This is a genomic window from Mesorhizobium sp. M4B.F.Ca.ET.143.01.1.1 (assembly GCF_004792275.1).
Lineage (GTDB): Bacteria > Pseudomonadota > Alphaproteobacteria > Rhizobiales > Rhizobiaceae > Mesorhizobium > Mesorhizobium abyssinicae.
This window is the reverse complement of sequence record NZ_SRSR01000005.1, coordinates 445,601-492,991: the sequence shown is the minus strand read 5'-3', so window position 1 is coordinate 492,991 and position 47,391 is coordinate 445,601. Positions and strand designations below refer to the sequence as shown.

The 47,391-nt window shown below is 61.2% G+C and carries 36 protein-coding genes and 4 pseudogenes (1 of these 40 running past the window's edge); 31 read left to right on the top strand and 9 right to left on the bottom strand.

The features are described from left to right. Window positions 1-571: 571 nt before the first annotated feature. A complete protein-coding gene (locus tag EN786_RS15990; protein WP_306462679.1) occupies window positions 572-1,771 on the top strand; it encodes a cation:dicarboxylase symporter family transporter in 1,200 nt (399 codons plus the stop codon). 6 nt (window positions 1,772-1,777) lie between these two features. Here EN786_RS15990 and EN786_RS38615 read toward each other — a convergent pair whose 3' ends face one another. Continuing rightward, window positions 1,778-2,347: a hypothetical protein gene (locus tag EN786_RS38615; RefSeq protein WP_245454735.1), complete on the bottom strand. Its 570-nt coding sequence runs from the start codon at window positions 2,345-2,347 to the stop codon at window positions 1,778-1,780. Between the two features lie 611 nt (window positions 2,348-2,958). Here EN786_RS38615 and EN786_RS15980 point away from each other — a divergent pair. Next, window positions 2,959-3,960, top strand: coding sequence for a zincin-like metallopeptidase domain-containing protein (locus tag EN786_RS15980; protein WP_126059319.1), 1,002 nt, complete (start codon window positions 2,959-2,961; stop codon window positions 3,958-3,960). Window positions 3,961-4,117: 157 nt separating this feature from the next. On the opposite strand, the gene groL is transcribed toward EN786_RS15980, so the two are convergent. From groL to EN786_RS15965, 3 genes and pseudogenes are all read right to left on the bottom strand, one after another. Then, on the bottom strand, window positions 4,118-5,773 hold the full coding sequence (gene groL / locus EN786_RS15975) for a chaperonin GroEL (protein WP_126057772.1): 1,656 nt from the start codon (window positions 5,771-5,773) through the stop codon (window positions 4,118-4,120). A 65-nt stretch (window positions 5,774-5,838) separates the two neighbouring features. After that, window positions 5,839-6,132: pseudogene (gene groES, locus EN786_RS15970) on the bottom strand (co-chaperone GroES); the annotation flags it as partial. A gap of 62 nt (window positions 6,133-6,194) precedes the next feature. Next, window positions 6,195-6,542: a hypothetical protein gene (locus EN786_RS15965; RefSeq protein ID WP_063169239.1), complete on the bottom strand. Its 348-nt coding sequence runs from the start codon at window positions 6,540-6,542 to the stop codon at window positions 6,195-6,197. 1,010 nt (window positions 6,543-7,552) lie between these two features. On the opposite strand from EN786_RS15965, the gene EN786_RS15960 reads away from it, so the two are divergent. From EN786_RS15960 to EN786_RS15930, 7 genes and pseudogenes are all read left to right on the top strand, one after another. Further along, window positions 7,553-7,876, top strand: a complete 324-nt coding sequence (locus EN786_RS15960; protein WP_024505644.1) for a DUF736 domain-containing protein — start codon at window positions 7,553-7,555, stop codon at window positions 7,874-7,876. 181 nt (window positions 7,877-8,057) lie between these two features. Continuing rightward, a complete protein-coding gene (locus EN786_RS15955) occupies window positions 8,058-8,327 on the top strand; it encodes a helix-turn-helix domain-containing protein (RefSeq protein ID WP_024505645.1) in 270 nt (89 codons plus the stop codon). 68 nt (window positions 8,328-8,395) lie between these two features. After that, window positions 8,396-8,872, top strand: a complete 477-nt coding sequence (locus tag EN786_RS15950; RefSeq protein ID WP_245455338.1) for a S26 family signal peptidase — start codon at window positions 8,396-8,398, stop codon at window positions 8,870-8,872. Further along, entirely contained in the window at window positions 8,860-9,543 is a 684-nt protein-coding gene (locus EN786_RS15945) for a lytic transglycosylase domain-containing protein (RefSeq protein WP_024505647.1), read from the top strand. The genes EN786_RS15950 and EN786_RS15945 overlap by 13 nt, the downstream gene beginning before the upstream one ends. A gap of 178 nt (window positions 9,544-9,721) precedes the next feature. Then, entirely contained in the window at window positions 9,722-11,692 is a 1,971-nt protein-coding gene (rlxS, locus tag EN786_RS15940; protein ID WP_024505648.1) for a relaxase/mobilization nuclease RlxS, read from the top strand. A gap of 355 nt (window positions 11,693-12,047) precedes the next feature. Continuing rightward, the gene (locus tag EN786_RS15935; RefSeq protein WP_126057775.1) at window positions 12,048-13,034 is read left to right on the top strand and encodes an ATP-binding protein; all 987 of its coding nucleotides are present in this window, start codon (window positions 12,048-12,050) and stop codon (window positions 13,032-13,034) included. A gap of 17 nt (window positions 13,035-13,051) precedes the next feature. Next, a pseudogene (locus EN786_RS15930) lies at window positions 13,052-15,520 on the top strand (S8 family peptidase). A gap of 232 nt (window positions 15,521-15,752) precedes the next feature. Here the strand turns inward: EN786_RS15930 and EN786_RS15925 are convergent. The 4 genes from EN786_RS15925 to EN786_RS15910 are packed head-to-tail and all read right to left on the bottom strand — an operon-like array spanning window position 15,753 to window position 18,677. Further along, on the bottom strand, window positions 15,753-17,282 hold the full coding sequence (locus EN786_RS15925; protein ID WP_126057776.1) for an E2 ligase fold family C protein: 1,530 nt from the start codon (window positions 17,280-17,282) through the stop codon (window positions 15,753-15,755). A gap of 3 nt (window positions 17,283-17,285) precedes the next feature. Beyond that, a complete protein-coding gene (locus EN786_RS15920; RefSeq protein WP_126057777.1) occupies window positions 17,286-17,774 on the bottom strand; it encodes a Mov34/MPN/PAD-1 family protein in 489 nt (162 codons plus the stop codon). Then, window positions 17,771-18,388, bottom strand: a complete 618-nt coding sequence (locus EN786_RS15915; protein WP_126057778.1) for a putative metal-binding protein — start codon at window positions 18,386-18,388, stop codon at window positions 17,771-17,773. Before EN786_RS15915 ends, EN786_RS15920 begins: the two co-directional genes overlap by 4 nt. Next, window positions 18,381-18,677 (bottom strand): DUF2604 domain-containing protein, encoded by a 297-nt coding sequence (locus tag EN786_RS15910; protein WP_126057779.1) that lies wholly within the window; start codon window positions 18,675-18,677, stop codon window positions 18,381-18,383. Before EN786_RS15910 ends, EN786_RS15915 begins: the two co-directional genes overlap by 8 nt. 311 nt (window positions 18,678-18,988) lie before the next feature. On the opposite strand from EN786_RS15910, the pseudogene EN786_RS38270 reads away from it, so the two are divergent. From EN786_RS38270 to EN786_RS15835, 16 genes and pseudogenes are all read left to right on the top strand, one after another. After that, window positions 18,989-19,228 (top strand): annotated as a pseudogene (locus EN786_RS38270) (hypothetical protein); the annotation flags it as partial. Then, window positions 19,217-20,140, top strand: a pseudogene (gene fni, locus EN786_RS15905) (type 2 isopentenyl-diphosphate Delta-isomerase); the annotation flags it as partial. The pseudogenes EN786_RS38270 and fni, both read left to right, overlap by 12 nt. A 515-nt stretch (window positions 20,141-20,655) precedes the next feature. After that, on the top strand, window positions 20,656-22,962 hold the full coding sequence (locus EN786_RS15900) for a S9 family peptidase (RefSeq protein WP_126080685.1): 2,307 nt from the start codon (window positions 20,656-20,658) through the stop codon (window positions 22,960-22,962). A gap of 833 nt (window positions 22,963-23,795) precedes the next feature. Then, entirely contained in the window at window positions 23,796-27,317 is a 3,522-nt protein-coding gene (locus EN786_RS15895) for a Ulp1 family isopeptidase (RefSeq protein ID WP_245454737.1), read from the top strand. Window positions 27,318-27,523: 206 nt separating this feature from the next. Then, window positions 27,524-29,548 (top strand): conjugal transfer protein TraG, encoded by a 2,025-nt coding sequence (locus EN786_RS15890; protein WP_024502848.1) that lies wholly within the window; start codon window positions 27,524-27,526, stop codon window positions 29,546-29,548. A gap of 116 nt (window positions 29,549-29,664) precedes the next feature. After that, window positions 29,665-30,078 (top strand): CopG family transcriptional regulator, encoded by a 414-nt coding sequence (locus EN786_RS15885; RefSeq protein WP_095488561.1) that lies wholly within the window; start codon window positions 29,665-29,667, stop codon window positions 30,076-30,078. Beyond that, window positions 30,075-31,043: a P-type conjugative transfer ATPase TrbB gene (gene trbB, locus EN786_RS15880; RefSeq protein ID WP_024502850.1), complete on the top strand. Its 969-nt coding sequence runs from the start codon at window positions 30,075-30,077 to the stop codon at window positions 31,041-31,043. The genes EN786_RS15885 and trbB overlap by 4 nt, the downstream gene beginning before the upstream one ends. 12 nt (window positions 31,044-31,055) lie before the next feature. Beyond that, window positions 31,056-31,364 (top strand): TrbC/VirB2 family protein, encoded by a 309-nt coding sequence (locus tag EN786_RS15875; protein WP_126057781.1) that lies wholly within the window; start codon window positions 31,056-31,058, stop codon window positions 31,362-31,364. Then, the gene (locus EN786_RS15870; protein ID WP_024502852.1) at window positions 31,364-31,636 is read left to right on the top strand and encodes a VirB3 family type IV secretion system protein; all 273 of its coding nucleotides are present in this window, start codon (window positions 31,364-31,366) and stop codon (window positions 31,634-31,636) included. The genes EN786_RS15875 and EN786_RS15870 overlap by 1 nt, the downstream gene beginning before the upstream one ends. Further along, complete coding sequence (trbE, locus tag EN786_RS15865; RefSeq protein ID WP_126057782.1) at window positions 31,630-34,080, top strand: conjugal transfer protein TrbE; 2,451 nt, start codon at window positions 31,630-31,632, stop codon at window positions 34,078-34,080. The genes EN786_RS15870 and trbE overlap by 7 nt, the downstream gene beginning before the upstream one ends. Further along, window positions 34,077-34,802: a P-type conjugative transfer protein TrbJ gene (gene trbJ, locus EN786_RS15860; protein WP_024502854.1), complete on the top strand. Its 726-nt coding sequence runs from the start codon at window positions 34,077-34,079 to the stop codon at window positions 34,800-34,802. Before trbE ends, trbJ begins: the two co-directional genes overlap by 4 nt. A gap of 33 nt (window positions 34,803-34,835) precedes the next feature. Continuing rightward, complete coding sequence (trbL, locus tag EN786_RS15855) at window positions 34,836-36,158, top strand: P-type conjugative transfer protein TrbL (protein ID WP_126057783.1); 1,323 nt, start codon at window positions 34,836-34,838, stop codon at window positions 36,156-36,158. Further along, on the top strand, window positions 36,159-36,890 hold the full coding sequence (trbF, locus tag EN786_RS15850) for a conjugal transfer protein TrbF (protein WP_126063930.1): 732 nt from the start codon (window positions 36,159-36,161) through the stop codon (window positions 36,888-36,890). Between the two features lies 1 nt (window position 36,891). After that, window positions 36,892-37,917: a P-type conjugative transfer protein TrbG gene (gene trbG, locus EN786_RS15845; protein ID WP_127232321.1), complete on the top strand. Its 1,026-nt coding sequence runs from the start codon at window positions 36,892-36,894 to the stop codon at window positions 37,915-37,917. Beyond that, the gene (locus EN786_RS15840) at window positions 37,914-39,128 is read left to right on the top strand and encodes a TrbI/VirB10 family protein (RefSeq protein WP_126057785.1); all 1,215 of its coding nucleotides are present in this window, start codon (window positions 37,914-37,916) and stop codon (window positions 39,126-39,128) included. Before trbG ends, EN786_RS15840 begins: the two co-directional genes overlap by 4 nt. 12 nt (window positions 39,129-39,140) lie before the next feature. Next, window positions 39,141-39,383 carry a DUF2274 domain-containing protein gene (locus EN786_RS15835; protein ID WP_126057786.1) on the top strand — a complete coding sequence of 81 codons (243 nt, stop codon included), beginning with the start codon at window positions 39,141-39,143 and terminating at the stop codon, window positions 39,381-39,383. A gap of 235 nt (window positions 39,384-39,618) precedes the next feature. On the opposite strand, the gene hemN is transcribed toward EN786_RS15835, so the two are convergent. Next, window positions 39,619-40,968 carry an oxygen-independent coproporphyrinogen III oxidase gene (hemN, locus tag EN786_RS15830; RefSeq protein ID WP_126059321.1) on the bottom strand — a complete coding sequence of 450 codons (1,350 nt, stop codon included), beginning with the start codon at window positions 40,966-40,968 and terminating at the stop codon, window positions 39,619-39,621. A gap of 152 nt (window positions 40,969-41,120) precedes the next feature. Here hemN and EN786_RS15825 point away from each other — a divergent pair, with 152 nt between their 5' ends. The 6 genes from EN786_RS15825 to ccoG all read left to right on the top strand — a co-directional run. Then, window positions 41,121-41,864: a Crp/Fnr family transcriptional regulator gene (locus tag EN786_RS15825; RefSeq protein ID WP_126057787.1), complete on the top strand. Its 744-nt coding sequence runs from the start codon at window positions 41,121-41,123 to the stop codon at window positions 41,862-41,864. 496 nt (window positions 41,865-42,360) lie between these two features. Further along, window positions 42,361-43,980 carry a cytochrome-c oxidase, cbb3-type subunit I gene (ccoN, locus tag EN786_RS15820; RefSeq protein ID WP_126057788.1) on the top strand — a complete coding sequence of 540 codons (1,620 nt, stop codon included), beginning with the start codon at window positions 42,361-42,363 and terminating at the stop codon, window positions 43,978-43,980. Then, entirely contained in the window at window positions 43,980-44,711 is a 732-nt protein-coding gene (ccoO, locus tag EN786_RS15815; protein WP_126057789.1) for a cytochrome-c oxidase, cbb3-type subunit II, read from the top strand. Before ccoN ends, ccoO begins: the two co-directional genes overlap by 1 nt. A gap of 11 nt (window positions 44,712-44,722) precedes the next feature. Further along, window positions 44,723-44,872 (top strand): cbb3-type cytochrome c oxidase subunit 3, encoded by a 150-nt coding sequence (locus EN786_RS15810; RefSeq protein ID WP_024502864.1) that lies wholly within the window; start codon window positions 44,723-44,725, stop codon window positions 44,870-44,872. Between the two features lie 2 nt (window positions 44,873-44,874). Beyond that, window positions 44,875-45,738, top strand: a complete 864-nt coding sequence (ccoP, locus tag EN786_RS15805; RefSeq protein ID WP_126057790.1) for a cytochrome-c oxidase, cbb3-type subunit III — start codon at window positions 44,875-44,877, stop codon at window positions 45,736-45,738. 166 nt (window positions 45,739-45,904) lie between these two features. Continuing rightward, window positions 45,905-47,391, top strand: partial view of a cytochrome c oxidase accessory protein CcoG gene (gene ccoG, locus EN786_RS15800; protein ID WP_126057791.1) — the 5' portion only. It continues 73 nt past the right edge of the window; 1,487 of the gene's 1,560 nt are visible here — the first part of the coding sequence; its start codon is at window positions 45,905-45,907; the stop codon falls past the right edge of the window.

Here is a 47,391-nt window from a genome sequence, read left to right as displayed (position 1 = left end):
CCCCGTCCTCGTTCTGAAGCACACATCCCTCGACACTCGGCGGCCTGCAAAGGCCGCCTTTTTTGTTCCCTCCACAAGCACCAAACTCTTGTCGTCGTTTAGCCGCGCTTTTGAAACGCCATCAACAATCCATCGCTTGATCGTGAACTGAGCTTCTGAACACCATTGGGACAGCAGGGTGGAAGGGCTTGACCAACGCTGCCCCCGTTTTCCAAGAGGACCCGTCCTCGATTGAATCTTTCGAGCCCCGTGCGGCGCGCAGCCAAATGATGACGATCTGGACTCAGCTCGCAGACCGCAAGGCAAAGAGGGAACCTTCCAGGCAGCCAAGCTGCTCGACGCAAAGAGCGGCCTTTGGAGTTCCCAAGAATCGACCCTTCCATAGTTGCGACAGGCAACCACTGCACGAGTGTGGGAGAGCGAATCGCAAGCATTGCGTGAGGTCCTGCGCGTTTTCCCCTCTTTGCTATTTGGCACATCGTTTGCGCCGAAGTGGGCGCAGCGTTCGACCGGAGCACTGCATGGGAGAGGGAGGAGCCCCACCCCGATCCGGTCAAGGAGAGAGACGGTGTTGGTTCCAAGAGTTCCCCGCGCGATCGCAGCGCCCCGCAAGCGCCATTTTGCCCGGACCTACGTGCAGGTACTTGCCGCCATAATCCTGGGTGCCGCAATCGGCTATTTCCATTTGGAGACCGGCCACAGCCTGAAGCCGCTCGGCGATGCCTTCGTCGATGTCGTCAAGATAATCACCGTACCTGTCATCTTCCTGACAATGGCGACCGGCATTGCCGGCATGAGCGATCTGCAGAAGGTCGGCCGAGTTGCCGCCAAGGCGATGGTCTATTTTCTCACCTTTTCGACGCTCGCTTTTGTTGTCGGGCTGATTGTCGCGAATATCGTTCAGCCTGGCGCCGGCCTCAACATCGATCCGGCCTCGCTCGATGTCCAAGCCGTTAAGGGCTATGTGGCCACGGCTCACGAGCAGTCCGTGACCAGCTTCCTGATGAACATCATCCCGTCAACGATTGCCAATGCCTTCGCGGAAGGCGACATCCTGCAAGTCTTGTTCCTCTCGGTCCTGTTCGGCGCGGTCTGCCGCTACAACGGCCGCTCGCTCTTCTCTCTCGTCCGATACATCAAGGACGAGCTGCTGCTCGCAATGTCCTCCTCAGAGGCCGCGCTGGCCTCGCTCATGGAGAAGATGGAAAGGGCCGGCGCCACGCATTCGGTCGTGGGTCTCATTCCATTCAATCTGGACGGCACGAATATGATGCTCGCCGCCCTTTTCATCGCCCAAGCGACGAAAACTGATCTCCCGATCGGCTGCCGGATCCTCATGCTGTTTGTCGCATTGTTCCCTTCGAACGGAACAACCCGCATTACCGGTGCAGGCCTCGTCACAATGGCTGCAACGCTCTTTCTTGTTCCGGCCGCACCGGTCACCTCCGTGGGGCTTATTCTTGGCGTCGATCAGCTTATGTCCGAATGCCACGCGCTGACGGTTTTTCTCCGCAGCGTAGCGGCAACGCTGGCTGTCACCCGGTCCGGGGCGAGCGGGATAAACGACGATTCGGGGAGCGCCTCACTAGCGGACCGTTCAGCGCTCCGGCGGTGGACGGTCAAGTCGCCCGGCGTGGTGAACACAATTCCCCGTGCGAACGACGCTCAGCTATTGGGGTGGACCCGATGGCGCAAAGCCGTATTTGAGAAACCGCCAGATCGCACCGGCACCTGTGCGCCTGTAGCAACTGCGGGGCACGATCAAAACTGACCCATTTTACACCAAAAAGGCGGCCGTTGCTGCCACGCCGTCCATGGATTGGAGACTCATGTCTAAGCCGACTGCCATCACTGTCGCAGCTCTTCTTTTACTCCTCGCCTTGCTGGCGAGCCAATATAGCGCGAACCTGCACCGGCAGGCGTGGTCGACCGACAGGCAAAAGTGGAGCGGCGCATTCGACAACGATCTCCTTCGCCAATCGCCGGCAACCCGCAAGGCGATGCCGTTCTGGTCATATTCAATGACTACCACAACTGTCCGCATTGCAGACTGGCTGATATCAACTACCAAAAAGCCTTCAAGCATGAACCCAATCTGAAGCTTGTGATCAAACAGTTCCCGGTCCTGGGACCGGATTCCCAATTCCCAGCCTTCGCCGCACTCGCCTCGAGAAAACAGGGAAAGTTCGACGAATTCCACCGCGCCCTTATGATTTCCCCCAGTTGAAGGGTCACTCTCAAGATCGCAGCGCGTGTAGGCCTTGACGTTGAGCAGCTCAAGCGGGAATGCAAGATCCGGCCATCGCAGATGAAATGCGCGGTCCGCGCACTCGCGAAAGGTCTGCACTTAGACGGTACGCCCGCGTTGGTGGTCGGCGATATAGTGGTCGCCGACCTTGTGGACATGGCCAGCTTGCAACGCTTGCATCGCCGATGCGCGCTCAAAGCGTGCTGGCTCTCGTGCGGGGCAGCATCTGTAGACCGGCCACGCTGTTGTTGCCGGAGCGTGCCGTTTGTGGCAGCTGGCTTTGCTGTCGCTCCTCGTAATCTTGTTGCGGTCATCCAGCTGCCGTGGGCGCCAACAACAATCCTGAGCGCCCGCGCCTGAAGTCGCTGGCCGGGTGCTCGTGAACCGAGCCCGCTTTTCTTCGGCAAGCTCAGGCGGTCTTGGCCCTGCGGCATCGCCCCCTGGCGCGGGGCAGCCTTCGGCTGCTGACGGTCGCCGGCCTGTCGGCCGGCGTCTTTCTATTGTGGCCTTCCCCCTGGCGCAGGGTGGGCAGCACTCCCTTCTAGGCCCGCCGCGGCGTCCCGCAACCCTTCGCTTGTCGCTTTCGGGTCCTCCACTCCGTTCCGGTCCTGCTGATGCAGTCCGCCTCCGACGGCGGGCCTTTCCGGTCGCTTTTGCCGCCCACCCCGCTTCCGGGGAGGGCGCGCGATTGTAGAGCGGAGGACATCACGATGCGTGCAAACAACAAACGTTGCGGCAGCCGACAGGCTGGCGCAGACAGTGGCGGGCGCACCGGCGCCAGCCTTTATCAGGAAATCACCGACCGCATCATTGCCGAACTGGAGCGCGGCACCGTGCCATGGGTCAAGCCGTGGGGCAGGGCAAGGACAGGCCTCGGCCTGCCGCGGAATGCGGCCACCCAGCGCCGATATTCCGGCATCAATATCCTGATCCTGTGGGGCGCGGTCATCGAGCGCGGTTTCCCCAGCCAGAACTGGCTCACCTTCCGGCAGGCGCTTTCGCTTGGCGGCAATGTCAGGAAGGGCGAGCACGGCACCACCATCGTTCACGCTGACCGCTTTGTTCCCAAGAACGAAAAGCAACGCGCCGACACCGATGGCGACGAACCGCAGGCGGTGCCCTTCCTGAAGCGCTTCACCGTCTTCGATGTCGCGCAGTGCGATAATCTGCCCGAACATCTTTACGCCGCCGGCGAGCCTCTGCCTGAGCGCGAGATGGTCCCGCAGGCCGAGGCGCTCATTCATGCAACCGGCGCTGATTTTCGCATCGGCGGCGAGCGCGCCTTCTACATGCCCGGCAGCGACACCATACAGGTGCCGCCGCAGCCGGCTTTCTTCCACCAGATCGACTATTACCGGACCTGCTTTCACGAGCTTGGACACTGGACCGGCCACCCGAGGCGACTCGCGCGCGACCTGTCCGGCTCCTTCGGGTCCAACACCTATGCGCGCGAGGAACTGGTCGCCGAAATCGCATCAGCCTTCATCTGCAGCAGTCTCGGCATCGAGCCGAGCGTGCGCCATGCCGACTACATCGGCTCATGGCTGACGGTTTTGCGCGAGGACAACCGCGCCATCTTCCGCGCCGCAAGCCATGCCTCGAAAGCCGCCGATTTCCTGCTTGGCCGCAATGTCGATGTCGAAGGCGAGGCACATGCCGAAACCGCCTATGGGAGCGCGCAATCCTCACACGCGACCGCCTTGCGCCTCTGATGACGCAAAGCCGCGCGCAACCAACTCGACAGTTCTTTTGAGGTTGCCCTAACGCCGATGGCCGGCGTTGGCGTCGATCGTTCATCGGACCGAGGTTCGCAAAAAAAGAGGGCGGCATTGATGCCGCCCTCTCGTTGCGAAAGCTGCCAGAGCTGGATTAGAAATCCATGCCGCCCATGCCGCCCATGCCGCCGCCGCCCATGCCGCCAGGCATGCCGCCGCCAGCCGACTCCTTCTTCGGAGCCTCCGCGATCATGGCTTCGGTGGTGACCAGCAGGCCGGCGACCGAGGCCGCGTCCTGAAGAGCCGTACGGACAACCTTGACCGGATCGACGATACCCATGGCGATCATGTCGCCATACTCGCCGGTCTGGGCGTTGTAGCCGAAGGTCGCGCCCTTGTTCTCAAGGATCTTGCCGGCAACGATCGATGCTTCCGCACCGGCGTTGGCCGCGATCTGGCGGGCCGGAGCCTGAAGCGCACGACGCACGATGTTGATGCCGGCGGCCTGGTCGGCATTGACGCCGGTGGCCTTGATGTTGGCCGAAGCGCGCAGCAGCGCGACGCCACCACCAGCAACGATGCCTTCTTCGACGGCCGCGCGGGTCGCGTTGAGGGCGTCATCGACGCGGTCCTTCTTTTCCTTGACTTCGACTTCCGTCGCACCGCCGACGCGGATCACCGCAACGCCGCCGGCGAGCTTCGCCAGACGTTCCTGCAGCTTCTCCTTGTCGTAGTCCGAAGTGGTCTCTTCGATCTGCTGCTTGATCTGGGCAACGCGGCCCTGGATCTCGGCCTTCTTGCCGGCGCCGTCGACGATGGTGGTGTTCTCCTTGGAGATCGACACCTTCTTGGCGCGGCCGAGCATGTTGAGGCCGACGTTCTCGAGCTTGATGCCGAGGTCTTCCGAGATGACCTGGCCACCGGTGAGGATGGCGATGTCTTCCAGCATGGCCTTGCGGCGATCACCGAAGCCCGGCGCCTTGACGGCGGCGATCTTCAGGCCGCCACGCAGCTTGTTGACGACCAGCGTGGCCAGAGCCTCGCCTTCGACGTCTTCCGAGATGATGAGCAGCGGCTTCGAGGTCTGCACGACGGCTTCGAGAACCGGCAGCATGGCCTGGAGGTTGGACAGCTTCTTCTCGTGCAGGAGGATGTAGACGTCCTCGAGCTCGGCAACCATCTTGTCGGCGTTGGTGACGAAGTAGGGCGAGAGGTAGCCGCGGTCGAACTGCATGCCTTCGACGACTTCGAGTTCGGTCTCGGCGGTCTTGGCTTCCTCAACCGTGATGACGCCTTCGTTGCCGACCTTCTGCATCGCTTCGGCGATCATCTTGCCGACCGAAGCATCGCCGTTGCCGGCGATGGTGCCGACCTGGGCAACCTCTTCGGAGGTCTTGATCTTCTTGGCGTTCTTGATCAGGGTCGCAACGACGTCGGTTACCGCGAGGTCGATGCCGCGCTTCAGGTCCATCGGGTTCATGCCGGCGGCAACGGCCTTGTGGCCTTCCTGGACGATCGACTGCGCCAGAACGGTCGCGGTCGTGGTGCCGTCGCCAGCGATGTCGTTGGTCTTCGAAGCAACTTCGCGGACCATCTGCGCGCCCATGTTTTCGAACTTGTCCTCAAGCTCGATTTCCTTGGCGACGGTGACGCCGTCCTTGGTGATGCGCGGGGCGCCGAACGACTTGTCGATGACCACGTTGCGGCCCTTGGGGCCGAGCGTGACCTTCACCGCGTCAGCGAGGATGTTGACACCGCGCAGCATGCGCTCGCGGGCATCGCGGGAGAATTTTACGTCTTTGGCAGCCATTTTTAGCTCCTGGCAGGGGCTTCAATCGAGCCCGGGAATTCAGTTGACGAAAGGGCCTGATATGAGCCGATGATGCCCATGATGTCGGATTCCTTCATGATCAGAAGGTCTTCGCCATTGAGCTTGACTTCCGTGCCCGACCACTTGCTGAACAGGATGCGGTCGCCGGCCTTGACGTCCAGCGGGACCAGCTTGCCAGCTTCGTCACGAGCGCCGAAGCCGACAGCGATGATCTCGCCTTCCTGCGGCTTTTCCTTTGCCGTGTCGGGGATGATGATCCCGCCAGCGGTCTTGGATTCGGATTCGACCCGGCGAACGACCACGCGGTCATGCAGCGGGCGGAACTTCGACTTTGCCATTTTCGGATTTTTCCCTGGTGCGCTGTTGAGGGGTTTTTGTTAGCACTCGCGATGGACGAGTGCTAACGCGATAGTGAGGTAGGCTGTAAGCGGGCACTCGTCAAGACGGACGAGGGCAGGCGAGGAGCTCTGGCCCCCTCCCCGGTGGAACCCAACGCATACGCGGCATCCGCGTTGATGGCTGCGAGCCCCACATTTCCATTGAATTCGGCGTCATGACGCCAACTTGCTCGCGCCGCTTCCAAGTCGTCAGTCGTGCTGCCGTCAGCACGAACATAGGGCTGCGCTTCACTTCCCGTCGAAGCCGCGGCAAGCAGCGTCGCCGTCAGCACGCTCCTTTGCAGATGCTTGCCAAAGGTGGACAGTGAGCGCACCTGCGCCGGGCTGTTGGTGCGAACGTAAGACGTCATTGACAACTCCTTTTTGCAAGTCGAGCCCCTTCTCCACCTTCGGCCGCCGTCGACGCGAAGAAGTCCGCATCGCGTTGAAGACGAGCTGCGAAAAAGAGAAAGATGTGTTTGATGGCTGCGGCCCCAACGGTGCCTTCAGATTTGAGATCACTTCCGCCGCGAGCGGCTGAAGCTCCTCGCAACGTCAAATCGAATCTGCTGCCAAGCCTCCAGGAAAGGAGAGCATTGCTCATCTCGCGCTTGTGCATGCAGTCAACCTTCGATCCGTGTTGCCACATCAAGAGCAAATGCCGTGCCAAAGCTCACTGGGAAGTGAACGCATGGCTCTCCCTGAAAACCTCACAAATCCAGCATGGTCAATTGTGCGGAACCCGACATGCGTCTTCTGCCACTGTCAGCTTTCGGACAGGCATGACGCGTTTCGCGCCGACCACCGGTCGATCGGTTTTGGGGCCGGTCTGTTCGCCTCATAAGAGCGCGTTACATTGCGTAGCGGTTTCCCGAGCGCCGCCACATGACACTGGACCTGCAGGTAGCACCGGCTTCTCATCCAGCCTTACTTTGGCCCCCTCGCGTATCAAATTCCCGCTGGCGAGCCCTGCTTTCATAGATCGCACCATGCCGGATGTCTGCTCTGGCGCCCGACCCGCTGGCACGATCTCGATCCGGCATAAGGGCGCAGCATCTTTGCAGGCCGTTTCATCCCGGCGTCCTGCTTGGCTGACAGACCGCACTTGGCGAGCGGTCTCCATGCTCTCTCCAAGGACCATCCCTGCGGCTGGCTTGTCGACCTATGGGCGGGTCCGGCCGCCCGAAACCCTCGCGCCATCAGCTTTTTTCCCCGCCGCCTGCGGCGGCTTCCTCGCGCCGCTTCGCTCACAAAAAAGCTGCCCGCTCGGGTCCTTCACTGTCGCTGCGGCCCTGTCGGATTCAGGCGGTCCTGACGCGCCCATTACGGTGCGCCATCGCAGGGGATGGTCCCCGGCGAAACCACAAAAGGAGACTTCGAAATGACCGCGATCGGTTACGTCAACAAGCAGGAAAACGGCGCCTACAAGGGCCAGTTCAAGACGCTCAGCGTCCGCGCCGACATCGATATCGTCCCCAACCAGGCCAAGAGCGCCGATAACCATCCCGACTTCCGGGTGCTTACGCAAGGGGTCGAAGTCGGCGCTGGCTGGATCCGCACCGGCGAGACTTCCGGCAAGGATTATGTGAGCCTGTCGATTGCAGCGCCGGAGTTCGGACCGCGCAAGCTCTACGCCAATCTCGGCCGAGCCGCCGGCCAGGACGATCACGACACCTACGCCATCATCTGGAACCCGGCCGACTGACCGGCCGAGATAAGAGCCTCGCGCCGCAGCCCCGGCGCGGGGCTCATTCCCAGGAGTTCCACCCAAACCCCGTCCGCCCTAAAGGGCGGCGAAAACTCTCCCCCGACTCTTCGCCCGTCCCCGAGACGATCTCCCTCGCCCATCCTCGCCCTCGCTTGTCCGAAGCGAAACGAGGATCATCATGGACGACGAAAACGAACGCGCGGCCCGCGCGAAAAAGGGCAGCCCGTTTCTCAGCACAGCCCAAGCCGCCTTCTATATCGGGCTCTCCCAGCGCACGCTCGAAAAGATGCGGCTCAAGGGCGGCGGCCCGAAATTCCGCAAGCACGGCCGCTATGTCCGCTATCACATCGACGAACTCGACCATTGGTCGAAAGGACACCCGCAGCACTCCATCGCCGGCGATGGCAAGGCCGGTTCCGGCCAGGGCGGCACGGGAGGCCGTTCATGAGGCGGCGCCCTTCCATCCATCTGATCGGCAGCCGCCTGAGGCGTGTTCGAGCCCGTAAGACGGTCGCCTTGGCCGCGGCCGGTCTCGGTCTTTTGGGCTTCACGGCGCTGGGAAAGCCCGCCCCTTGGCTGGTCTGGAACGCCTCGGCCAGCGCGCCGATCGGCCTTTACCGCATCGCTGCGGGAGCGCTGGCGCGTGGCGATCTCGTGCTCGTGCGCCCGCCTGAATACGCGGCGTATCTCGCCGCCGAGCGCAGCTATCTGCCTCGCAATGTGCCGCTGGCAAAACGTCTTGCAGCGCTGCCGGACGATAATGTCTGCGCCTTCAATGACGCCATCATCATCGGCGGCGACATCGTCGCGCGCCGGCTCAAAATCGACGCCGAAGGCCGACCTTTGCCATGGTGGAACGGCTGCCGAGCGCTCGGGGATAACGAGGTTTTCCTGCTCGGCAGCGACAAAAACCGCTCCTTCGACAGCCGCTATTTCGGGCCTGTTCCCACTCAAAATGTCATCGGGAGGCTCGTACCACTATGGACCGAGTGACCCTCCTCTTGTTGGGCATGATCGCCATTGCGCCATGCGCCTGTTCCGCCTCGACCGGCGCTGAGCCGGTCGCCATCTCCCAAAGTCCGCAGCTGCGAAAGTGGCAGACGTTGGTATCGGAAGCAAGCCGGCGCTTCCATATTCCCCAAGCCTGGATCTATGCCGTCATGGCTGCCGAAAGCGGCGGCAAGACAATGCGCGGCGGCCGCCCCATCACCTCCCCCGCTGGCGCCATGGGCCTCATGCAGGTGATGCCCGGCACCTATGAAGAGATGCGGGTCGAACACGGCCTTGGGCCTAACCCCCACGATCCGCGCGACAATATCCTGGCCGGCACGGCCTATCTCAGTGCCATGTATGACCGCTTCGGATTTCCTGGCCTGTTTGGCGCCTACAATGCCGGTCCCGAGCGCTACGACGAGCATTTGAAGCGTGGCAAACCGCTGCCAGAAGAGACCGTCGAGTACCTCGACCAACTCAAGGCGGCCGGAGTTTCGGCGGCCGACATCGAGGCGTTCGAAAGCCAATCTGTCGCTCCAAAGGCGCAAATCGCTCCTCTCGGACGGTCGCTGTTCTTCATTCATGACGGTGTTCACTCAGGCGTGCGAAACGGCGATCTCTTCGTGCCGCTCGGCAAGGACGGCGCGCAGCCGAAGGAGCCGGTGCGTTAGCCATGGCGGACGGGGGCGCGTCTGGCGGGGCTGGGCGCGGAAGGCAAGATAAAGGTACCGCCTCCAGGAGGCGGTTAAATCTTTGTCTGCACATCGTTTTTCCGGGAGGCTGCCGCCGGTGCCAAGAGGGTTTGACGTGTAAGTGTCTGATTTTGCTTGATATGTCTGGGAGGCTCGCATTAAGGATGACGAGTTCAGGCCGAAGCTCGGCAAAATCGGGTCGCGCGGCTCGAAGGCCGGCAAACGCTATGCCGGCCAGGTTCGTGCGGCGATCAACCGGGCTGGCGGCCGGCCGCAACGCGGTGGTCGCTTCACAGGAAGCCGGACAGGGCGCGGCGGGGCGGCCGCCGCACTGCTGAAATCGCGCGACCGGTATGCCGCCTTCCGCCAGCGCCGGGTGATCGTCAAGGCGCGGGTCGTCAAGCTCGCCGGCAAGGGCGCGGACGGGGCGCGTGCCCATCTACGCTATCTTCAGCGCGACGGGGTCACCCGCGAAGGTGAACCTGGCGAGCTCTACGGCGCCGACAGCGGCCGCGTCGACGGCAAGGCGTTCATCGATCGCGCGGACGGCGACCGCCATCAGTTCCGCTTCATCGTCGCTGCCGAAGACGGCATCGAGTACGACGACCTCAAGGCGCTGACGCGGCGGCTCATGGCGCAGATGCAGGAAGACCTCGGCACGAAGCTCGACTGGGTCGCGGTCGATCATTTCAACACCGGCCACCCGCACAGCCACATCATCGTCCGTGGCAGGGACGACCGTGGCGAGAACCTGGTCATCGCGCGCGAATATATCTCATCTGGCATCCGCGAGCGGGCGGCCGAGCTGGTCAGCCTCGATCTCGGTCCGCGAACCGACCGCGAGATTGAGCTTCGCCTGCGCCGGGAAATGGAGCAGGAACGCTTCACCAGCATCGACCGTCGGCTGCTCAGCATGCGTGATGATGACGGCCTGGTCTCGCCGGGCGGTCCCGACGCCATTCGCCAGACGCTGCACCAGGGACGGCTGCGCAAGCTCGAGCGGATGGGTCTGGCCGCGGAGGTCGGCGCTGGCTCCTGGCGCCTCGACGATGAGCTCGAAGCCACGCTGCGCCGCACCGGCGAACGCGGCGACATCATCAAGACCATGCACCGCGAACTGACCGGCAAGGGGCTTGCCCGCAGGGCCGCCGACTGGGTGATCCACGATCGATCCGGCGAGCCCGTCCAGTCTCTCGTCGGTCGCGTTGTCGCGCGTGGACTGGCCGACGAGATCAATGACCGCCATTACATGATCGTCGACGCCGTCGACGGTAAGAGCCATTGGATCAACATCGGTAGAGGCGAGGCGATGGAAACGATGCCTAATGGCTGCATCGTGCGTGTCGCGCCAAGGAACACCGAGCCGAGGCAGGTCGATCGTACCATCGCCGAAATCGCCGCCGCGCATGGCGGCCGTTACGACGTCGATATGCACCTGAAGCATGACCCATCCGCCACCGAGAGCTTTGCGCGAACGCATGTGCGGCGGCTGGAGGCGATCCGCCGCGCGACCGGCGGCGTCGAGCGAGAGCCGAACGGCACCTGGCTCATCGCGCCGGACCATCTCGATCGCGTCGCGAATTATGAGGGCCAGCGGGCCAGGGCCGAGCCTGTCGTTGCCGACAAGCTCTCCTCAATGGCGCTGGAGCGACAGGTCAGCTTCAACGGCGCCACCTGGCTCGACCGGGAGCTGGTTGCCGATAGACCCGAGCCTTTGCACGGATCCGGCTTCGGCCGCGACGTGAGAGAGGCGCAAGCTCGCCGGCGGCAGTGGCTGATCGCGCAAGGCCTCGCGCATAAAGAACAGGATGGGATCGTCTATCGAGCCAACATGCTTTCGATCCTGCGCCAGCGAGAACTGAACCGTGTTGCTGGCCAACTGTCGGAGGAACTTGGCCTGCCCTATGCCGAAGCGCGATCCGGAGGACGAGTAGAGGGTACGCTCCGCCGCTCCGTCGAGCTTGCCAGCGGAAAATATGCCGTCGTTGAAAAGTCGCGCGAGTTCACGCTGGTGCCATGGCGGCCGGTGCTTGAGCGCCATGTGGGCAAGGAGGTCTCCGGTGTCGTAAGTGGGGAGGGGATTTCATGGACCGTCGGCCGGCAAAGGAGCGGACCTGGTGTTTCGTGAGATGGTGTACAGCTTTTTAGCCAGCGGCGCGGGCAGCCATGCGAGCCCGCGTAGACCTTATGGCCGCACGCCCGCAATCGGTCGCATGGACCTGCCAGGCGGGGCGGCTTTGGAGCGTTCGGACCCGACACGCTGCGTGAGTGGCCAGACTTCGAGCGCTCGAAGATGCGGACTGTTGTCTGCTGGCCGGCGTTATTCCGGCTGGCCTATGACCGCGGCGCAACAGTTCACCGCTGAAGTTGCCACGGGCGAACATCGACAAGAGAAAAAACACCATTGCGCGATACAAATCGCCGTTGAAAGCGTTTAGGTTGCATGCGCTTCGCCAAGTAAACGGATACCCCAGAAGAGAGCCATGACCACGGCCCGCCATATCGTGACGCTGCTTAAAAGCCACATTGCCGGCGACGAGGATCGTTTCCTCTCTATCGCGATGCAGCTTGCTGCGCATGAGGCACGTCAAGGCCATGGTAAGCTTGCTCAGGAGCTCAAGGATCTGGTCGACGCAGCCAAGAGCAGGGACGCCCGGATTGTCAAGAGCAGTCGGCCGGTTCCCCTTTTTCAGCCAAAGGGCGAGCTCGCAGGGCTCCTGCATGTGCGCTATCCGGACCTGCGACTGACCGACATGATTTTGCCGGACAGTCTGCGCTCGCGCCTGCACCGCGTGCTGGGAGAGCAGCGCCAACAAGCAAGCTTGCGCGAGCACGGGCTTGTTCCCCGTCGCAAACTGCTTCTGGTCGGCCCGCCAGGATCAGGCAAGACGATGACCGCATCGGCATTGGCCGGGGAGCTTCATCTGCCCCTTTTCACGATCGTCCTCGATGGTTTGATCACCAAGTTCATGGGAGAGACTGCCGGAAAGCTGCGGCTTGTTTTTGATGCAATGCAGGCGACGCGGGGCGTCTACTTCTTTGACGAATTCGATGCCATCGGCGCGCGTCGAGGCGAACGCCAGGATGTTGGCGAGATTCGGCGCGTGCTGAATTCGTTTCTGCAGTTTCTCGAGCAAGACGACAGCCACAGCCTGATTATTGCGGCAACAAATCATCCCGAGCTGCTCGACAGAGCTTTGTTCCGCCGTTTCGACGATGTCATCGAATACGCCGTGCCCGATCGGCCGATTATAGAGGCGCTGCTTCGGGCTCGACTCGACCGCTTCGACACCAGAGGGCTTGCCTGGAACGAGGCGATCTCTCAGGCAGAGAGACTGTCGCAGGCCGAGATCACGCGCGCGGCCGACGACGCTGCAAAAACCATCATATTGCGGGGGGGGAAGCGGATCACCTCGGAAGCGCTCATCGACGCTCTGAAGGAACGCCGGCAGGCGTCGCTGTTTGAGTAGCGACAGCACAGATCATAATGGCAGACGATTTTCCGCGCGACCGCGCCCATATCCACCTTCGCAACAACGGCATTCGGGAAGCCTATCGGCGGCCCAACCAACTTATACATGCACCGCCGCTGCCGGCGCGTGATCGGGCGTCGCATGCTGCGGCCTTGACGCAATCCATCGAACAAGCGGTCGAAAGTGCACGCCAGCAGATTGCGGCGCGTGACCCCCAGCTGTCGGTCGGCACGCCTGGCTTTTACCTCGCGATCGATCTGCCCATGTCCGGACGGGCGGCCCTCGACCAGTTGGCCGATCGTCGCCAGCACATGGAGCTGGTCGCCGTCCATGAGCCAACTCAACCCGGTGCTCCCATCACAGCGTCGGTGTTCCTGCCGCAAAGCGCGCAAGCCTATTATTTGCGGAAAGTCGAGGCGTATCGAGACGTTGATACTGACCGCGGCAGACCGCGCAACGAGCCGCTCGTCTCCCGCATGGAGACAGTCAGGCTGGCGACTGCACGATCGTTGTTTACCGACCACGACGACCTCTTCCCCCAGGCCGCTGACGAGCAGGTGTGGTGGGAAGTCTGGCTGCGCGACGGTCGCCGCGAGAACTTCGAGCACATTGCCGAAGCCCTGAACATCACTTTGCGCACGCATGCGGTTAGGTTTCCGGAGCGGGTGGTCATGCTGGCCCTCGCCAGCACGGCAATGCTCGACCGCATGATTGCGCACAGCGATGTCGTCGCCGAGCTGCGGCGCGCGAAGGATACGCCGTCCTTCTTCCTGGGCCTTGGCGGCGCGGAGCAAAGGGACTGGAGCGACGAGCTTCTCGGGCGCGTCAGACCGCCTCAATCCGATATTGCGGTCTGCATTCTCGACAGCGGCGTGCGTCGCACCCACCCGTTGATCGAACCCGCACTTGCCGTTTAAGACTGGCACACCGTCAAACCGGCATGGGGCAGCGACGACACACCTGCGTGGAGCGGCCACGGGACGCGAATGGCAGGTGTCGGCCTGTACGGTGATCTGGTCCCGCTCCTGGTCGGAGGCGATCCAGTTCCATTGCCCTTTCGGCTGGAGAGTGTTCGTATCCTTCCGCCAGAAGACGAGGCAAACGATCCAGAACTCTATGGCGCGATCACCGCGGAAGCGATCGCCCGCGCCGAGGTGCAGGCGCCGGAGCGCCGCCGCGCGATCGCAATGGCTGTGACAAGCGCCAGTCCGGCGCGTGGAAGGCCCACATCGTGGTCTGCCGCTATCGACCAACTCTGTTTCGAAGAGGAACAGCGACGCTTGATCGTTCTCTCTGCCGGCAACATCGGCGATGACCTCATGCCGGCCGAGCATTTGACGCGCAACGATCTGGAAGCAGTCGATGATCCTTCTCAGGCCTGGAATGCGCTGACGGTCGGCGCTTTCACAGAAAAGGTCGATATCATTGACACCGACTTTTCGGGCTACGCTCCGATCGCGCCGGTCGGCGAGCTCTCGCCGCGCAGTCGCACTTCGGTCGTTTGGGACAGGCAGTGGCCGGTGAAGCCCGAGGTCGTCTTCGAAGGCGGCAATCTCGCCCATGACGGTGTGTTGCCCGGCGAGCCGATCGACGATCTGCAGATATTGACCACTTTCTGTCGACCCGAACTGCGCCACTTCACCACCCTCGGAGATACGAGCGCGGCAACGGCCCATGCCGCACGGATGGCGGGACTAATTCTATCAGCGCGCCCCGAGCTGTGGCCTGAATCGGTTCGCGCCCTGATCGTCCACTCGGCCGAATGGACTCCGGCGATGCGCGCACGCATCGATGCGTGCAACGGAGCGAAGGGCGAGATCCAGGCGCTCGTGCGGCGCTATGGTTACGGCGTGCCAGATCTTGGGCGCGCGCTTCTGTCAACGGTGAACGACCTCACGCTTATCGTTGAAGATGAGCTTCAGCCTTTCCAGCGCGAGGGCGGCGCGGCTGCCAAAACGCGTGACATGAAGCTGCATCGCCTGCCTTGGCCGAAGGAGCAGCTCGCGGCGCTCGGCGCTGCCCAGGTCGAGCTCCGCGTCACGCTGTCCTATTTCATCGAACCCAACCCCGGTGAACGCGGATGGACCCGCCGGCATCGTTACGCGTCCCATGGTCTTCGGTTCAGAGTAAAGTCAGCGACCGAGACAGTCGACGAATTCCGAGCCCGCATCAATCAGGCCGCTCGGGACGAGGAGGAAGGGGCGCCTGCTGGAGGCGGAGAAGAGTGGCTGCTCGGCACCTTCCGCGATCGCGGCTCGTTGCACGCCGATTTCTGGTCGGGCAGCGCCGCCGATCTCGCCGAGCGTGACGCGATCGGCGTGTTCCCGGTCGGGGGCTGGTGGAAGGAGAAGCCTTACCTGGAACGCGTCGACGCTCTGGCTCGGTACGCCCTGATTGTGACGATTCGGGCGCCTGGGGTCGATGTTGACATCTTCACACCCGTCGAAGCAGCCCTGACTGTCGAGACGTCGGTCGAGACCTGATGCAGCACTGTCCAAACCGGCCAACAACGGAGGTTTGACCAGCCTCTGGTGCCATGGCGGCTGGTGCTGGATCATCACGTCGGCACGGGATCATGCGCGGAGGACGATAGGCCGGCAAAGGAGCGGGCCAAGCGTGTCATAATGGCGCCCATGGTCACGCCCACAAGCCGCGCCCCCTGCGTCTACGGAGAGGTGCGCGTCTGCTTAGGCGGCCGAGACATCGCTTACCTGATCAACGCGCTCCGTATTTGCGCCTGTAAGCGGCAATGAAATCGTCGTCGCTACAGATGCAGCGGCCGCTGGAGTCCTTGGCCTTCGGATCGTGCAAGTGAGAGCCAAGGGGGCGCAGAAGATTCACCCGAGTGCTCGTCGTCGGGCTCATGGGAAACCCCGCACTATGCTTGACCAAATCCGCGGCAAGCATAATCCCGGCAAGCACCGACTGAAAGGCCATCGGAACCACAGTTCGAACGCGGCGACTTCCTTCGCTAAGCTGGAACACCAGACCGCCGCAGATAGCCTGCTGATAAAAGGAGCGCAGGGGCTGGCCGACAAACGGGGCTAGCGGTTCAAACGGCACAGCCATCGCTGTAGCCACGCGAACTACAAAGTCGTTGGGAACTCCGGCATTTGTCTGCAGGAGCGTTTTCACCTGCTCGTGTGCTTCCGGTATTCCGAGTTCCTCGGCAATCAGCTGGTGCTCGTCCTTGGATTTTCCGGATGGCAGGTACATGCAACAAAGGCAAGCCTGGCCGTCATCGAAACCATGCCGGGAGATACCGAGATCGTGCTCCTGCATCCAAGCGTTTGCGATCCATCGCGGCAGTGCACCTTGGACAGCCAGACGGTCGGCGGCGGTGTCAAGCGCCACACCCACTTGGTCTAAGACCCAATTGCCCCGGCGCGCAACATATTCTGCCCACGTCAGAGGGTGCGCCTCGACCTCAAGGCCAGTCGATCTAAGGGCGGTGGCTGCAAGAACCGCCTTGGACATACCAATCTCCGCCTGGCCGGCCAATGCGTAGCGCTGCAGGTTTGAGAGTTCGATCGCTTCGTGATCGATTACATGCAGACGACCCTTGAGATCGGGTTGTCTCGCTAGCGCCCAAAGCGAGCCATGGCCTATCGCACCGAGCCCAACGAGGTGGGTTTCGCCAAGGTCGACTGGGAAGTCGATCGGGCCAGCCTCCCCGGCTTTGGTCTTGTCGTAGCTGCATAGCGAGAGGTCGATGGTTTCGTCCAACTCGGCGCCGGTCAACTGGGCGGCGAAGATAGTTCGAAAGACGTTGGCGGCGCCGAAGCAACTGGCGGCGCCAGCTCCAAAAGGCAGCAGACTTGGGCCAGAGCCCACCGGGTCCGTACGCGACAGCTTTGCCGCCCAACCGTCCGATCCCACGAAAAAGATCGGGCACCGGAGTGATGGGCGCGTTACCCCTGCAACGACGCAGACGGTGGCAGACTTGCCGGAACGCCGGATGCCGACTTTTGGATTGATCGACTTTGCCAAGCGCTCCAGCGCTTGGGCTTGAGAGCTCGCCGCGCTGTCCAGCGGGAGTATCGCCAGAACCGGGTAGAGCCTAGCGAGCAATCTCACCGCAAGATCTAGTGTCGCCTGGCCTTCGGCGCAGGAAGCGGCCTGATGGTCGAAGGCGACTGCCACGACCTGCTTTTCAAGAGCTGCTTTGAAGTCTCCCAGATGAAAATCGGCCAGGACCTGAGATGCCGCCGTGGCGGCACGATCGATGAAGTTAGCGAATGCCATTGTTCAACTCGATATCATGATCATTCGCGACAGTGCCGCGGGAGGGAGCGCATTCCATTTGGCCTTTTCGTCAAGCCGATAGGCGGCGACCCGAGCAAAATCGAAAGGCTCGCGGGCGAAATTCGGCACTACCAGCGACAGACACCCAACCGTGGTAGCAACCGCATAAGCGTCGTCCGTCGTCGAATGGTAGGCGCGGCCCGGATGGCTGTGAATCTGGGCCAAGAGTTTCAGGCCGCTTTTGTAGAGCCAGACATTGAGCCGGTGCAGTTCTTCGGCCGCAACGATCACGCAAACGCCATCGTTTGTCCGAATGTGACGCTGCGCCGGGATAACCGTCTCTGTTACGGCAAAGTGCCGGTCTTGCTGAACGCCGACCCAGAGCGCCATCCCCTCATTGCCTTCGCGACCAACTGAGCGCAGATGCCCATGCGTGGTCGAGATGCAGCCGCGCGGGAGAGTCACGATCGTTACATCTCTCAAACCAGTCATTCTTGTATCGCCTGAGGGGATACCACCATTCCTACGATTGCCGGTGGGAGTTGAATCTGCAACTGCTCTATAGGAATGATTCCGTACTTGATGATCTTGTCCAGGATGAAGGCCAAACAGCCTTCGCCAGAACCCCGATGAAGTAGCCATGGATCACCTGAATGGGCTGGATTGTCGTGGTATTCCCGGACGCCCGCCATGCACAGGAATGGTTCGTCCTCGGGACTGTTGGCCTGGATGAAGTCCGTCAGCGGCACGGCGTTCTGCTGGATGAGAGCTCCTATCATCTCCGGCGGCGTTCCGGGCAGCGGCGGACGTCTAAGCATTTTCAGGTATAGATCTTTCCGGGCAATCGGATGACGCGTAAACGGATCGACGAAGACCACGGACGGTGGTCTTAAGTCGTAGTCGGTGAAGTCGACCTCGCTCGCTGCGCTGATCACCCGTGGTTTTAACTTGAGGCTTGCGAAAATGAAGAAAGCGCGCGGAAAGGTCGCCTCGATCAAGAAGCAGCCCTGAGCCCGATAGACATCAGCATATGGCCGGAACCGGCCGATCTCCCGATCAAACTTCGCTCGGGAGACCTCCGGATCCACACTTTGGGGTTTAGGCACCTGCGACGCCCGCCTTCAGGCTGAGGAACAGGGTCACAGTATTCGGGAAACCGAAATCGCCAAGCTTCTTGTCGACGTCGAGCAAGTTGCCGGCCTCATCCTTCAATTCCCAATTCTCGGCTGGTTGGGCGACATTCTGCGTGTTCTCAAGGGCTTTGGTACGAATGACGTGAAGCGGCTGGTTGGGATTGGCTTCGACCTGCGTGGGCTGGCCGTTCACCACCATCGTGATCTCGATCTTGCCCGGCCCGCCGCCGTGATTATCGCCCTTACCCGAATCCTTCGACATTGTCCTACTCCTGTGGCTTGCCAACCGTCCCACGCCCTGGCGCCCACCTGCGAGTGAGACCGGCGGTCTTCAATCGTTCACCCGGCGCCACGGCCGCGAGTACGCGAAAGACAGGGGATAAGCTACCGAATCGGTGCTTGCCTTCTTTTATGGGTGACTTGAGCCGCAAGTAAATGGTCTCAAATTGCTCCTCACAACTATAATCGATTATAGCAATGCGAAAATATTGGCGACACGCCTATTCATCTGCTCTCTCACTCGCCTGCTCCGTGCTTGGCAAGGGGAGCTTTGACTGCGTCACGCGTCCCCCAATCCTGCAACGCATTCACCCGAGCCTGCGCGACACCAGCGCCCGCACCGGCCGTGATCCGCAGAACGAAACGCTGATCGTGGCGTTCTATCGCGAACTGGCGCTGCTGTTCTGGCTAGACGATTGCAACGACGTTGGCCTGATCGCGCCGGAGCAGCTCGCCGCCGTGGAGCAGGCGCTGGGGCACGGCGTACCGTGCGTTCTCTCCGGATTCGAGGGCTGCGCTCAGCTGCGCGCTTCGCTGGTGCTGGATCGGCGAACGGCGCCGGCCACGGTGGCCGCTGGCTGGGAGTACATCCATTTCGAACACTGCGCACTGCCCGAGTTGGACCTGACGCAGATCGACCTGCGCGCCTCGCTGCTGGGCAAGGCTATGCGCGCGCCGCTGCTGATCAGCTCTATGGCCGGCGGCATGCCACGGGCCGAGGCCATCAACCGGCATTTGAGCGAGGCAGCGCAAGCCTTGCGGATCGCCATGTGCGGTTCGCAGCGTGTGAGCCTGCAATCCCGTAACTCCCAGGGGCTAACGCGCGCGCTGCGCCGCCTGGCGCCAGACATTCCCTTGCTGGCCAATATCGGCGCCGCGCAACTGCGGGAGGCCGACGGCCTGGACCTGGCGCGTCGCGCGGTGGACGCGCTGGAGGCCGATGGGCTCATCGTCCATCTCAATCCGCTGCAGGAAGCGGTACAGCCGGGAGGGCGACCGCGACTGGCGCGGCGTCCTGGCGCTGATCGCTGGCGCCGCGCGCATCGTGGGCGTGCCGATCGTGGCCAAGGAAGTGGGGGCGGCCTGTCCGCCTCGGTGGCCTGTGCGCTCGTCGAGGCGGGCGTGGCGGTAATCGATGTCGCCGGCGCCGGCGGCACCAGTTGGGCCGCAGTGGAGGGCGAGCGCGCCCGCAATGCCGCCGACCGTGCAGTGGCGATGTCATTCGCCAATTGGGGGATTCCCACCCTGACCAGCGTGCAGGCGGTGCGTCGGGCGCTGCCAACGGTGAAGCTGATCGCGTCGGGCGGGATCCGCGATGGCGTCGACGTGGCCAAGGCCATCCGCCTGGGCGCGGACATCGCCGGGCAGGCGGCCAGCGTGCTGGGCGCGGCGACAGTGTCCACCGAGGCCGTTGTCGCGCATTTCGAGATCGTCATCCGCCAGTTGTTGGGTCACCATCAAACCAATTTGACGCCCCGGGACAATATCGTCCGGCATTGTCCGGTGTGCGACGATGTTGGGGATGCGACATAGGCGGATTGCCGTGTATTAAACCGCTTTTCCTTTGGCACGCATATTGCGCCCTATCGGTAAACCTCGTCATGGGCCGGCGGCAATCGCTCGGAGATTGTCGAAATAGCACAATCTGCCGGGGTGACATCCGGCCCGACTAGAGCAGGACCTTTCAGATGATGCAGAAAAGCAAGCGGCCATACTCGCGGGGAACTAGTCGCGTCAGGGCTGCATGGACGCTCTTTCCTGGTTGTTTCGGCGACGGACGCCAACTCTTCAATCGGCACCCGAACCAGTGCCTGGATGTCCAAGGAGCGCCCCTGTTGCGCGTGCCTGGCTGCACCCGCGTGCTGGCTCTCCTCCAAGGCGACGCTCGGCGCTGCTGCAGACCGGCGACGAGAACCCAACTTCAAAATTAGCATTCCGAAAACCGAAAGAAGTGAACAGGTATGTCCAGGATCGGCGCTTTGACGCGCGCGGCATGGCGATCGGCAACTCAGACGCTGGCCAAGGGTTCGAAAAGTTTACACCCGACGCTAGCGCCGGCCGATTTCAAGCGCGCACTTACGATCAACGATCGATATGGCGGGCTCACTGTCAATGTCCCCAAAATGCCTTTCTGGCTGACCGGGGGTGAAGCCTTCGTCTACCGCCGGACTAGCCACGGCGAGCAGCAGTTCATGCAGGTCGATGCTGCCACGGGTTTCAAGCGGCCCGCTTTCGATCAGGCGCGTCTGGCGGCAGCGCTAAACAAGGTGAGCCATGAGAGCTATCAAGCCGGCAATCTTCCGTTCGACCGTTTCGAACTGAGTGAGGATGGTCGCAGGCTCGACTTCCAGATTGAAGACACCCGGTGGAGCTGCGACCTTGCAAGCTATGACTGTACCAGCACCACATTCGATGCAAGGAAAGGGGACCGTAGGGAGCTCAGCCACCGCTACACGCCGCCAGCGGAGAACAACCCCGACAAGAGCAACGCGTCGCCCGACGGCAAATGGATCGCCTATATCAAGAACTGCAACGTTTTCCTGCGCAGCGAGGACGGATTGCAGGATGTTCCTCTGAGCCGGGACGGAGCCGAAGGCAATTGCTACGTCTTTTCGACGCTGAGCTGGTCGCCGGACTCGCGCCACCTCGCCGCTTACCTTGTTCGCCCCGGCTATAGGCGAGAGGTCCGCTACCTCAATTCATCGACGGACCAGTTGGAGCGGGAATATTCAACAATATTCTATCCCAGGCCGGGCGATGTCCTTCCGCTGCCCCAACCAGTCCTGTTCGACATTGCCGGCCGGCGCCAGATCGTGATTGACGGTGCCCTCTTCTCGAACGTCTTCGAACTTTCCCCTCTCCGGTGGTGGGCGGACAGCCGCGGCTTCACTTTCGAATATAACCAGCGCGGGCATCAGCTCTATCGCTTGGTCGAGGTAGACGCCGCCTCGGGCCGCGGGCGCTCCCTGATCGATGAGACCAGCGAGACATTCGTGGATTATTTGCCGCTGGGGCATGGCCAGGAGGATGCCGGAAAAATCTTCCGTTACGATGTCGATGACGGGAAGGAGATCATCTGGGCATCAGAGCGCGACGGGTATGAGCATTTGTATCTTTTCAACGGCCGGACAGGCGCGCTCGAAAACCAGATCACCCGAGGTGAGTGGGTCGTCCGGAGGGTCAACCATGTCGATCCGGTGAAGCGTCAGATCTGGTTCGAGGCGAGCGGGATGAACTCGCAGGAGGACCCCTATTGGGTCCATGCTTACCGCATCGGCTTTGACGGCAAGGGACTGACTGCACTGACGCCCGAACCGGCCAACCACCATATCGAGTTCTCGCCTGACAGGCGCTATTATGTCGATCTCTGGTCACGCATCGATCTGCCCCCGCGCATGGCACTCTACCGCGCCAGCGACAATGCCAAGCTCCAGCAGATCGAGACGGCCGACATTTCCGAGCTCGTCGCCGCAGGCTGGCAGCCGCCGCTCAGTTTCCATTCCAAGGGGCGCGACGGCAAAACTGACATCTGGGGTGTGCTCCACCTGCCAGCCAACTTCGACCCGACGAAGAAATACCCGGTTGTGGAGAATATCTATGCTGGACCCCACGGCTCCTTCGTCCCAAAATCCTTCTCGCGGTGGACAGAGCCGCTCACGCAGCTGGGCTTCGTCGTTGCTCAGATCGACGGCATGGGCACCAACAACCGCTCCCGCGCCTTCCATGATGTTGCTTGGAAGAATCTGAAGGACGCAGGATTTCCCGATCGCATTCTGTGGCACAAGGCGGCGGCCGCGCAATATCCATGGTACGACATATCCAACGTCGGCATTTTTGGCGCATCCGCCGGCGGCCAGAGTGCAGTCAGCGCGCTGCTCTTTCACCCCGATTTCTACAAGGTCGCCGTCGCCAAAAACGGCTGCTTCGACAACAGGATAGACAAGACCTGGTGGAATGAACTGTGGATGGGGTGGCCGGTCGGCATTGAATATTCGCAATCCTCCGCCGTTGACAATGCTCACAGGCTGCAGGGCAAGCTGATGATCGCGGTCGGCGAAATGGATGATAATGTCGATCCGTTTTGCTCGTTCCAGCTTGCCGATCGACTCATCAAGGCAGGAAAAGATTTTGACATTGTCTACGTTCCTGGTGCCAATCACCATACTCTAGGCACCTACACCGAGCGCAAACTCCTAGACTTCTTCGTTCGCAACATTCTCGGTCAGACCCCGCCCGACTGGAACAGCAAACCGATCGAGCTGGAGTAGCTTGTGGCTCTTGCAATTGTTAGCTCGCCTTATCGGCTGTAATCAGGGCGAGGCGCGAGCAAATCTGCACCGAAGGACGATCGTGGAGTCTAGGACTTGCGCTGCGTATTGAGGATAGGCTCGCCGCGACGTTGGTCTGAGCAAACTGCTTGATAGGCACGCCTGCAGACCGCGTGTGTGCGATTGCAAGATCCCCTATCAGCCTGGTGTGAAGCGTTCAGGGGAAAAGCCGCACCCAACGCCGCTTCCGCTCGCCGTAACGCTACGGCGGTGCGGCCCACCCGATCCGCTCGACGAGCATAGGAACACATAGGTCCCCGAACGGACGATTACCTTGGCAATAGAAGACCCTCGTCGGTCATCGCCGCTGTGGGTGGCAGCCCGTCGGTCTGGAGCTGCCACGATTCTCATCCTCGCGTCACATATGAGCTGAAGCTTTCCGGATCGGGTATCCAATCGGCATCCAGTTGCTCGGCGATATGGTTGAATTCTACCTCAGGACAAGAGTGAGTAGAGCAGCCCCGCTACGAAAATCCTATCCTGGTTCGTTTGACGCATCGACTATTCAGATTGATTGGCGTGATACCCGGCGCGGCCGCAACACGCTAGGCCGTCAACCGCTGAGCAGAAAACCAGCCTTCGCCTTCCGCGGCGGCGGACCTCGTCAGCCTTTCGAAAGCTTGCCTGAGTAGGTTGCTCATGTGATCTGTGGAAGTGAGGCTAGCGTGCACCCGTACAAACTGGACATTCATCGTAGCAGCTTGGCTGCAGGTGCAGCACGCCGTACCGCACGAGCAAGCGGACAAGCCGGCCAAGCCGGTTTTGAGCAGCACTTGGGCGAATTGCAGGCGGCGGATGAGTTGATGAGTGCACCAGGCGAGGATGTCCTCGTCAATGGCTCGCATGGCAAAGGTGAGTTGAGACCAACGAAGAGGCAGAGGATCCAAAGCAATCTGCAGCATGCTGTCACTGAGCGGCAACCAGGTCAGGTTGGTGACTCAGGCGCTCGCGCGATGATGCAACTCCCTGCCCATCAGGTGGGTACATCGGAACGGGAGGCGCAGCTCGCGATGCAGGGGGATGAGCACGAATACACCCCAGCGCCGCATCTCGATGGGTCGATGCCCTCGACAGTGCAGCCGGATCGTCCAATTGTGGCCCCCGACGGTGCCGACAAGCGTCCTGTTTATTCCAACGATGCCACCGCCATCGAAGGGCTGAAGTCTGCACTCCTTGCGGGTAAAGCCAGGCCGGACACGGTCACTCGCAGCGCAAATTCTCTTTTCGGCTTTAGTCGTTGGCTCTTTCAAAACAAAAAGCCAGGGTTTGCTGCTCGGCTTTACCATCCGTCGCTGAGCCAGGATCTCGAGGAGTACGAGAGTAGGGGTGGTTCCTCCACAGTGGCTGGCGCACTGCGTCAACTGATGAAGCCGATAGGCGGAGCCGCCCCGATTGTGGGTCGCGCTGTCCTGAACCCCCATCCTGACGACGCCGCGCTCACTAGACATTTCAGATCCGCGAGCGGCTACGCAACTGCTCTTAACCATTTCAGTCATTACCTACGTCAAAATGACAAGCTCGGGATTGCGGGCCGGATTTACGATGAATCGCTGGATAAAGATGTTGAGAGCTACAAGGCCGCCTCCTCTACTCGTGGAGCTCCGATCGAATCTGCACTGGTTTATATCCGCAAGCACCCGCCGCGCGTTATACTCGGGAGTCATCTGGAAAACGCGGTCAGCATGGAGGCTCGTCCCCGTGGCGACGCTGCTCAGCATACCGCACCACAGCAGGGATTCGATTGGCCAGAGGAGCTCCTGCCGGTAGGTTATAAGGAGGGCACCGATCTACCGTTGTCTCTCGCCCCAACCGCGCACCAACACCAAGCACCCGACTTTGGAGAGGCCGTCCCTCACTTGAACTGGCGCCACGGCGACCAGGGCGCCCCGGAGGGGCTGGTAGCTGCACGGGACAGGAGCAGCCCGCTGCCAAGCGAGGCGGTGCCACATAAATCTGGACGGGGACTCGCTACGCAGCCCAGATTGTGGGCGGAGAAATCCGCCTCGCCAGAGCTCTTTCGACGGCGGGCGGAGCAGGCTCTGCCGGCGTCCGCCAGAGGTGTGGAGACATCCTCCGCGGTTGATGAAGCCGCCGCTCGCCAAGCTTTGGCTTGGTTGCAGCAGGAGATGGAGGGGATCGAACCGATGCAGGATCCTCATAAGGTGGCTACACCGGAATCTGAGGCGCAGCTCGTCAGGCAGAGGGATGAACACGAATCCACCCCAGCACCGCATCCCGGAGGTGGTGGTTCGATGTCCTCGACAGTGCAGCCGGATCGTCCAATTGTAGTCCCCAACGGTTCCGACAAGCGTCCTGTCTATTCCAACGATGCGACCGCTATCGAAGGGCTGAGGGCAGCATTCCACGCGGGTAAGGCCAGCGCGAACACGGTCACTTTCAATGTAAATTCTCTTTTCGGCTTTAGTCGGTGGCTCCTTCAAAACAACAAGCCAGGGTTTGCTGCTCGGCTTTACCATTCGTCGCTGGATCAGGATCTCAAGGAGTACGAGAGTACGGGTGGTTCCTCCACCGTGGCTGGCGCACTGCGTTACCTCAAGAAGTCGACAAGCGGAGCCCCGATTATGGGTCGCCCTCTCGTGATCCCCTATCCTGACGATGCCGAGCTCATTAGAGATTACAGAGCCGCTTCGACCAAGGAGTACCTGGCAGCGCCTGCGACCGGACGGAATCCAGATACCGTGGGCGGCTATACAAATTTTCTTAGACATTTTAGCCAGTATCTGCGTCAAAATAACAAGCCTGGGATTGCCGCTCGGATTCACGACAAATCGCTGGATAAAGATGTTGAGAGCTTCAAGGCTGTCTCCTATGGTAATAGACTAAGTATCGGTTCTGCATTGGCTCACCTCCGGGATATCCTGCCGCGCATTGTGCTCGGGCGCGAAACTGTCCTTGCTGCTCATCCGGCAGACGCAGTCACCAGGCGCGTTGGGGCCGCTGCTGAAGCTGGGCCAGCGGCACCGGCAAGAGCTCCCCAACCCGCCTCGCCAGCAACCGCTAAGCTGCCAGGCACCTACCGCGGCCTTCCACTGGTTGATGTGACCACACTGACGACCAGTTCCTCTGGGGCTCAGATCGGGGCGCTCGATCCGACAGCCCCGTCCAACGTTGCAACGGGGCGGGTGCTCGGCGCCGCCGAATGGCTGAGCGACGCCCATGTCCAGAGAGATTACAATTTGCTGGAGCGGCAACTGCAGGGGATCAATCCGGCGCTCGCTGCCCGGACTCGGCTGGTGGATCCTTCCGTATCCCATCTACTGCGACACACGTCGCCGCAAGACGCTCGAGGCATATTGCAGTCCATCTATAATCAAAACAACGCCACAGCCGACTTCCTGTTCTTGCCAGTGAATAATGGCACGGCTACTAGCCCCGGCACCCATTGGTCGCTGCTGCTCGTTGATCGCCGCGACCCCGAAAGGCGGTTCGCCTATCACTACGACTCCCTCCAGCGAGAGGGATATAACGACGTGCCTGCAAAACAGCTCGCAGGACTGCTGAATGCTACCTTGGCGCCAGCCCCCATGGCCAGACAGACGAACCATTATGATTGCGGCGTATTTGTCCTGGAGGGCACGTGGGCGCTGGTTGAACGATTGGTGAAAGGGCAGCGGCCAGACCACGAGCCGCTGCCCCTCGACAACCTCGTTGCCGATCGGCAGGCGCTGCAAGACCGGCTAAGGAGGCGCTTGCCGCACGAGGAAGAGCCGCGGCAGCTGCTGGAGGATGAACCCGCCTCCCCACCGATGATGGCATTCGAGCCAGGGGAACTGCGGCAACTGTTGGAAGACGAGCCTGACTCCCCACCAATGATGGCGTTCGAGTCAGGGGAACTGCGGCAACTGTTGGAAGACGAGCCTGCCTCCCCACCAATGATGGCGTTCGAGTCAGGGGAACTGCGGCAACTGTTGGAGGACGAGCCTGCCTCCCCACCAATGATGGCGTTCGAGCCAGGGGAACTGCGGCAGCTGTTGGAGGATGAACCCGCTTCCCCACCGATGATGGCGTTCGAGCCAGGGGAACTGCGGCAGCTGTTGGAGGATGAACCCGCTTCCCCACCGATGATGGCGTTCGAGCCAGGGGAACTGCGGCAACTGTTGGAAGACGAGCCTGCCTCCCCACCAATGATGGCGTTCGAGCCAGGGGAACTGCGGCAACTGTTGAATGATGAGCCTGCCTCCACTTGGGCACAAATCAATTCGACCCCACATGCGCGAGCGGACGGTGTTCATCAGCCAGCCCAGGCGCCCTGGCTCCCTGAACGCAGAAGATAACTTTGCGGAGGAGCGGTCACGCAACTGTCGGCGGCGCCGGGCCTCAGGGTGAATGGAGAGGATGGTGTCGCGTGAAGGCGCAACACGCGTGCTGACCGACCTGCATAGTAGGAAGTCGTTCATTGCTCCCAAATCGTATGTGAGGAACATTCCTGTCCCGGCTGCACCGCGCGATGCTAGGTCGCGTTGTTCAGCGGGCCAAGCCGATGACACCTACGAAGCTACTGATCGGGCAGATCGCCGTTGTGTGCGCAATTGTCATTATCGGCGTATGGACGGCAACCCAATGGTGCGCTCAAATGCTGACCTACCAGACGCCTCTCGGCGCACCATGGTTTCTCTTCGCCGGCTGGCCAATCTACAAGCCGTGGAAGCTGTTTGAATGGTGGTTCCACTTCGATGCTTATGCGCCGGAGGTCTTCGACAAAGCCGGTACGCTTGCAGGCGCCAGCGGATTCCTGGGCTGTGCCGCCGCAATCGCAGGCTCGCTTTTGCGCGCGCGACAGCGCGGGTCGGTTACGACCTATGGGTCTTCACGGTGGGCCACGACTCATGAGGTCGAGACGGCAGGGTTGTTACGGCCGGCGGGCGTTTTCCTCGGTAGGCTGAACGATCGCTATCTGCGCCATGACGGCCCGGAGCACGTCATGGCATTTGCGCCGACGCGTTCGGGCAAGGGCGTGGGGCTGGTTGTTCCAACGCTACTTTCCTGGACCGGGTCTGCCATCATTCATGATATAAAAGGCGAAAATTGGCAGTTGACCTCCGGCTGGCGGTCGAAATTCTCGTACTGCCTTCTGTTCAATCCGACCGACCCGAGATCGGCACGCTACAACCCGCTGCTGGAGGTGCGCAAAGGCCCAGATGAGATCCGGGACGTTCAAAACATCGCCGACATCCTCGTCGATCCCGAGGGCGCGCTGGAGCGACGGAATCACTGGGAGAAGACCAGCCATTCACTCCTAGTTGGCGCCATTTTGCACGTGCTCTACGCTGAAGAGGACAAGACGCTAGCCCGCGTCGCCACCTTCCTGTCGGACCCGCAACGCTCGTTTGCCGCAACGCTACGGCGGATGATGACGACAAACCATCTCGGGACGGGGCATAACCCTCAGGTCCATCCCGTAGTGGCCTCGGCGGCTCGCGAACTCCTGAACAAGTCGGAAAACGAGCGCTCAGGCGTCCTCTCGACCGCCATGTCCTTTCTTGGGCTTTATCGTGATCCAACGGTCGCGGCGGCCACTTCGTCCTGCGACTGGCGCATCGCTGACCTAGTGGATGGAGAGCGACCGCTGTCGCTCTATCTGGTCGTGCCGCCTTCGGATATCTCGCGCACCAAGCCTTTGGTGCGACTGATCTTGAACCAGATCGGCAGGCGGTTGACGGAGCGTCTGGAGGGGGACCCGAAGAAGAGCCGTAAGCATCAGCTGCTCATGATGCTGGACGAGTTTCCGGCGCTCGGTCGCCTCGACTTCTTCGAAACGGCGCTCGCCTTCATGGCAGGTTATGGCATTCGCTCCTATCTGATCGCACAATCTTTGAACCAGGTTTCAAAGGCCTATGGCGAGAACAATGCTATTCTCGACAATTGCCACGTGCGAATTGCCTTTTCCTCCAATGACGAACGCACGGCCAAGCGCATCTCGGATGCCCTCGGCACCGCAACCGAACTTAGGTCGATGCGCAACTATGCGGGCCATCGGCTTGCGCCCTGGCTTTCACATGTCATGGTGAGCCGCCAGGAAACCGCGCGCCCGCTCCTGACGCCAGGCGAGGTGATGCAATTGCCGCCGTCAGACGAATTGGTCCTGGTTTCTGGGTTGCCGCCGATCCGCGCCAAGAAGCTGCGCTATTATCAGGATCAGAATTTCACAGATCGGGTGCTGCCTGCGCCGGTGCTGCACGACGGACCCTATGCGGACTGCCCTGCATCACGCCCGGACGGCTGGACTGGACAAGTGTGCAGCGTCGATAGCCGACTTGCTGCGGACGAGGAAAGCGCCGACGCGCCAGTTGAAGACGAGGGAGGCGTTCAGCAGCAACGCCATCCAAGCCTGCCCGAAGAAGACGTTGTTGTCTCTCAAGAGCCCGATCAGGCCGATCTGTACAAGCCCGCAGACGATGACAGCGAAGCGCTCGCGGACAAGCGTGTCATGGATCGGATTTCCACTGCGGCCCGCGCCTACGGTATCAACGAGGGCAGGGGCGACGATGTCATTCCCGGCTTCTGAAGTCCGCTGAGTTGCAGAGCGCACCTCAGCGTAGATAACGGCCATAAGCAATTTTGAGCGTCTGGCCGATGCTTCTCCCGTCGCCGGCGCAACGCCGGGCCGTCGGAACGAGCCGCATGAAGCCGCACCGCATTCGCCATCAGTTTCTGCTTGAGCCGGAGCTCAGCGAGAAACTGGACAACCTCAGTCGCGATCCGTCAACGACCAAATCAGCGATCGTGGCGAAGGCGATCGAGGCGTTCATCGAGCGGCGTGGCGAGAGCGAGTTCGATCGGCGCTACGGCGTAAGGCTTGACCGGCTCTCCCGCGATCTTGCCCACGTCAGGCGCGATTCCGAGGTGATCCTGGAGAGCCTGGCGCTCTTCATCCGCTTTTCGATCACCCTTCACGCCCACACGCCGGTCCCGGATCGGGCAACGCAGGCTATTGCCCAAGAGCGTTTCGAGAAATTCGTTGAGAAGGTCGGCCGCCAGATCGCTTCCGGCAAAAAGTCGCTTAGCAAAGACAATGGTGGGGGAGGGGAAGGATGAGCTCTCATCCCGAGGCCGACCACCGGCGGCGTGTCATGCTGCGCACCGCCATGGGTCCGGCAATCACCGAAGCCCTGGCCGATCCGTCCGTCATCGAGGTGATGGTCAATCCCGACGGCGCGCTGCGACTCGACCGGTTAGGCGAAGGTCGGGTCGATACCGACGTTCACATGCACCCGTCCGAGGCAGAACGTATCATCCGCCTGGTTGCTTCGCACGTGCGCGCCGAGGCGCACGCCGACAACCCGATCGTCAGTGCCGAATTGCCGTCTGGCGAACGCTTCGAAGGCCTGCTGCCACCTGTGGTGTTGGCGCCATGTTTTGCCATCCGCAAGCCCGCCGCGAAAGTCTACACCCTGGCCGACTATGTTGCCGAACGCATCATGCTGCCGCTGCAGGCCGATGCGCTGAAAAAGGCCGTCCGCGAGCGGCGCAACATGCTGATCGCCGGCGGCACTTCCTCGGGGAAGACAACACTCGCCAACGCTCTGCTGGCTGAAGTCGCCGAATGCGACGATCGGGTGATCCTGATCGAGGACACACGCGAACTGCAGTGCGCGGCCAGGGACTGCGTTGCCCTGAGAACAAGGCGGGGCTCGGTCACCCTTGCCGATCTCGTGCGCTCGACGCTGAGGCTCAGGCCGGACCGCATCATCGTGGGCGAGGTGAGGGGCGCGGAAGCGCTCGACATGCTGAAGGCATGGAACACCGGGCACCCAGGCGGCATCGCTACCGTACACGCCAATTCCGCGCGCTCGGCTCTCTATCGCATTGAGCAACTCGCCCAGGAAGCGGTGGTCACCGTTCCCCGCCGGCTCATCGCTGAGGCGATAGATCTGATCGTCTTCATAGCGGGACGCGGCTCGTCGCGCCACATCGACGCAATCGCCGAGGTCACCGGTCTCGACGGCAGCGGCGATTACGCCGTTGCCCCGCTCACGCTTTCGCAACTCCAGCAGCTTTGAAAGGCCTTCCTCATGCGCAAGAAGCTTCGCTTTCTTTCGTCCACAGCGCTCGCGTTTCTTAACACGGCCCCGGTTTATGCCGCCGGCTCCGGCATGCCGTGGGAGCAGCCGCTGCAGCAGATCCTGGAGTCCGTGCAGGGACCGGTCGCCAAGATCGTTGCGGTGATCATCATTATCACCACCGGCCTGACGCTTGCCTTCGGCGACACCGCCGGTGGTTTTCGGCGCCTGATTCAGATCGTCTTCGGTCTGTCAATCGCCTTCGCGGCATCGAGCTTCTTCCTCTCCTTCTTCTCCTTCGGTGGTGGGGCGCTCGTCTGATGGCCGCCGGGGAGCAGCATATCGAGGGCTTCGCAGTACCGGTCCACCGGGCGCTGACCGAGCCGATCCTGCTCGGCGGGGCTCCGCGCGCGGTGGCGATCCTCAACGGTACAGTGGCCGCGGCCATTGGCTTCGGCTTGCAGCAATGGATTGCTGGTCTGGTGCTTTGGATCGCAGGCCACTCGTTAGCGGTGTTTGCCGCAAGACGCGATCCGGACTTCGCCAGCGTGCTTGTGCGCCACCTACGTCTGAAGGGGTGGCTTGCATGCTGAACCTTTCGGAATATCGAAGCAAAGCCGACCGGCTTGCCGACCATCTACCCTGGGCTGCCTTGGTGGCGCCCGGCATCGTGCTCAACAAGGACGGCAGCTTTCAGCGGACGTTGCGGTTCCGCGGCCCGGATCTCGAAAGTGCGACGGAGGCTGAACTCGTCGGCATTTGCGCCCGGGCGAACAATGCTCTCAGACGCCTTGGCTCTGGCTGGGCATTGTTCTTTGAGGCCGAGCGCACAGAAGCGCTGGGCTATCCGAACTCGCATTTTCCTGACGCCGCGTCGTGGCTGGTCGACGAAGAACGCCGCGCTGCTTTCGAGGGGAAGGTAGCGCACTACGAGAGCCGCTATCATCTGACCTTGGTGTTTATGCCACCGCCGGACGCCCAGGCGCGCGCAGAAAGCGCGCTCGTCGACTCTCATTATTCCCGAGGAGAAAGAGACTGGCGCCAGGATCTGGCGAGGTTCCGTGACGAGACCAACCGCGTGCTCGATCTCTTCTCGGGTTTCATGTCCGAAGTACGCGTCCTCGATGATGCTCAGACGTTGACCTACCTCCACGGCACGATTTCGCCTCGTCGCCATCCTATCATGGCCCCGGAAACGCCGATATATCTGGATGCAATCCTGGTCGATGCGCCGCTTACCGGTGGCCTGGAGCCGATGCTGGGTGAGCAGCATCTTCGCACACTGACCATCCTCGGCTTTCCGAACCTCACCCGGCCCGGAATCCTCGATACCCTCAATCATCAGGATTTCGCCTATCGCTGGATGACGCGCTTCATTCCGCTCGAGAAAACGGAAGCCACGAAGACGCTGACGCGATTGCGCCGGCAGTGGTTTGCCAAGCGCAAATCGATCGTGGCAATCCTACGCGAGGTCATTACCAACGAGCCGGTCCCGCTTGTCGATAACGATGCCGACAACAAGGCGCTCGATGCCGACGAAGCCCTTCAGGCATTGGGCGGTGATCATGTGAGTTTCGGCTATCTCACCACCACCGTGACGGTGTGGGGCGAGGATCGCCAAGCCGCTGCAGAGAAGCTTCGCGCGGTCGAGCGCATCATCAATGGGCTCGGCTTCACCACGATCCGAGAAGGCGTCAATGCGGTCGAGGCTTGGCTCGGCTCATTGCCTGGCCATGTCTACGCTAACGTTCGCCAACCGCTCGTTCATACATTGAACCTTGCCCATCTCATGCCGCTGTCGTCGGTTTGGGCCGGTCCTGCGACAAACGAGCATCTCGCGAAAGTCACCCAAACCGAAGCGCCACCGCTTTTCGTTGCCGAGACCAGTGGGTCGACACCGTTTCGGCTTTCCACCCACGTCGAAGATGTCGGCCACATGCTGGTTGTTGGTCCGACCGGCGCCGGCAAGTCGGTTCTGCTTGCTCTGATTGCTCTGCAGTTCAGGCGCTATGCCGGCGCCCAGGTTTATGTCTTCGACAAAGGCAATTCGGCCCGTGCTGCAACACTTGCCATGGGTGGAGAACACCACGCGCTAGGAGCGGACGGTTCCCTTGCCTTTCAGCCACTGCGCAGCATCAACGACCAGGCTAGCCGAAGCTGGGCGGCCGAATGGATCGCCAGCCTTGTTGCCCACGAGAACGTCACCGTCACGCCGGAGGTGAAGGAGGCTATTTGGTCAGCGCTGGCCAGCCTTGCCACCGCGCCGGCGCAGGAACGCACACTGACCGGTCTTTCGGTCCTGCTTCAATCCAATGCGCTGAAGACCGCATTGATGCCCTACACGCTCGACGGTCCCTTCGGCCGCCTGCTCGATGCCGATCATGATGGGCTGGCCTTGTCGGATGTGCAGTGTTTCGAGACCGAGGAGTTAATGCACAGCCAAGGCGCTTTGCTGCCGGTGCTTACCTATCTGTTCCAGCGACTTGAGGAACGGTTCGACGGACGGCCCACGCTGATCATGCTCGACGAGGCGTGGGTCTATCTCGACAATCCGCTGTTCGCCGCCCGCATCCGCGAATGGCTGAAGGTGCTGCGAAAGAAGAACGTGTCGGTTGTCTTCGCTACGCAGTCGCTGGCTGATATCGCGGGCTCTGGCATAGCGCCGGCAATCATCGAAAGCTGCCCGCAGCGCATTTTCCTTCCCAATGATCGTGCCGTGGAACCCCAGGCGCGCACAGCCTACGAGCGCTTCGGTTTAAGCGAGCGGCAGATCGAATTGATCGCCCGCGCCACGCCGAAGCGTCAGTATTATCTGCAATCGCGCCGCGGCAACCGTCTGTTCGAGCTCGAGCTTGGCCCCATCGCTCTTGCGCTTTGCGGTGCTTCCGATCCGGCCACGCAGACTCTGATCGACAGGATCATGTCCGAAGACGGGCAAGGCAGCTTTGCCTCGCAGTTCCTGATCGCGCGCGGCCTCGATTGGGCCGGCGAACTTCTCAAGCAATTCCCTCAACCAGACAAGGAGCAATTCTCATGATGCGGCGACGCCTTCTCTCCGGCCTGATCACCGTTTCCCTGATCGCCAAGCCTATGGCCGACTATGTGCAGCCCGCGTACGCCCTTATCGTGTTCGATCCGTCCAATTATGCGCAGAACGTGCTGACGGCCGCGCGCGCATTGGAGCAGATCAACAACCAAATCCAGTCGCTGCAGAATCAGGCGACCATGCTGCAGAACATGGCGCGCAATCTTCAGCGTCTGGATTTCTCTTCCGTTGGCCAACTCACCGGTTCGCTCCATCGCATCGACGGCTTGATGGACCAGGCGAGTGGCCTCAGCTTTGATCTGGGCAAGCTTCAAGACCAGTGGCGCAGCCAATATCCGGAAAGCTACGACGCCACGATCAAAGTCAGCGATGTGGCGAGTGCTGCGCGGGAGCGTTGGCAAACCGCCATGCAGGCGTTCCGCCAGACCATGGGTGTCCAGTCGCAAATCGTCGAGAACGTCCGCGCCGACGGCGATCTGCTCGCCGATCTCGTCAACCGCAGCCAAGGGGCGGCCGGTGCGCTTCAGGCAAGCCAGGCCACCAACCAGCTGATGGCGCTTTCGACAAAACAGCAGATGCAGATCCAGACGCTGCTCGCAACGCAGTTTCGAGCTGAGGCCGAGGATGCCGCCCGCAAGGCCCAGTCAGACGAAGCCGCCCGCGAGATGACGAAGCGGTTCTTGGGTACCGGCTCGGCTTATCCCGGCAATTAATCACGAGTTCATCACGACGAGAAAGGCAGCGGCATGAACGACCTTGGCGTCATCGATCGCTTCATGGAGACCTTCATCCGCTACATCGACAGCGGGTTCGGTCTGCTATCGGGCGACCTCGCCTTCCTCACTACCATTCTGATCGGCATTGACATCACACTTGCCGGCCTGGCGTGGGCGCTCGGCGACGAAACCAGCGTTCTCGGCCGGCTTGTCCGCAAGGTGCTCTATGTTGGCGTCTTCGCCTTCATTCTGAACAATTTCAAGAACCTCGCCGATATCGTTTATCGTTCTTTTGCCGGTCTCGGGATTAAGGCGTCGGCCGGCAATCTGTCGGCAGACAATCTCTTGCGCCCGGGCCGCATTGCCGCGACCGGTTTCGAAGGTGCTTGGCCAATGCTTGACCAAGCCAGTCAGCTCCTGGGCTTCCCGGAAATCTTCGGCAACGCACTGACCATCTTCGTGCTGCTGATGGCCTGGTTCCTGGTTATCATCGCCTTCTTCATCCTTTCCATCCAGCTTTTCATCACCATCCTAGAGTTCAAGCTCACCACGCTGGCAGGTTTTGTTTTGGTTCCATTCGCACTTTGGAACCGTTCAGCGTTCCTGGCCGAACGCGTGCTCGGCCATGTTATCTCGTCAGGCATCAAGGTGATGGTGCTCGCCGTCATTGTCGGTATCGGCTCCACGCTCTTCGGGGAGTTCGCTTCCGCATTGCAAGGCAAGGAGCCGGATCTTGCCGGTGCCATGTCCCAGGTACTGGGCGCACTGGCACTGCTTGGCCTTGGCATTTTTGGGCCGGGGATCGCGTCGGGTCTTGTCTCAGGCGCACCGCAGCTTGGGGCGGGCGCCGCCCTCGGCACGACCGCGGCGGCAGCGGGTGTATCACTCGTTGCTGGAGGCACAGCATTTGCTGGCGCGCGTATGGCAACCAGCGGCGGTCTCGCCGCCATCCGAGCCGGCACAACAATGGGATCGGCTGCTTCCACGTCATGGCAGATCGGGCGCGCAACCTCGCCCGACGCTGGCCTCTCCGGTGTGGCTGCTGGAATGCATGGTGTAACCAGTGCAGCTGGCGGCGCCGCTATACGCATAGCGCGATCCGCCACTGCAAGTGTTGGGCGCAACGCCGATGCCGGGCGCGATGCCGCGTGGACCGCGACCGGCGGCGCGCCGACAGCGTCAATGACCGAACGCTCTGCCGGTTCGGCCACTGTTTCGGCGCCGACGTGGGCAAGGCGCCTACGTTCTGAACAGACCGCCCGGGCAAATCGCCACGCTGCCATGCAAGCTGTCCGAGACGGAGACCGGCCGGGAGGCAGCGCCAACCCCTCTCTCAACGACAAGGATGACTAGATGCTCTTCAAGCGACCCGTGCACCGTTACGGCAAAACACCCGAACCGGTCACGCCGTATCAAAAAGCCGCCCAACTGTGGGACGAGCGCATCGGCTCATCTCGACTGCAGGCCAGGAACTGGCGGATCATGGCCCTTGGCTGCCTGGCCTTGGCGACCGGGCTTTCCGGCGGACTCGTATGGCAGTCGATGCAAAGCCGTGTCGTGCCTTATGTCGTCGAGGTCGATGGCTTCGGCGAGACGCGCGCCGTCGCGCCGGCGGTCCGGAATTATGAGCCCTCGGATGCTCAGATCGCCTGGCATCTCGGCCGCTTCATCCAGAATGTCCGTTCCGTTTCCACCGATCCGGTTTTGGTTCGGCAGAACTGGTTGGCAGCGTACGACTTTGCTAGCGATCGCGCAGCGCTCTTCCTCAACGAATACGCCAAGGCGAACGACCCCTTCGGTCAGATCGGAACGCGCAGTGTTTCGGTACAGGTCACCAGCGTGGTCAGAGCCTCCGAAAGTTCATTCCAGGTCAAATGGACCGAGCAGGTGTTTGAGCGCGGAAGCCTTGCCAGCACGATGCGCTGGACTGCGATCCTCACGATCGTGATCCGCTCGCCAAGCAATACGGATCAGCTGCGCAAGAATCCGCTCGGCGTCTTCATCAATGCCATTGACTGGTCACGCGAGCTCGACAGCGCCGTCCCAGCCCCCCTTTCTCCGACGGAGTCCACCAATGAAAGGTAAAATGTCACCGATTCGTGCCGTGCTGATCCTATCGGTGTCGGCAGCGGTCGTTTCCGCTTGTGCATCGAAGAAGGTGCCGCCGCCTGAGATTTCCTATGACGCTGCCGACTTCAAACCGGCCGCGATCGAAAAAGCGCCGGAGAGGCCGATTAGAATTGTCGAGGTGCCAAAACCACTGCCGCTGCCTGGCCAAATGCAGCCCGAGCCCGGCAAGGCCGAGGACAAGCGCCCTCCTGAAGAACGCGTCGCTGATGCCAACAAAGCCGCGACCCAGCAACCCACCAAGTACGGGTATGTTAATGCAGTGCAAGTCTACCCCTTCACCGATGGCGCGCTTTATCAACTCTATGCCGCGCCGGAGCGCGTGACCGACATCGCTCTGCAGCCGGGCGAGAAACTAACCGCCGTGTCGGCTGGCGACACCGTGCGCTGGGTCATTGGCGATACCGCAAGCGGCACCGGTGACAATCAGCGCACCCATGTTCTGGTAAAACCCTTCGCGCCGGGTCTTGCCACCAATGTCGTCATTACGACGGACCGGCGGACCTATCATTTGCAGCTTCAAAGCACCGAGAAGACCGCAATGGCGGCAATCTCCTGGACCTACAGCCAAGACCAGATCATCGCGCTTCGCCAGCGCAATGCTCAAGCCGAGGCAGTTACACCGGTCGCGTCGAACATCGCGCTCGAAAACCTTCGCTTTCGCTACTCAATCAGTGGCGACACACCGCCCTGGAGACCGACGCGAGCCTTCGACGACGGCAGCAAGGTCTATATTGAGTTCCCTCGTCGCATAGATCAGGGCGAGGCGCCACCACTCTTCATCGTCGGCGCAGATGGGAGCAGCGAGCTCGTCAACTATCGCGTGCGCGGCAACTATTACATCGTCGATCGGCTCTTCGCCGCGGCCGAACTTCGCCTCGGCACCAAGCGGCAGCAGGTGATCCGCATCAGCAGGATTGACGGCAGGCAACCGCAACGGCGGATCTCGCTCTTTCGCGGCAGCCGGCGAGGTGAGGGCTCATGATCGAAAATTCCCGCTCTGGCATCCCGCCGAAACTGGATCCCGAGGAACTGCAGCTTCGGGCCTCTCCCCGCCGCGTGGTGCGGTTCAGGCGCGGTGTGATCATCGCTATCGCAGCGCTCGGATCCGGCGCTGTCTTCGGCGTTACCATGATCGCCCTCCAGGGGCCGGCCCTTCGCATCAGGGATCAGGCGGAAGATCTCTACAACACTGAGCGCAAACCAACCGCCGAGGGACTCGATACGCTTCCCCATGACTATTCCGGCATGAAGCCAAAGCCTCCCGTCCTTGGGCTACCTTTGCCGGGCGACCTCGGCCGCCCCATCCTCGAGCGGCAGCGCCAGCTCGGCATCGTGCCGGGCCAAGACATCTCGGCCGAGGAGCAGCGTCTAGCGCAGCAGGCGATCGAAGCGCGTGAATCGCGGGTGCTTTTCCGCGTCGAAAATCGAGCTCAACAGACAGATGTCGGAGAGAGCGTGCAAACTGCTCAGCATCCATTTGAGGCGCTTCCCCAATCCGAAGCAGGACGCGCGTCAGCCTCGGTGGCGGCGGCGGAAGGCGACCAGAACAATCAGCAGCGAAAGCTTGATTTTCTCAGCCAGCGGAGCACTGGCGGGATCTACAATCCGCATGCGCTTCAGACGCCGATCTCGCCATATCAACTGATGGCTGGCAGCGTGATTGCCGCCAGCCTGATCACCGGCATCAATTCCGATTTGCCGGGCCTTGTCGTCGCGCAAGTCACCGAAAATGTGCACGACACGGTCACGGGCAACATATTGCTGATTCCGCAGGGCTCACGTCTTATCGGCGTCTACGACAGCGTCGTCGCGTTCGGGCAAAAGCGAGCGCTGCTGGTCTGGCAGCGCATTCTGCTGCCCGACGGCTCGTCGGCCGAAATCGACAATCTGCCCGCGAGCGACACCGCCGGCTACGCAGGGCTGGAAGACAAAGTCGATTTCCACACTTGGCAGATGATCAAGGGAGTGGCGCTTGCCACATTGCTCGGTGTCGGCACAGAATTCAGCCTCGGCGAAAACGAGAGCGATCTGGTCAAGGCGATCCGGGAATCAGCCCAGCAGAACGCCAGTCGAGCCGGCCAGCGCATCACCGAAAAAAACCTCAATATCCAGCCCACCATCGTCGTCCGCCCAGGTTGGCCACTGCGCGTCATCGTGCACAAGGACATCGTGCTGCGGCCATACGCCAGTTGAGCAGGAGTTATCATGGCTGACCTGAAACTTGGAAAACTTCCGGACCGAACAGCTTCGAAGATCACCATTACCGTCAGCGCGGAGCTGAGCCAAACACTCAAGGAGTATGCTGCACTTTACCGTCAGACCTATGGTCAGTCTGAAACCGTGGCAGAACTCATCCCTTTCATGCTGGCGGCGTTTCTGGAAGGCGACCGAGCCTTTGCCAGGGCCAGAAAAGAACGTCTGCCGACGGAGCTTGCCGGAAAATCGTGACTCCTCCGCTAGGGCAGCTGGAACATTGCCTAGCTGTCGCGACCTACCTGCTCCTCGCGAAGCATAGGATCAAACCCCTTGGAATGTAGGTATGCGCAAGAGAGGATGTGGAAGGAGATACCGCGCAACAGCCTAAGTTTGCATTTTCGATTTGATGCGGTAGTCGCCTATGAGCGGTCAAAACGAACGCAGCTGGTTCGCCGATCGACCAAACGGCGAGCGCACTGTGCTTTGCTCAGACCGCCACCGAGTGCCTCGCCGTTCCCCCTTTGAAATATGTATCGAACTTGGCCGCGATGGTTCGAATGAAGGGGCGACTTTCAGTCCGTACGAGGAAACTGTCACCATCGAATTCAAGCGCTCGGGCAGGATCGTGGAGTGCGATGGACCTCGAGCGATGAAGGAGCTGCTCGCCGGCTTTGCCGAACCGCTCCACCAGATCGACTGCCGAGAAGGCAAAATCACACATCAGCCGCTCGATGATCCAGCCACGGACGCGATCGTCGTCGGAAAGGGCAACGCCGCGGACGGCAGCCAACCCGCCATCCGCAACCATGCGCCCGTACCCGGCAGTCGAAGCCATGTTTTGCACGTAGCCTTGGCGAAAACGACCGATGGACGAAGGGCCAAGTCCGATCAGTGTCGGGCAGCGATCCTCAGTGTAGCCCTGAAAATTGCGATGCAAAACCCCTGCGCGGGCCGCTATGGCCAGCGCATCGTCGGGCTTCGCGAAATGATCGAGTCCTATTGCCTCATATCCCTTGGCGACAATTGCCCGCGCCGCGAGTTGAGATTGGGCGAAACGCTCAGTGGGACTCGGCAGCCATGCCTCGTCGATCATCGTCTGATGCTTCTTGAACCAGGGCACATGTGCGTAGCCGAACAGGGCCATCCGGTCTGGCTCCAAGGTCAGTGCCTGCGCCACCGTGGAACAGATCGTCTCGCGTGTCTGATTCGGGAGCCCGTAGAGCAGGTCCAGATTGACCGATTCGACGCCCCGCGAACGAACCCCGTCGACGACTGCCTTGGTCTGCAAAAAACTCTGCTCACGATTAATTGCTTTTTGCACTTGCGGATCGAAATCCTGCACGCCGAGGCTCGCCCGGGTTACGCCGATTTGAGCAAGTGCATCAAGGCGCGCCTTGTCCATGTCGTTGGTTTCGATTTCGATGCTGACCGTAGCATCCGGGAGAAAGTCGAAGCTGTCCCGCAAGGCCGCTCCAAGAGCAACCATATCATCGGGCCTCAGAATAGTTGGCGAACCGCCACCGAAGTGGATTGCACGGACATGTGCCTTGCCGCTCAGCAGACCGGCAATCGTGACGATTTCGGCATTCAGCGAGCGCAGATAAGCGGCCACCGGCTCATATTGGTGCGTCTGCTTGGTGTGGCAGGCGCAGAACCAGCAGAGCTTGTCGCAGTAAGGAATGTGCAGGTACAGCGAGATTTCGTCGCCGCTTTCCAGCGTCTCCAACCAGCCACGGTAAATGGCAGCATCGATCCCCGAATGGAAATGCGGCGCCGTCGGATAGCTGGTGTAGCGTGGGACGTTCTCGCTGAGTTTGACAGCTATTTCCGATTGCATCTCGCGTTCACCGTGTTGCCCGCCGGAACACTGCACGCATCGCTGAAGCAGACCCTGATCTCGATCAGCCGCGCTCATGGACAAACCGCCGCAGGATTTCTCTACCCTGGATGGGTATCCTGCCGGCAGTTAGGATCGGGTAAGGCGAACGCATGACCTTTCGGCAAGACATTCATAGTTCCGGCATTCCTGTTCTTTGCTTCCCTTGCGAGGCACGGCGTCGCGGTGTCTGCGGTGCGCTCGATCCAGACAATTTGGTTGGGCTCGCCAAGACTTGCTCGCGTCGCCGGATCGAGTCAGGAATGGAGTTGACCGGCGAGGCACAGAACGTCGACAGCTACTCCAACGTGCTTTCAGGCGTTGTAAAGCTATCAAAGAGCCTGTCGGATGGGCGCCAGCAGATCGTCGGTCTCCAGTTTGCACCGGATTTTCTGGGACGTCCTTTCAAGGTGGAAAGCTCGATCAATGCGGAAGCGGCAACAGCAGTCACGCTGTGTTCGTTTCCGCGAGCGGCCGTCGAACGGATGATGAAGGCGTCACGGGAATTCGAGCATCGCCTGCTCAAACAGACGCTGAATGAACTCGATGAGGCGCGCGAGTGGATGGTGACGCTGGGGCGCAAGACAGCTCCGGAAAAGGTAGCGACTTTTCTCCTCATGATGGCCCGGAATATCGATTCCAGTCTCGATGCGGCTTCCGGGTCGGCGTCCTTCGATCTGCCGCTGACGCGTGTCGAAATGTCTGATTTCCTTGGAATCACCAACGAGACCGTGAGCCGCCAACTGACGCGATTGCGGGCTGACGGGGTGATTCGGATTGAGAACGCACGCCATGTGACGGTGGACAGCATAAGCCGTCTGGAGAAGCGCTGTGGCGGCGGACGCGAGCGGCCCTAAGCGGCGAGGCCATGTCGCATGACTCCGGGGCGGGCCGTGTTTGCCTTTTAATGCGATGTTGCCGCGCCTTCGACGAAGCGGCGTCACGGTCGAGACAAACAGCTTTCGGGCTTTGATAGGAACGTGACCAATCGCCAGGTGTGTTTCGGCACATACCGGCGAAGCATGGTCCTTAATCTGCCACGGCTCGGCGGAACGATCGCGTTCGTTTCCAATGGGATCCGAACAACGTTTGGCAGGGCATCGGCAATAGCATCCAACGCGCGCAGGGCCTCAGCTTTCGCCTCAGCGATCGCGTCTGCGCCCGCCCAACCCAGGGAACGCCTTCCATGAGGGGGGTGAGCCCGCGCTGCGTTCCTCGTTCATTCGCCACCTGCTGATTGCGCCGCCGACACAAAATCTTGCGGCCTGACATAGATCAGGGCGAGGGGGCGGCGGCTGCGCGATTAGTGCGCTGCGGATTTGGCATCCACCAGATTCGAGATCGGGATCTGCAATGAAATTCGGCACAGAGATCGTCCTTCTAAGCGTGTTCGCTTTTGCGGCCCTGGTGGCCGCCGGCTTCGGCGTGGATGAACCTTTCCGCCGACACATGTGGGTGTTGTTCTTCGCAGTGGCTGGTTTCACTGCGATCCTGTTGCGCAACACGGAGTTCAAGCCAGCAGCTCCGATTGACCCATCCGCTTACATGGATGGTCCGATCCGCTACGGCGCGATCGCCACCGTGTTCTGGGGTGTCGTCGGCATGCTGGTCGGCGTGGTGATCGCGCTGCAGCTCGCCTACCCCGATCTCAACATCCAGCCCTGGTTCAATTTCGGTCGTTTGCGGCCGTTGCACACATCCGGTGTCGTCTTCGCCTTCGGCGGCAACGCGCTGCTTTGCACGTCTCTGTATGTCGTGCAGCGCACCTGCCGCGCCCGCCTCTTCGGCCGTGATCTGGCCTGGTTCGTCTTCTGGGGCTACCAGCTGTTCATCGTCATGGCCGCGACCGGCTACCTGCTCGGCATCACCGAGGGCCGCGAGTACGCCGAACCCGAATGGTATGTGGATGTCTGGCTGACCATCGTCTGGGTCGCCTACCTCATTCTGTTCCTTGGCACGATCCTGAAGCGCAAGGAACCGCATATCTACGTGGCCAACTGGTTCTACCTGTCGTTCATCGTCACCATCGCGATGCTGCATGTGGTCAACAACCTGTCCATACCAGTCTCGTTCCTGGGCTCCAAGAGCTACTCCGCCTTTTCAGGGGTCCAGGACGCCTTGACGCAATGGTGGTACGGCCACAACGCGGTCGGCTTCTTTCTCACCGCCGGCTTCCTCGGCATGATGTATTATTTCGTGCCCAAGCAGGCGAACCGGCCAGTCTATTCGTACCGGCTGTCGATCGTCCATTTCTGGGCGATCATCTTTCTCTACATCTGGGCCGGGCCGCATCACCTGCACTACACCGCCTTGCCCGATTGGGCGCAGACGCTCGGCATGGTGTTCTCGATCATGCTGTGGATGCCGTCCTGGGGCGGCATGATCAACGGCCTGATGACGCTGTCCGGCGCCTGGGACAAGCTGCGCACCGATCCGATCATACGCATGATGGTGATGGCCGTCGCCTTCTATGGCATGTCGACCTTCGAAGGCCCCATCATGGCGATCCGGGCGGTCAATTCGCTGTCGCATTATACCGACTGGACGATCGGCCACGTCCATTCGGGCGCGCTCGGCTGGGTTGGCATGATCTCGTTCGGCGCAATCTACTACATGGTGCCGAAGCTCTGGAACCGGCAACGGCTCTACTCGTTGCGGCTGGTCACCTGGCATTTCTGGCTGGCGACACTTGGTATCGTTGTCTACGCCGCGGTGATGTGGGTATCCGGCGTCATGCAGGGCCTGATGTGGCGCGAATACGACGAGCAGGGCTTCCTGGTCTACTCCTTCGCCGAGACCGTCGCCGCCATGCACCCCTACTATGTCATGCGCGCCATCGGTGGGGCCATGTACCTCTCCGGCGCGCTGATCATGGCCTGGAACATCACCAGGACCATCCTCGGCCACCAGCGCGAGGAGGAGCCGATGCCGAGCCCCGTCGCCATCCGACCTGCGCGATCAGGAGCCAGGTAATGGGCTTGATGGACAAACACGCAATCATCGAGAAGAACGCCACGCTTCTTCTCGTTGGCTCGCTGCTCGTGGTGACGGTCGGCGGCATCGTCGAGATCGCGCCTCTCTTCTATCTCGACAATACGATCGAGAAGGTGGAAGGCATGCGCCCCTATTCGCCGCTCGAACTTGTCGGGCGCAACATCTATATGCGCGAGGGCTGCTACCTCTGTCATAGCCAGATGATCAGGCCGTTCCGCGACGAAGTTGAGCGCTATGGCCACTACAGCCTAGCTGCCGAGTCCATGTACGATCACCCCTTCCAGTGGGGATCGAAGCGCACCGGGCCGGATCTCGCCAGAGTTGGCGACCGCTACTCGAATGCATGGCATGTCGCGCATCTTACCGACCCGCGCTCGGTGGTGCCGGAATCGATCATGCCGAGCTATGGGTTCCTGAAAGACACGCCGATCGACGTGAAGGATTTCTCAACGCATCTGGTCGCCAACAGGCTTGTAGCCGTCCCTTACACCGATGACATGATCGTCCACGCCAATGCGGATCTGGCGGCGCAGGCCGATCCCAATGCCGACACATCAGGCCTTGAGGCGCGTTACCCAAAAGCCAAGATCGGCGACTTCGACGGCAACCCGCAACAGGTCACCGAAATGGATGCCCTGCTCGCCTACCTGCAGATGCTTGGCACACTGGTCGACTTCAAAAATTACGACGAAGCCGCCGGCTACCGCTGAGGAGAACGCTGATGACCTACAATTTGATGCGGGCGTTTGCCGACAGCTGGGGCCTGGTTGCGATGGCGCTGTTCTTCGTGGGGTGCATCGCCTTTGCCCTACGCCCCGGCAGCCGAAGGCTGGCCGACGAAGCGGCCCGCATTCCGCTCGAGGACGAGTGATCATGAGCGACGAGCATATCGATGAAATCTCTGGCGTCTCGACCACCGGCCACGAATGGGATGGCATCCGGGAGCTGAACAACCCGCTTCCCAGATGGTGGGTTATCACCTTTTACGTCACCATTGTCTGGGCGATAGGCTACACCATCGCCTATCCAGCATGGCCTCTGTTGCACTCGGCGACGAAGGGTGTGCTCGGCTATTCCAGCCGCAACGAGGTCAGGAACGAGCTGACTGCGGCTGAGGCCGCCAAGGGCAAATATATCTCGGCGGTGGAGTCCAAGAGCGTCTCGGAGATCTCCGCGGACGACGGCCTGCGCGAATTCGCAATCGCCGCCGGTGGCGCCGCTTTCAAGGTCAATTGCGTACAATGTCACGGCTCCGGCGCCCAAGGTTCCAAGGGCTTTCCCAATCTCAACGACGACGACTGGCTATGGGGCGGCAAGGCCGAGCAGATCCAGCAGACGATTACGCACGGCATCCGCTTCGCATCCGATCCGGACACGCGCCTGTCGGAAATGCCGGCCTTCGGCGACATCATTACCGCCGACCAGATCGCACAAGTCAGCGCCTACGTGGCCAGCCTTTCCGGCAAGGTCCGCGATGCAAGTCTGATCCAACCCGGCGCCAAGGTCTTTGCCGAGAACTGCGTCGCCTGTCACGGCGACAATGCAAAAGGCAACAGGGAATTCGGCGCCCCCGACCTGACCGATGCGATCTGGCTCTATGGATCCGGTGAGACAGCCATCGCCGCACAGGTCCGTGCGCCAAAACAGGGCGTCATGCCGGCCTGGGTTGGCCGTCTCGGCGAGATCAAGGTCAAGGAACTTGCAGTTTATGTCCATTCGCTTGGCGGCGGAGAATAGGAATGGAAGTCCTATTCTTCGGTCCCCCCTGCCAAGCGGACGAGGCCCGGCGTGAGCCGGGCCTCGACACCATCCCTAATGCGATCTGCACAACCCGGCAAGGCTATCCTACCGCGAGGCTTTACGACAGGTGCCCCTGACATTGGCTGGGAAAGTGGAGTTGCACATGCGTGATAAGACGCAGTTGACACGGCTCGAAACAGAAACTGTCAATTCCGCCAAAACCCGCAAGCCGCTTTATGCCGCGCGTCAAAAGATCTTTCCGAAGCGCGCCTCGGGCAACTTTCGTCGCTTCAAATGGCTGGTGATGACGATCACACTTGGCATCTACTACCTGGCTGCGTGGCTGCCTTGGGCTCGCGGTCCATTTGCCCCGGACCAGGCAGTCCTGCTCGATCTCGCGAACCGGCGCTTCTACTTCTTCTTCATCGAGATATGGCCCCAGGAATTCTTCTATGTGGCCGGCCTCCTGGTCATGGCGGGCGTCGGTCTTTTCCTGATCACCTCGACTGTCGGCCGTGCCTGGTGCGGCTATGCATGCCCTCAGACGGTGTGGGTCGATCTGTTCCTCGTCGTCGAACGTGCGATCGAGGGGGACCGCAACGCCCGCATGAAACTTGACGCAGGTCCCTGGACCGCGCGCAAGCTCATGCTGCGTGTGTCCAAGCACACCATCTGGCTGGTCATAGGGGCGGCGACTGGCGGCGCCTGGATCTTCTACTTTGCCGATGCACCGACGCTGCTCGGCGAGCTCTTCACCGGCACTGCGGCGCCCGTCGCCTACATCACTGTCGCCGTCCTGACGGCTACCACCTACACGTTCGGCGGTCTGATGCGCGAACAGGTCTGCACCTATATGTGCCCGTGGCCCCGCATCCAGGCGGCCATGCTCGATGAAAATTCCCTCACTGTCACCTACAATGACTGGCGCGGCGAACCGCGTTCGCGCCACGCCAAGAAGGTGCTGGCCGCAGGCCAGCCCGTGGGCGACTGCGTCGACTGCAATGCCTGTGTCGCGGTCTGCCCGATGGGGATAGACATTCGCGACGGCCAGCAGCTCGAATGCATCACTTGCGCGCTCTGCATCGACGCCTGTGACGGCGTCATGGACAAGCTCGGCAAGGAGCGTGGGCTGATCGCCTATGCGACGCTCTCCGACTACAACGCCAACATGATGCTGGCGACTGCAGGCGGGTCCAGCTCAGTCAATCCATCGCTGATCAGGACCGCTGATGGCCTGTTCTCCGACAAGGTGGCGCATTTTCACATCCGCAAGATCTTTCGGCCGCGCACCTACGTCTACATGGGCTTGTGGTCGCTGATCGGCCTCGGCCTGCTCTATTCGCTGCTGACGCGCGATCGGCTCGAACTGAACGTATTGCATGATCGCAATCCCCAGTTCGTCACGCTGACCGACGGATCCATCCGCAATGGCTATACCGTCAAGCTGCTCAACATGATCCCCGAGCCGAGGACGATCGTCGTAACCATGCAGGGCCTTGAAGGCGCTGACATGGTCGTCGTCGGCGACGACATCCCCGCAGGCCGTTCCTTCGCCATTCCGGTCGAACCCGACCGCCTGAAAATGCTGAGGGTCTTCGTTCGCCAGCCGGCGGACCAGATCCGCGCTCCGGCACAGACCTTCAAGTTCCG

Excerpts from the sequence above, each read along its gene's own strand:
- EN786_RS15980 (WP_126059319.1), top strand. The coding sequence starts at position 2,959 with ATGCGTGCAAACAACAAACGTTGCGGCAGCCGACAGGCTGGCGCAGAC.
- groL (WP_126057772.1), bottom strand. The coding sequence starts at position 5,773 with ATGGCTGCCAAAGACGTAAAATTCTCCCGCGATGCCCGCGAGCGCATG.
- EN786_RS15965 (WP_063169239.1), bottom strand. The coding sequence starts at position 6,542 with ATGACGTCTTACGTTCGCACCAACAGCCCGGCGCAGGTGCGCTCACTG.
- EN786_RS15960 (WP_024505644.1), top strand. The coding sequence starts at position 7,553 with ATGACCGCGATCGGTTACGTCAACAAGCAGGAAAACGGCGCCTACAAG.
- EN786_RS15955 (WP_024505645.1), top strand. The coding sequence starts at position 8,058 with ATGGACGACGAAAACGAACGCGCGGCCCGCGCGAAAAAGGGCAGCCCG.
- EN786_RS15945 (WP_024505647.1), top strand. The coding sequence starts at position 8,860 with ATGGACCGAGTGACCCTCCTCTTGTTGGGCATGATCGCCATTGCGCCA.
- EN786_RS15935 (WP_126057775.1), top strand. The coding sequence starts at position 12,048 with ATGACCACGGCCCGCCATATCGTGACGCTGCTTAAAAGCCACATTGCC.
- EN786_RS15925 (WP_126057776.1), bottom strand. The coding sequence starts at position 17,282 with ATGGCATTCGCTAACTTCATCGATCGTGCCGCCACGGCGGCATCTCAG.
- EN786_RS15920 (WP_126057777.1), bottom strand. The coding sequence starts at position 17,774 with ATGACTGGTTTGAGAGATGTAACGATCGTGACTCTCCCGCGCGGCTGC.
- EN786_RS15910 (WP_126057779.1), bottom strand. The coding sequence starts at position 18,677 with ATGTCGAAGGATTCGGGTAAGGGCGATAATCACGGCGGCGGGCCGGGC.
- EN786_RS15900 (WP_126080685.1), top strand. The coding sequence starts at position 20,656 with ATGTCCAGGATCGGCGCTTTGACGCGCGCGGCATGGCGATCGGCAACT.
- EN786_RS15890 (WP_024502848.1), top strand. The coding sequence starts at position 27,524 with ATGACACCTACGAAGCTACTGATCGGGCAGATCGCCGTTGTGTGCGCA.
- EN786_RS15885 (WP_095488561.1), top strand. The coding sequence starts at position 29,665 with ATGAAGCCGCACCGCATTCGCCATCAGTTTCTGCTTGAGCCGGAGCTC.
- trbB (WP_024502850.1), top strand. The coding sequence starts at position 30,075 with ATGAGCTCTCATCCCGAGGCCGACCACCGGCGGCGTGTCATGCTGCGC.
- EN786_RS15875 (WP_126057781.1), top strand. The coding sequence starts at position 31,056 with ATGCGCAAGAAGCTTCGCTTTCTTTCGTCCACAGCGCTCGCGTTTCTT.
- EN786_RS15870 (WP_024502852.1), top strand. The coding sequence starts at position 31,364 with ATGGCCGCCGGGGAGCAGCATATCGAGGGCTTCGCAGTACCGGTCCAC.
- trbE (WP_126057782.1), top strand. The coding sequence starts at position 31,630 with ATGCTGAACCTTTCGGAATATCGAAGCAAAGCCGACCGGCTTGCCGAC.
- trbJ (WP_024502854.1), top strand. The coding sequence starts at position 34,077 with ATGATGCGGCGACGCCTTCTCTCCGGCCTGATCACCGTTTCCCTGATC.
- trbL (WP_126057783.1), top strand. The coding sequence starts at position 34,836 with ATGAACGACCTTGGCGTCATCGATCGCTTCATGGAGACCTTCATCCGC.
- trbF (WP_126063930.1), top strand. The coding sequence starts at position 36,159 with ATGCTCTTCAAGCGACCCGTGCACCGTTACGGCAAAACACCCGAACCG.
- trbG (WP_127232321.1), top strand. The coding sequence starts at position 36,892 with ATGTCACCGATTCGTGCCGTGCTGATCCTATCGGTGTCGGCAGCGGTC.
- EN786_RS15840 (WP_126057785.1), top strand. The coding sequence starts at position 37,914 with ATGATCGAAAATTCCCGCTCTGGCATCCCGCCGAAACTGGATCCCGAG.
- EN786_RS15835 (WP_126057786.1), top strand. The coding sequence starts at position 39,141 with ATGGCTGACCTGAAACTTGGAAAACTTCCGGACCGAACAGCTTCGAAG.
- hemN (WP_126059321.1), bottom strand. The coding sequence starts at position 40,968 with ATGCAATCGGAAATAGCTGTCAAACTCAGCGAGAACGTCCCACGCTAC.
- EN786_RS15825 (WP_126057787.1), top strand. The coding sequence starts at position 41,121 with ATGACCTTTCGGCAAGACATTCATAGTTCCGGCATTCCTGTTCTTTGC.
- ccoN (WP_126057788.1), top strand. The coding sequence starts at position 42,361 with ATGAAATTCGGCACAGAGATCGTCCTTCTAAGCGTGTTCGCTTTTGCG.
- ccoO (WP_126057789.1), top strand. The coding sequence starts at position 43,980 with ATGGGCTTGATGGACAAACACGCAATCATCGAGAAGAACGCCACGCTT.
- EN786_RS15810 (WP_024502864.1), top strand. The coding sequence starts at position 44,723 with ATGACCTACAATTTGATGCGGGCGTTTGCCGACAGCTGGGGCCTGGTT.
- ccoP (WP_126057790.1), top strand. The coding sequence starts at position 44,875 with ATGAGCGACGAGCATATCGATGAAATCTCTGGCGTCTCGACCACCGGC.